General features: G+C 63.0%; 52 protein-coding genes and 1 other RNA gene (1 of these 53 cut by a window edge). 16 read left to right on the top strand and 37 right to left on the bottom strand.

Translation table 11 applies throughout. From position 1 onward, the window contains the following. Positions 1-94 precede the first annotated feature (94 nt). From AD664_RS20990 to AD664_RS20980, 3 genes are all read left to right on the top strand, one after another. A complete protein-coding gene (locus tag AD664_RS20990; RefSeq protein WP_042729904.1) occupies positions 95-1,546 on the top strand; it encodes a mannose-1-phosphate guanylyltransferase/mannose-6-phosphate isomerase in 1,452 nt (483 codons plus the stop codon). Between the two features lie 161 nt (positions 1,547-1,707). Then, complete coding sequence (locus AD664_RS20985; RefSeq protein WP_053149329.1) at positions 1,708-2,172, top strand: hypothetical protein; 465 nt, start codon at positions 1,708-1,710, stop codon at positions 2,170-2,172. A 36-nt stretch (positions 2,173-2,208) separates the two neighbouring features. Further along, positions 2,209-3,033 carry an SDR family oxidoreductase gene (locus AD664_RS20980; RefSeq protein ID WP_053149326.1) on the top strand — a complete coding sequence of 275 codons (825 nt, stop codon included), beginning with the start codon at positions 2,209-2,211 and terminating at the stop codon, positions 3,031-3,033. Between the two features lie 548 nt (positions 3,034-3,581). Here AD664_RS20980 and AD664_RS20975 read toward each other — a convergent pair. From AD664_RS20975 to AD664_RS20960, 4 genes are all read right to left on the bottom strand, one after another. Next, positions 3,582-4,445: an HlyD family secretion protein gene (locus AD664_RS20975; RefSeq protein WP_053149323.1), complete on the bottom strand. Its 864-nt coding sequence runs from the start codon at positions 4,443-4,445 to the stop codon at positions 3,582-3,584. A 10-nt stretch (positions 4,446-4,455) separates the two neighbouring features. After that, the gene (locus tag AD664_RS20970; protein WP_024617598.1) at positions 4,456-4,656 is read right to left on the bottom strand and encodes a DUF1656 domain-containing protein; all 201 of its coding nucleotides are present in this window, start codon (positions 4,654-4,656) and stop codon (positions 4,456-4,458) included. After that, positions 4,646-6,838 carry an FUSC family protein gene (locus AD664_RS20965; RefSeq protein ID WP_053149320.1) on the bottom strand — a complete coding sequence of 731 codons (2,193 nt, stop codon included), beginning with the start codon at positions 6,836-6,838 and terminating at the stop codon, positions 4,646-4,648. Before AD664_RS20965 ends, AD664_RS20970 begins: the two co-directional genes overlap by 11 nt. 67 nt (positions 6,839-6,905) lie before the next feature. After that, on the bottom strand, positions 6,906-8,366 hold the full coding sequence (locus tag AD664_RS20960; RefSeq protein ID WP_053149317.1) for an efflux transporter outer membrane subunit: 1,461 nt from the start codon (positions 8,364-8,366) through the stop codon (positions 6,906-6,908). 307 nt (positions 8,367-8,673) lie between these two features. Between AD664_RS20960 and AD664_RS20955 the strand changes: the two genes are divergently transcribed. After that, the gene (locus tag AD664_RS20955; RefSeq protein ID WP_042731881.1) at positions 8,674-9,642 is read left to right on the top strand and encodes a LysR family transcriptional regulator; all 969 of its coding nucleotides are present in this window, start codon (positions 8,674-8,676) and stop codon (positions 9,640-9,642) included. 26 nt (positions 9,643-9,668) lie between these two features. On the opposite strand, the gene AD664_RS20950 is transcribed toward AD664_RS20955, so the two are convergent. Next, positions 9,669-9,911 (bottom strand): hypothetical protein, encoded by a 243-nt coding sequence (locus tag AD664_RS20950; protein ID WP_042731882.1) that lies wholly within the window; start codon positions 9,909-9,911, stop codon positions 9,669-9,671. Positions 9,912-10,212: 301 nt separating this feature from the next. Here AD664_RS20950 and AD664_RS20945 point away from each other — a divergent pair, with 301 nt between their 5' ends. The 5 genes from AD664_RS20945 (at position 10,213) to AD664_RS20920 (ending at position 18,237) form a co-directional block, all read left to right on the top strand. After that, entirely contained in the window at positions 10,213-11,370 is a 1,158-nt protein-coding gene (locus tag AD664_RS20945; protein WP_053149314.1) for an efflux RND transporter periplasmic adaptor subunit, read from the top strand. Then, complete coding sequence (locus AD664_RS20940) at positions 11,367-14,465, top strand: multidrug efflux RND transporter permease subunit (RefSeq protein ID WP_053149311.1); 3,099 nt, start codon at positions 11,367-11,369, stop codon at positions 14,463-14,465. The genes AD664_RS20945 and AD664_RS20940 overlap by 4 nt, the downstream gene beginning before the upstream one ends. A gap of 9 nt (positions 14,466-14,474) precedes the next feature. Further along, a complete protein-coding gene (locus tag AD664_RS20935) occupies positions 14,475-15,149 on the top strand; it encodes a heavy metal response regulator transcription factor (protein ID WP_053149308.1) in 675 nt (224 codons plus the stop codon). Next, positions 15,124-16,503, top strand: a complete 1,380-nt coding sequence (locus AD664_RS20930) for a heavy metal sensor histidine kinase (protein WP_053149305.1) — start codon at positions 15,124-15,126, stop codon at positions 16,501-16,503. Before AD664_RS20935 ends, AD664_RS20930 begins: the two co-directional genes overlap by 26 nt. A 237-nt stretch (positions 16,504-16,740) precedes the next feature. Continuing rightward, positions 16,741-18,237, top strand: coding sequence for a sensor domain-containing diguanylate cyclase (locus AD664_RS20920; protein ID WP_053149300.1), 1,497 nt, complete (start codon positions 16,741-16,743; stop codon positions 18,235-18,237). A 282-nt stretch (positions 18,238-18,519) separates the two neighbouring features. Here the strand turns inward: AD664_RS20920 and lpxC are convergent, their stop codons facing one another. The 18 genes from lpxC to rsmI form a co-directional block, all read right to left on the bottom strand. Further along, positions 18,520-19,431, bottom strand: coding sequence for a UDP-3-O-acyl-N-acetylglucosamine deacetylase (lpxC, locus tag AD664_RS20915; RefSeq protein WP_030139673.1), 912 nt, complete (start codon positions 19,429-19,431; stop codon positions 18,520-18,522). A 112-nt stretch (positions 19,432-19,543) separates the two neighbouring features. Continuing rightward, positions 19,544-20,737, bottom strand: coding sequence for a cell division protein FtsZ (gene ftsZ / locus AD664_RS20910; RefSeq protein WP_042729563.1), 1,194 nt, complete (start codon positions 20,735-20,737; stop codon positions 19,544-19,546). A 100-nt stretch (positions 20,738-20,837) separates the two neighbouring features. After that, positions 20,838-22,097, bottom strand: a complete 1,260-nt coding sequence (gene ftsA / locus AD664_RS20905; protein ID WP_042729562.1) for a cell division protein FtsA — start codon at positions 22,095-22,097, stop codon at positions 20,838-20,840. Positions 22,098-22,112: 15 nt separating this feature from the next. After that, entirely contained in the window at positions 22,113-22,979 is an 867-nt protein-coding gene (locus AD664_RS20900; protein ID WP_042729561.1) for a cell division protein FtsQ/DivIB, read from the bottom strand. Between the two features lie 3 nt (positions 22,980-22,982). Then, a complete protein-coding gene (locus AD664_RS20895; protein WP_042729560.1) occupies positions 22,983-23,948 on the bottom strand; it encodes a D-alanine--D-alanine ligase in 966 nt (321 codons plus the stop codon). Then, complete coding sequence (murC, locus tag AD664_RS20890; protein ID WP_053149297.1) at positions 23,945-25,405, bottom strand: UDP-N-acetylmuramate--L-alanine ligase; 1,461 nt, start codon at positions 25,403-25,405, stop codon at positions 23,945-23,947. The genes AD664_RS20895 and murC overlap by 4 nt, the downstream gene beginning before the upstream one ends. Next, complete coding sequence (gene murG / locus AD664_RS20885; RefSeq protein WP_042729558.1) at positions 25,398-26,468, bottom strand: undecaprenyldiphospho-muramoylpentapeptide beta-N-acetylglucosaminyltransferase; 1,071 nt, start codon at positions 26,466-26,468, stop codon at positions 25,398-25,400. Before murG ends, murC begins: the two co-directional genes overlap by 8 nt. Further along, on the bottom strand, positions 26,458-27,675 hold the full coding sequence (gene ftsW / locus AD664_RS20880; RefSeq protein ID WP_042729557.1) for a putative lipid II flippase FtsW: 1,218 nt from the start codon (positions 27,673-27,675) through the stop codon (positions 26,458-26,460). The genes murG and ftsW overlap by 11 nt, the downstream gene beginning before the upstream one ends. Further along, positions 27,672-29,018, bottom strand: coding sequence for a UDP-N-acetylmuramoyl-L-alanine--D-glutamate ligase (murD, locus tag AD664_RS20875; RefSeq protein ID WP_042729556.1), 1,347 nt, complete (start codon positions 29,016-29,018; stop codon positions 27,672-27,674). The genes ftsW and murD overlap by 4 nt, the downstream gene beginning before the upstream one ends. 5 nt (positions 29,019-29,023) lie before the next feature. Next, the gene (gene mraY / locus AD664_RS20870; RefSeq protein ID WP_042729555.1) at positions 29,024-30,106 is read right to left on the bottom strand and encodes a phospho-N-acetylmuramoyl-pentapeptide-transferase; all 1,083 of its coding nucleotides are present in this window, start codon (positions 30,104-30,106) and stop codon (positions 29,024-29,026) included. Beyond that, positions 30,106-31,473 (bottom strand): UDP-N-acetylmuramoyl-tripeptide--D-alanyl-D-alanine ligase, encoded by a 1,368-nt coding sequence (murF, locus tag AD664_RS20865; protein WP_053149293.1) that lies wholly within the window; start codon positions 31,471-31,473, stop codon positions 30,106-30,108. The genes mraY and murF overlap by 1 nt, the downstream gene beginning before the upstream one ends. Next, positions 31,466-32,929: a UDP-N-acetylmuramoyl-L-alanyl-D-glutamate--2,6-diaminopimelate ligase gene (locus AD664_RS20860; protein ID WP_042729553.1), complete on the bottom strand. Its 1,464-nt coding sequence runs from the start codon at positions 32,927-32,929 to the stop codon at positions 31,466-31,468. The genes murF and AD664_RS20860 overlap by 8 nt, the downstream gene beginning before the upstream one ends. Continuing rightward, the gene (locus tag AD664_RS20855) at positions 32,929-34,668 is read right to left on the bottom strand and encodes a penicillin-binding protein 2 (RefSeq protein WP_172679750.1); all 1,740 of its coding nucleotides are present in this window, start codon (positions 34,666-34,668) and stop codon (positions 32,929-32,931) included. Before AD664_RS20855 ends, AD664_RS20860 begins: the two co-directional genes overlap by 1 nt. Beyond that, the gene (gene ftsL / locus AD664_RS20850; RefSeq protein ID WP_018930128.1) at positions 34,668-34,961 is read right to left on the bottom strand and encodes a cell division protein FtsL; all 294 of its coding nucleotides are present in this window, start codon (positions 34,959-34,961) and stop codon (positions 34,668-34,670) included. Before ftsL ends, AD664_RS20855 begins: the two co-directional genes overlap by 1 nt. Further along, positions 34,958-35,905 carry a 16S rRNA (cytosine(1402)-N(4))-methyltransferase RsmH gene (gene rsmH / locus AD664_RS20845; protein ID WP_053149291.1) on the bottom strand — a complete coding sequence of 316 codons (948 nt, stop codon included), beginning with the start codon at positions 35,903-35,905 and terminating at the stop codon, positions 34,958-34,960. The genes ftsL and rsmH overlap by 4 nt, the downstream gene beginning before the upstream one ends. Beyond that, positions 35,902-36,357 (bottom strand): division/cell wall cluster transcriptional repressor MraZ, encoded by a 456-nt coding sequence (gene mraZ, locus AD664_RS20840; RefSeq protein ID WP_003205355.1) that lies wholly within the window; start codon positions 36,355-36,357, stop codon positions 35,902-35,904. Before mraZ ends, rsmH begins: the two co-directional genes overlap by 4 nt. Positions 36,358-36,665: 308 nt before the next feature. Next, positions 36,666-37,019: RNase P RNA component class A (gene rnpB, locus AD664_RS21415), an RNA gene on the bottom strand. A gap of 74 nt (positions 37,020-37,093) precedes the next feature. Further along, positions 37,094-37,999, bottom strand: a complete 906-nt coding sequence (rsmI, locus tag AD664_RS20835) for a 16S rRNA (cytidine(1402)-2'-O)-methyltransferase (RefSeq protein WP_053149288.1) — start codon at positions 37,997-37,999, stop codon at positions 37,094-37,096. A 208-nt stretch (positions 38,000-38,207) separates the two neighbouring features. Here rsmI and AD664_RS20830 point away from each other — a divergent pair, with 208 nt between their 5' ends. From AD664_RS20830 to AD664_RS20815, 4 genes are all read left to right on the top strand, one after another. After that, positions 38,208-40,019 carry a penicillin-binding protein activator gene (locus AD664_RS20830; RefSeq protein WP_053149285.1) on the top strand — a complete coding sequence of 604 codons (1,812 nt, stop codon included), beginning with the start codon at positions 38,208-38,210 and terminating at the stop codon, positions 40,017-40,019. Further along, complete coding sequence (locus tag AD664_RS20825) at positions 40,019-40,381, top strand: YraN family protein (RefSeq protein ID WP_042729548.1); 363 nt, start codon at positions 40,019-40,021, stop codon at positions 40,379-40,381. The genes AD664_RS20830 and AD664_RS20825 overlap by 1 nt, the downstream gene beginning before the upstream one ends. A 113-nt stretch (positions 40,382-40,494) precedes the next feature. After that, entirely contained in the window at positions 40,495-41,088 is a 594-nt protein-coding gene (locus AD664_RS20820) for a phosphoheptose isomerase (RefSeq protein ID WP_042729547.1), read from the top strand. After that, positions 41,085-41,663: a BON domain-containing protein gene (locus tag AD664_RS20815; RefSeq protein ID WP_042729546.1), complete on the top strand. Its 579-nt coding sequence runs from the start codon at positions 41,085-41,087 to the stop codon at positions 41,661-41,663. Before AD664_RS20820 ends, AD664_RS20815 begins: the two co-directional genes overlap by 4 nt. Positions 41,664-42,343: 680 nt before the next feature. Here AD664_RS20815 and AD664_RS27950 read toward each other — a convergent pair. From AD664_RS27950 to rplM, 8 genes are all read right to left on the bottom strand, one after another. Then, a complete protein-coding gene (locus AD664_RS27950) occupies positions 42,344-42,712 on the bottom strand; it encodes a DUF6124 family protein (protein WP_256207117.1) in 369 nt (122 codons plus the stop codon). A gap of 479 nt (positions 42,713-43,191) precedes the next feature. Continuing rightward, complete coding sequence (locus AD664_RS20800; protein ID WP_042732146.1) at positions 43,192-43,602, bottom strand: ClpXP protease specificity-enhancing factor; 411 nt, start codon at positions 43,600-43,602, stop codon at positions 43,192-43,194. Between the two features lie 16 nt (positions 43,603-43,618). Beyond that, positions 43,619-44,236 (bottom strand): glutathione S-transferase N-terminal domain-containing protein, encoded by a 618-nt coding sequence (locus AD664_RS20795; RefSeq protein WP_053149276.1) that lies wholly within the window; start codon positions 44,234-44,236, stop codon positions 43,619-43,621. Between the two features lie 151 nt (positions 44,237-44,387). Continuing rightward, positions 44,388-45,170 carry a cytochrome c1 gene (locus tag AD664_RS20790; RefSeq protein WP_042732148.1) on the bottom strand — a complete coding sequence of 261 codons (783 nt, stop codon included), beginning with the start codon at positions 45,168-45,170 and terminating at the stop codon, positions 44,388-44,390. Next, entirely contained in the window at positions 45,170-46,381 is a 1,212-nt protein-coding gene (locus AD664_RS20785; protein ID WP_042732149.1) for a cytochrome bc complex cytochrome b subunit, read from the bottom strand. Before AD664_RS20785 ends, AD664_RS20790 begins: the two co-directional genes overlap by 1 nt. After that, positions 46,381-46,974 carry a ubiquinol-cytochrome c reductase iron-sulfur subunit gene (petA, locus tag AD664_RS20780; protein ID WP_003205363.1) on the bottom strand — a complete coding sequence of 198 codons (594 nt, stop codon included), beginning with the start codon at positions 46,972-46,974 and terminating at the stop codon, positions 46,381-46,383. Before petA ends, AD664_RS20785 begins: the two co-directional genes overlap by 1 nt. Positions 46,975-47,230: 256 nt before the next feature. Further along, entirely contained in the window at positions 47,231-47,623 is a 393-nt protein-coding gene (gene rpsI, locus AD664_RS20775; RefSeq protein ID WP_007961615.1) for a 30S ribosomal protein S9, read from the bottom strand. Between the two features lie 14 nt (positions 47,624-47,637). Further along, positions 47,638-48,066, bottom strand: a complete 429-nt coding sequence (rplM, locus tag AD664_RS20770; protein ID WP_003205365.1) for a 50S ribosomal protein L13 — start codon at positions 48,064-48,066, stop codon at positions 47,638-47,640. Positions 48,067-48,311: 245 nt separating this feature from the next. Between rplM and AD664_RS20765 the strand changes: the two genes are divergently transcribed. Beyond that, positions 48,312-49,352: an NADP(H)-dependent aldo-keto reductase gene (locus AD664_RS20765; RefSeq protein WP_047738232.1), complete on the top strand. Its 1,041-nt coding sequence runs from the start codon at positions 48,312-48,314 to the stop codon at positions 49,350-49,352. A gap of 128 nt (positions 49,353-49,480) precedes the next feature. On the opposite strand, the gene AD664_RS20760 is transcribed toward AD664_RS20765, so the two are convergent. Next, positions 49,481-50,617: an acyl-CoA dehydrogenase family protein gene (locus AD664_RS20760; protein WP_047738234.1), complete on the bottom strand. Its 1,137-nt coding sequence runs from the start codon at positions 50,615-50,617 to the stop codon at positions 49,481-49,483. A 244-nt stretch (positions 50,618-50,861) separates the two neighbouring features. On the opposite strand from AD664_RS20760, the gene AD664_RS20755 reads away from it, so the two are divergent. Further along, entirely contained in the window at positions 50,862-51,758 is an 897-nt protein-coding gene (locus AD664_RS20755) for a GlxA family transcriptional regulator (protein ID WP_172679749.1), read from the top strand. Positions 51,759-51,948: 190 nt separating this feature from the next. Here the strand turns inward: AD664_RS20755 and zapE are convergent, their stop codons facing one another. The 3 genes from zapE to AD664_RS20740 all read right to left on the bottom strand — a co-directional run bounded on the left by zapE (position 51,949) and on the right by AD664_RS20740 (position 55,154). Beyond that, on the bottom strand, positions 51,949-53,043 hold the full coding sequence (gene zapE, locus AD664_RS20750; RefSeq protein ID WP_042728267.1) for a cell division protein ZapE: 1,095 nt from the start codon (positions 53,041-53,043) through the stop codon (positions 51,949-51,951). 101 nt (positions 53,044-53,144) lie between these two features. Beyond that, positions 53,145-54,500, bottom strand: coding sequence for a tryptophan--tRNA ligase (locus tag AD664_RS20745; protein WP_053149273.1), 1,356 nt, complete (start codon positions 54,498-54,500; stop codon positions 53,145-53,147). Positions 54,501-54,524: 24 nt separating this feature from the next. Continuing rightward, complete coding sequence (locus tag AD664_RS20740) at positions 54,525-55,154, bottom strand: alpha/beta hydrolase (RefSeq protein WP_053149270.1); 630 nt, start codon at positions 55,152-55,154, stop codon at positions 54,525-54,527. A gap of 147 nt (positions 55,155-55,301) precedes the next feature. Between AD664_RS20740 and AD664_RS20735 the strand changes: the two genes are divergently transcribed. Continuing rightward, on the top strand, positions 55,302-55,739 hold the full coding sequence (locus AD664_RS20735) for a YhcB family protein (RefSeq protein ID WP_053149266.1): 438 nt from the start codon (positions 55,302-55,304) through the stop codon (positions 55,737-55,739). Positions 55,740-55,971: 232 nt separating this feature from the next. On the opposite strand, the gene AD664_RS20730 is transcribed toward AD664_RS20735, so the two are convergent. Together AD664_RS20730 and AD664_RS20725 are read right to left on the bottom strand one after the other, a co-directional pair. Then, positions 55,972-56,706, bottom strand: a complete 735-nt coding sequence (locus AD664_RS20730) for an OmpA family lipoprotein (RefSeq protein ID WP_018604257.1) — start codon at positions 56,704-56,706, stop codon at positions 55,972-55,974. 248 nt (positions 56,707-56,954) lie between these two features. Continuing rightward, positions 56,955-57,101 carry the 3' end of an aspartate aminotransferase family protein gene (locus tag AD664_RS20725; RefSeq protein WP_053149263.1) on the bottom strand. The gene runs 1,029 nt beyond the window's last position, so only the last 147 of its 1,176 coding nucleotides appear in the window; the start codon falls outside the window, past its right edge; its stop codon occupies positions 56,955-56,957.

Raw genomic sequence — 57,101 nt, 5'->3', positions numbered from 1 at the left:
GATCGAGGCGTCAGTCGGGCACGGAATAAAAACAAGAGTGAAACGACAGAACGCAGTAGCTCTATAACCATTACGCTTCAAAGGAGTAACACACATGATTCCGGTGATCTTGTCAGGTGGTAGCGGCTCACGTCTTTGGCCGCTTTCGCGCAAGCAATTCCCTAAACAGTTCCTGGCCCTGACCGGCGAACACACCCTGTTCCAGCAAACCCTCGAGCGCCTGGTGTTCGAAGGGATGGACACGCCGATCGTGGTCTGCAACAAAGACCACCGTTTCATCGTCAACGAGCAACTGGCAGGCCGCAACCTGGAAGCCCAGCGCATCCTGATGGAGCCGTTCGGGCGCAACACCGCCCCGGCCGTGGCGCTGACCGCGATGATGCTGGTCAACGAAGGCCGCGACGAGCTGATGCTGGTGCTGCCGGCCGACCACGTGATCGATGACCAGAAGGCCCTGCAACGCGCCCTGGCCCTGGCCACCGTGGCCGCCGAGCGAGGCGAAATGGTGCTGTTCGGCGTACCCGCCACCAAACCGGAAACCGGTTATGGCTACATCAAGTCGACCAACGACGCGCTGCTGCCTGAAGGCGTTAGCCGCGTGTCGCACTTCGTCGAAAAACCCGACGTCAAGCGCGCCACCGAGTTCGTCGAGGCCGGCGGCTACTTCTGGAACAGCGGCATGTTCCTGTTCCGCGCCAGCCGTTTCCTGGAAGAGCTGAAAAAGCACGATCCGGACATCTACGACACCTGCCTGCTGACCCTTGAGCGCAGCGAGCAGACCGCGGACACCATCACCTTCGACGAAGCCACCTTCGCCTGCTGCCCGGACAATTCCATCGACTACGCGGTGATGGAAAAAACCCAGCGCGCCTGCGTGGTGCCGCTGTCGGCGGGCTGGAGCGATGTCGGCTGCTGGGCGTCGCTGTGGGAAGTCAATCCCAAGGATGCCGACGGCAACGTCACCAAGGGCGACGTGGTGGTCCAGGACAGCCGCAACTGCATGATCCACGGCAACGGCAAGCTGGTGTCGGTGATCGGCCTGGAGAACATCGTGGTGGTCGAGACCAAGGACGCCATGATGATTGCCCACAAGGACAAGGTCCAGGACGTCAAGAAGATGGTCAACACCCTCAATGCCCAGGGTCGTACCGAAACCCAGAACCACTGCGAAGTGTATCGTCCGTGGGGCTCGTATGACTCGGTGGACATGGGTGGCCGCTTCCAGGTCAAGCACATCTCGGTCAAGCCGGGCGCGTGCCTGTCGCTGCAGATGCACCACCACCGTGCCGAACACTGGATCGTGGTCAGCGGCACCGCCGAAGTGACCTGCGACGAGAACGTGTTCCTGCTCTGCGAGAACCAGTCGACCTACATCCCGATCGCGTCGGTCCACCGCCTGCGCAACCCGGGCAAGATCCCGCTGGAAATCATCGAAGTGCAGTCCGGTAGCTACCTGGGCGAAGACGACATCGAGCGCTTCGAGGACATCTACGGGCGTTCCACTCCGGTCGAACGTGGCGTATCGGTGAAAACCATCGCGCAATAACACCGGGCAAGACAAAAAGTCCCCATCCAGGCCACTGCGTCCCCTATCCGCAGTGGCCTGGGTGGGGGCTTTTTTTTGCATTGCGGTCCTGACACGCATCAGCGCTTCGCCACCGCCGTTGCGTTCGGTAGGATGTGACGACGGTATCGGAGGCTTCCACCATGCTTATCGGCGTCTTGCTGGTCATCACCTGGCTCATCCTGTTGCTGCGCTACCCGGCCAAGGCGTTGCCGGTGTCCCTGGCCGCGTTCGTCGGGCTGGGCCTGGTGGCGGCGTGGGTGCTCTGGCAGGAAAACCGCGAGAACCGCCAGCTCGATCGCCTGGAGCTGCGCATCACCTATGCGCCCGAGCGCTGCCCCGCCGACCGTCCACTGTCGCTGCACCTGAACAACGGTAATGACGTGCCGTTGACCGAGCTGTACTGGCGGGTCGCAGCCTACGCGCCCGGCGATACCCTCAACCTGGCCGACAATCCCTACGATGCACCGCGCTATCGTGGCCCCGGCGAACTGCAACCGGGCGCCAGCTGGCAGGACTGCCTGCCGCTGCCGCCACTGCGTCCGGGCTATCGTGCGCAGAGCCTGGAGTTTCGCGCCGAGCGATTGCACGGTAGTTTCTCCAACTGATTCCACGCCTCCACTTTCTTGCACAAGGAATGCACCATGCCTGTCGCGTTGATCACCGGATGTTCCAGCGGCATCGGCCGCGCCCTGGCGGATGCCTTCAAGACCGCCGGGTATCAGGTCTGGGCCAGTGCACGTAAAGCTGAGGATGTGGCGGCGCTGAGCGCCGCCGGGTTTACCGCTGTTCAGTTGGACGTGAATGATGGCGCGGCGCTGGAGCAGTTGAGCGAGCGGATCAACCAGCAGCACGGCGGCCTCGATGTGCTGATCAACAACGCCGGCTATGGCGCCATGGGCCCGTTGCTCGACGGTGGCGTACCAGCCATGCAGCGCCAGTTCGAGACCAATGTGTTCGCCATCGTCGGCGTGACGCGCGCGCTGTTTCCGGTACTGCGTCGGGCCAGGGGGTTGGTGGTGAACATCGGTAGCGTTTCCGGGGTGCTGGTCACGCCGTTCGCCGGCGCCTACTGCGCCTCCAAGGCCGCCGTGCATGCGTTGAGCGATGCCTTGCGCATGGAGCTGGCGCCGTTCGGCATCCGGGTCATGGAAGTCCAGCCCGGCGCCATCGCCTCCAGCTTCGCCAAGAACGCCGGCCACGAAGCCGAACAGTTGCTCACCGAACAATCACCCTGGTGGCCCCTGCGCGACGGCATCCGCGCCAGGGCCAGGGCTTCCCAGGACAACCCGACCCCAGCCGACGAATTCGCCGCCGGACTGCTCAAGGCCGCCCAACAACCCAAGCCACCCCGCCTGCTGCGCCTGGGCAACGGCAGCCGGGCCTTGCCCTTGATGGCGGGCTTGCTGCCCAAGGGGTTGCTGGAGAAGGGCTTGAGGAAGCGGTTTGGCCTGGGGGGCTCGCTTTAACGCCGGGCATTTTTTGGGGCGGCTGCGCCACCCAGCGGGAGCAAGCTCCCTCGCCACGGGGACCGCGACGGCCGCAAACCTCCCGGCCACTTCCACAAGAGAGTGTGGTTCGGGCGCAGATTTGGCCCCAGCCCCGGCTCTATTCTATTGTGGGAGCGGGCTTGCCCGCGAAAGCGTCAGCACAGCCACCGTCAATGCCAGCTGACCCACCGCCTTCGCGAGCAAGCTCGCTCCCACAGGAGGATTGTGGTTTGGGCGCAAATTTGGCCTCAACCCCGGTTCTCTTGTGGGAGCGGGCTTGCCCGCGAAAGCGTCAGCACAGCCACCGTCAATGCCAACTGAACCACCGCTTTCGCGAGCAAGCTCGCTCCCACAGGAGGATTGTGGTTCGGGCGCAGATTTGGCCTCAGCCCCGGCTCTATTGTGGGAGCGGGCTTGCCCGCGAAAGCGTCAGCACAGCCACCGTCAATGCCAGCTGACCCACCGCCTTCGCGAGCAAGCTCGCTCCCACAGATTTCGTGGCACGCCACAAATCCCTGCTCCCACATTCACCGCTCGGCCTGGTTTTCGACCACCACGGTGCAGGTCATCCCCGCAGCCAGCAGTACGCCCTCGGGCACTTCATCGAGGTGGATGCGCACCGGCACCCGCTGGGCCAGGCGCACCCAGTTGAAGGTCGGGTTGACGTCGGCGATCAGCTCGCGGCTTTGCGGGTTATCGCGGTCGTAGATGCCGCGGGAGATGCTTTCCACGTGCCCCTTGAGCACCTCGCCGCTCATCAGTTGCAGTTGCGCCGGATCGCCGATCCGCACCTTGGGCAACTTGGTCTCTTCGAAGAAGCCGTAGACCCAGAACGAGTTCATGTCCACCACGGCCATTTTCGCCTCGCCGATGCGCGCATAGTCGCCACGGTGGACGTTGAGGTTGGTCACGTAGCCGTCCACCGCCGCGCGGACTTCGGTGCGCGTCAGGTTCAACTCGGCGGCCTCCAGTTGCGCCTGGGCGTGCTGGTAATCGGCCAGGGCCGAATCGGCGATGTTGCTGGCGTCATCGCGGTTTTCCCGGGAGATCACCAGGCTGTCGAGGTCGGCACGGCGATGGGCGTTGACCTTGCGCATTTCCCAAGTGGCCTTGCGCGAGGCCACCAGGGAGCGGGCCTGCTTGACCGCGATGCGATAGTGCTCGGGGTCGATGCGCATCAGCAGGTCACCCTTGCTCACCCGCTGGTTATCGCGAACCGCCACCTCGACCACTTCACCACTGACATCGGCGGCCACGTTGATGACGTCCGCCCGCACCCGGCCATCGCGGGTCCAGGGCGTGTTCATGTAGTGCTCCCACAACGCACGGCCGATCCACAGCGCCAGGGCCAGCACCAGCAACGTCGCAAGCAGGCTGAAAAACTTTTTCATCGCATCGATCTCAACGGTAGACCGTCAGCGCCAACGCGCCGAACAGACAGGTAAACAGACTCAGGCGCAGCAGCGCCGGGTGCCAGAAGAAGCGGTACAGGTCCAGCCCGGACAGGAAACGGTCCAGGGCCCAGGCCAAGGCGGCGGCGATGAAGAACATCAGGGTCATGGTGGGCATGTACACGCCATGGAAGGCGATCTCACGAGGCATGTTCAGGTTCCTGGCGCAGCGGCGGTGCGTAGGCCGCCAATGGTGATTGCGGGTCGAGCAGCGAGGTGCGGATGAAATGCAGGTAGCTTTTCACCCGCCGCAGGGCGGACGTGTCGAAGTGCGGCGCGAAGGGTTCGTCAGTGGCCTGCACGCGCCCGATGGCGTGATCGACCGCCGCCAGGGCACGCTCCAGGTTGCTGCGGCCCGGCTGGCGGAACAGCCGCACCAACGCCCTGCCCATCCCGCGAATGGCCTGGCGCCACGGCTGGCTTTCGGCATACGCCGGGTGCACCGGCAGGATCGCCTGCTCCTTGCGCAACTCGATGATCGCGTGGCCGATTTCCAGCACCACGAACATCCAGCGCAGCAGGGCGCGCTGCACCCCAGGCTGGCCCGCCGCCAAGCCATAGGCCTGGTGCAGCAGGTCCCGACTACGGCTTTCGAACCCCGAGGCCAGGCCCTTGAGCTTGCCACTGATGGCGAACACCACTTGCTCGCGCAAGTCCTGTTCGAGCCGACGCCACAGCCAACGGCTGTTGGGCGGCAGGATGATCGCGCCGGCGGCCGCGCACACCAGCATGCCGAGGATCATCGCCAGGTAATCGTTGATGAACGCGTAGGGGTTGTAGACGGTCAGGTTGTCCGGCACCGAGCCGGTGCAGAAGAAGATCAGCAACCCCAGCCCGACGCCGGCGTACTGCGGTCGTGAACTGAGAAACGACCCGAGCATGATGACCGGCGCGAGCATCACGCAGAGCAGCGGGAAACCGTCGATCAAAGGAAACACGAAGAACATCTCGACGAAACCGATCAACGCGCCAAGCAAAGTGCCGCAAGCCATCTGGAACGCCATGCGCTTGGGGTTCGGCGTCGCCGCCGACAAGCCCACGGTGGCCGCGGCGATCATGGTCATCGTCGCGCCGCTCGGCCAGGCCGTGGCCACCCAATAGCTGCCCAGCACCAGCAGGATGAAGGCGGCGCGAAACCCCGAGGCGGCCGCCGCCAGGCCATTGGTCTGGGGCACGAACGGCTCGTCCCAGCGCTCACGTTCGTGACGGTGGTCGGCCAGGGAGGCGTGGGTCAGGGCATAACCGTGCAGGTCGTCGACAAAGCGGTAGAGCAGTTCATAAGCCGTATGGAAATCCAACTGCTGGGCGTCGCTCGGTGCCGTTTCCTGGAACAGCGCCCGCAGCCGCCGCACCTGCGCCGGCAGGTCGGCCTTGTACTCGGCCAGCGCCACCGCCAGCCGCCCCGCATCGGTGTCGGTCAGCGGCCGGCCACTGAAACCGTCCAGCCGTTCCGCCAGCGTCTGCAAGCCCGGCTTGATGGCATTGACCACGTGATCGGCGGCGCTGCCACGCAGGCGTTCTAGCAACTGGTGCAAGGCGTTGAAGCGGGTGGTGATGCCCATGAATTCGCTGTTCAGGCGACTGAGCCGGCCATTGCGGCGGCGCATGTGCGGGTCTTCGAACACGGTCACACTGCGCAGGCTTTCCAGGCCGACAGCTTCGGCGATGAAGCGCACATTGCCGGCTTCGAATGCCTCCCGCCGGCTGCGTCCGCGCAAGCCATCGGTGACGAACAGGGCAAACACGCCGAAGCGCTGGTACAAGGCGTTGCGCATGGCGGCACTGGCGGTCTGCGGCAGGATCGCGGCGCTGACCAGGGTGGCGCAGAGAATCCCCAGGGAAATCTCCAGCACCCGCCAAACCGCCGCCATGAACGCCCCTTCCGGGTGGGCCAGCGCAGGCAGGCCGATCATTGCAGCGGTGTAGCCGGCCAGTACGAAACCGTATGCACGAAAGTTGCGATAACGCGCCGCGCCGGCCGTGCAGAGACCGACCCACAGCGTCAGGCTGCCGAGAAACAATTCGGTGTTCTGGGCGAACAGGGCAATCAACGCCACCATCACCGCCGAGCCTGCCAGGGTGCCGAGAAAGCGGTAGAAACTCTTGGCGAACACCTGGCCACTCTGCGGCTGCATGACGATGAACACGGTGATCATGGCCGTGCGCGGCTGTGGCAGTTCCAGGCGCATCGCCAACCACAGCGTGAGGAAGGCGGCCAGCAGGACCTTGAACATGTAGACCCAGGTCACCCCGTCGCTGCGGGCCCAGTCGTAGAAGCCGCGGCGCCATTCGAGGCGGTAGAGCCAGCGCAGGGAGGCAAATAGCGGTGTCATAGGCAGCACTCAACCAAGGACAACACTGCCCCTGTGGCAAGCGCCCTCGCCACGGTACGGTTCCAGTTCATTTCGCGGGCACATCACTACCGGCGTCGAGCCCGCCGCCCAGCGCCGTCACCAGGTCGGCGTGGGCACTCAGGCGCGCGGCCTCCACCTGCTGTTGCACCTGTTGCTGCTTGAACAACAGGCTCTGGGCGTTGAGCACGTTGAGGTAGTCGGTCAGCCCGCGCTGGAACGCCACCAGGGCGATGTCGTAGGTGCGTTGCGCGGCCGCCACGGACTCGGCGGCGAAGGCGTGTTGCTTGTCCATGGACTGGCGACGGATCAGCTGGTCGGAGATGCCCTTGAGCGCATTGACCAGCGTCTGGTTGTAATGCGCTACGGCCAGGTCATAGCCGGCGGCCGCCTCGCCCAACTGCGCGCGCAGGCGCCCACCCTCGAAAATCGGCAGCGAGATCGCCGGCCCGACGTTGTAAGTGAGCTTCTTGCCGGTGAGAAACTCCAGCATGCCGCCGCCGGTGGCCATGTAGCCCAGGCTGCCCACCAGGTCGACATTGGGGTAGAACCCCGCGTGGGCCACGTCGATGCCCCGGGCCTGGGCCGCCACTTGCCAACGCCCCGCCACCACATCCGGACGCTGGCCGAGCAGGTCGGCGGGCAGAGCCGAGGGCAGTTTCAAGGGCGCGCCAAGGGCCAGCGTCGGACGCTGCAATTGTGCCCCCGCCCCCGGTCCCTTGCCCGCCAGCGCGGCCAATTGATTGCGACTCAAGGCAATGGCTTCGTCGATGGCGTCGAGTTGACGGTGAGTCTCGGGCAACGGCGCCTGGGCCTGGCTCACCTCGAAATGAGTGCCGATGCCGCCCTTCAGGCGTTTTTGCGCCAAGTCGAGAATCTGCTCATGTTGGTGCAGCGTCGCGACGACGATATCCCGCTGGGCGTAGTGCAGGGACAACTGGATGTAGGCGTGCACGATGTTGTTCTGCAGTTCCAGTTGCGCCTGCCGCGCCTCGGCCACACTGGCGTGGGCCAGGTCCACCGCTCGCTCGCTGGCGTTGCGCTCCCGGCCCCACAGGTCCAGGGCATAGCTCAAGCCCAGGGCGGCATTGTTGTCCCAGGTGGTGGTATTGGCCAGCTCGCCAGGGCCGTAGAACTGATCGGTGGGCCAGTTGTGACGCTTGAGGGTCGCTTCGCCGTTGACCTGCAGCGACTCGGCGGCCTCGACCACACCGGCCATGGCCTTGGCCTGTCGAACCCGGGCCGCGGCCATCGCCAGGCTCGGGTTGCCTTGCAGGGCCAGGTCGATCCAGCGATCCAACTGCCGATCGCCATAAGCCTGCCACCACTGGCGTTCGGGCCAGTGGGCATCGCGGGCGGCTTCGCGAATGGCGGCATCGGTGGCCAGTTGATCGGCCGACATGGCCTCGCCCTGCGGCGCAATCCCTCCCGTACCGATGCAACCGCTGATGGTGAACGCCAGAACCCAAACACTGAGAGTCTTCAGCTCTCTGCTGATGCAACGCGGCACTTGCGAAATTCCTAGGAGAGAGAATCAAGAACCTGTGGGAGCGGGCTCGCCCGCGAAGAGGGACTGACGTTCAACATCATCGATTACAGGCCAACCGCTTTCGCGAGCAAGTCCGCTCCCACAGGATGCGCGCCAGACTCCAGGCGGACCCAAGCCACAGTGGAGGCAATTCTAGGTACGAGGCTCACCGGCGATAAGCCGACCTTTCTGCGAATCTTTGTTACCGTTAACGCGATAATCCCATCGTCGGGGTCCCGTAGCGCTGTAACTTCATGTCACAATTTGCTACCTCCCAAGAGAGCCCTCCATGGACACCTTGCAAAACATGCGCGCGTTCAGCTGTGTTGCCGAAGCTGGCAGTTTCACCGCTGCCGCCGCGCAACTGGACACCACCACGGCCAACGTTTCGCGCGCGGTTTCCAACCTCGAAGCCCACCTGCAAACCCGCTTGCTCAACCGCACCACCCGACGGATTGCCCTGACCGAGGCGGGTAAGCGCTACTTGCTGCGTTGCGAGCAGATCCTGGCGTATGTGGAAGAAGCCGAAGCCGAGGCCAGCGATGCCCACGCGCGCCCCGCCGGGCAGTTGAAGGTCCACACCATGACCGGTATCGGCCAGCATTTCGTGATCGACGCCATTGCCCGCTACCGCAAGACCCATCCGGACGTCACGTTCGACCTGACCCTGGCCAACCGGGTGCCGGACATCCTCGACGAGGGCTACGACGTGTCCATCGTGCTCGCCAGCGAGCTGCCGGATTCGGGTTTTGTCTCCCAGCGCCTGGGGATCACCTACAGCATCGTCTGCGCGTCCCCGGCCTACGTGAAGGCCAGCGGCTGCCCACAAAAGCCCAGCGACCTGCTCAACCACGCCTGCCTGAGGCTGGTCAGCCCGGTCATTCCGCTGGAAAAATGGGTGTTCGACGGCCCGGAAGGCCAGGAAATGGTCACCATCAACAGCTCACCGTTCCTGGTGAATTCTGCCGACGCGATGAAAACCGCGATCATCAGCGGCATGGGGATCGGGGTGTTGCCGGTGTACGCCGCCATCGAAGGCCTGCGTAACGGCACGCTGGTGCGGGTCATGCCCAACTACCGCTCCCAGGAACTGAACCTCTACGCCATCTACCCTTCACGCCAATACCTGGACGCGAAGATCAAGACCTGGGTCGAATACCTGCGCGGCTCGTTGCCGGAAATCCTGGCGGCGCACCAGGCCGAGCTCACGGCCTATGAATTGAGTGGCAGCCTGGCGGGCGCACGGGCGGTGAACTGAAACCGCCCGTGCTCAAGAGAGGCGGCTCAGCGCTTGCCCATCGAGCGACGCGTGCCGGGAGGCGCGGCGCCCGGGGTCTTGGTGTGGCCGTTCTTCGCGCCGTTCTTGTACCACGGCTGTTGCGCGGCCCCTTTGGCCGCGGCCAACTCGCCGGGCTTGAACGGAAATTTGAAGGCCGGGATCACCGCCTTGTCGCGCTCGGCGCTGGGAACATCGCTGTCAGGCCGCTCGGCCTGGTCGTCGGCGAGCGACGGTGTCGGGGAAGTCATGTCAATGTGTTCACTTGAGGTGGGACATCAATCCGTGGCGAGGGAGCTTGCTCCCGCTGGGCTGCGCAGCAACCCCACAATAGGTGCGTGTCGGGCCGGTTGAGCGAGCCACGAAAGCGCGCAGTATACCCGCCCGCCACGGCAATGCATCGGGCAGATTCGATCAGCGTCACCACTCGTCCGACAGCTCCTTGGGACGAAACTGACGCGCCTGTCAGTTAGCCGTCACCTTCCTGACCGCCTCGCAACGCTATATAAGAGCGGTAGAAATCCCACCGTCCTGAACCGGCTCTTCGCATCCATGCACATCCAGAAAAAAACCGTCCTGCTCGTTGCGTTCCTGGTCGCCCTGGCGGCCCTGGCCTTCTGGTTGCTCATGAAGCCCGTCACCGCCAAGCCTGCCGCGCCCGCCGCCATTCCGGTGCGGGTGGTCAGCGTGGTGCAAAAGGACGTGCCGCGCTTTGCCAGCGGCATCGGCACGGTGCTGTCGCTGCACAGCGTGGTCATTCGTCCGCAGATCGACGGCATCCTGACCCGCCTGCTGGTCAAGGAAGGGCAACGGGTGCAAAAAGGCGACCTGCTGGCGACCATCGACGACCGCTCGATCCGCGCCAGCCTCGACCAGGCCAGGGCCCAGCTCGGCGAGAGCCAGGCCCAACTGGCGGTGGCCCAGGTCAATCTCAAGCGCTACAAGCTGCTGAGCGTCGACGACGGCGTGTCGAAGCAGACCTACGACCAGCAACAGGCTTTGGTCAATCAGCTCAAGGCCACGGCCCAGGGCAACCAGGCGGCCATCGACGCGGCCACGGTGCAGTTGTCCTACACCCAGATCCGTTCCCCGGTGACCGGGCGCGTCGGCATCCGCAACGTCGACGAAGGCAACTTCCTGCGCACCAGCGACACCGAAGGCCTGTTCACGGTGACCCAGATCGACCCGATCGCGGTGGAGTTCTCCCTGCCCCAGCAAATGCTGCCCACCCTGCAACGCTTGATCGCCGCGCCCGACCAGGCCCTGGTCCAGGCGTTCATCGGTGCCGATGCCACGACCGGGGAACTGCTCGGCGAGGGCCGGCTGAGCCTGATCGACAACCAGATCAACGCCAACACCGGGACGCTGCGGGCCAAGGCTGAGTTCAGCAACGCCGCGCAACGCTTGTGGCCGGGGCAACTGGTGACCCTGAAGATCCAGACCACGGTCGACAAGGACGCCCTGGTGGTGCCGCCCGCCGTGGTCCAGCGCGGGCTGGAGCAACACTTCGTGTACCGGGTCAAGGGCGATACGGTGGAAAGCGTGCCGGTGGTGATGGTTCATCAGGACAGCGACCTGAACATCATCAAGGGCGTGAACCCCGGCGACCAACTGGTCAGCGACGGCCAGTCACGGCTCAAGCCCGGCAGCCACATCCAGGTGCTCAGTGACCCGCCGGCCCTGGCCAAGTCCGCGGAGCCGCAACCATGAAGGGCCGCGGCTCGATTTCGACGTGGTGCATCAACCACCCGATCGCCACGGTGCTACTGACGTTCGCCCTGGTCCTGCTGGGGCTGATCGCGTTCCCCCGGCTGCCCGTCGCGCCGTTGCCGGAAGCCGAATTCCCGACCATCCAGGTCAACGCCCAGCTACCCGGCGCCAGCCCGGAAACCATGGCGTCGTCGGTGGCGACACCGCTGGAGGTGCAATTCAGCGCCATCCCCGGCATCACCCAGATGACCTCCAGCAGCGCCTTGGGCTCGACCAACCTGATCCTGCAATTCAGCCTCGGCAAAAGCATCGACACCGCCGCCCAGGAAGTGCAGGCGGCCATCAACACCGCCGCCGGCAAACTGCCCAACGACATGCCGAACCTGCCGACCTGGCGCAAGGTCAACCCGGCCGACAGCCCCGTGCTGATCCTCAGCATCAGTTCCACCCTGATGCCCGGCACCGAGCTGAGCGACTACGTCGAAACGCTTCTTGCCCGTCAGATCAGCCAGATCGATGGCGTAGGACAAGTCAACATCACCGGCCAGCAGCGCCCGGCGATCCGGGTCCAGGCCTCGGCCGACCGGCTTGCCGCCATCGGCCTGACCCTGGCCGACATCCGCCTGTCGCTGCAACAGGCCAGCCTCAACCTGGCCAAGGGCGCCCTGTACGGTGAATCGAGCATTTCCACCCTGTCCACCAACGATCAGTTGTTCCAGCCCGAGGAATACCGTGAGCTGATCGTGTCCTACAAGAATGGCGCACCGGTGCACCTCAAGGACGTCGCCAAGGTCATCAGCGGCTCGGAAAATGCCTACGTCCAGGCCTGGTCCGACAACGAACCGGGGCTCAACCTGGTGATCTTCCGGCAGCCGGGGGCGAACATCGTCGAGACCGTCGACCGTATCCAGGCGGCCCTCCCGACCCTGCAAGCCATGTTGCCCGCCGCGATGCAGGTCAAGGTGCTGATCGACCGAACCCAGACCATCCGCGCCTCGCTGCACGAAGTGGAAATCACCCTGCTGATCACCGTGTTGCTGGTGGTGGCGGTCATGGCCCTGTTCCTGCGCCAGCTCTCGGCAACCCTGATTGTCTCGGCTGTGCTGGGGGTTTCGCTGACCGCCAGTTTCGCCCTGATGTACATCATGGGCTTCAGCCTGAACAACCTGACCCTGGTAGCCATCGTCATTTCGGTGGGTTTCGTGGTCGACGATGCGATCGTGGTGGTGGAGAACATCCACCGTCATCTTGAGGCCGGCGAAGGCATGCGCGAGGCGGCGATCAAGGGCGCCGGCGAGATCGGCTTCACGGTGGTGTCCATCAGCTTCTCGCTGATCGCCGCGTTCATCCCGCTGCTGTTCATGGGCGGCGTGGTCGGGCGGCTGTTCAAGGAATTTGCCTTGACGGCCACCTCCACCATCCTGATCTCGGTGGTGGTGTCGTTGACCCTGGCGCCGACCCTCGCCGCGCTGTTCATGCGCGCCCCGGTGCATCATGCCCACGGCAAGCCGGGTTTCGGCGAACGCCTGCTAGCCCGGTACGAACGCGGCTTGCGGCGGGCCCTGGCTCATCAGAAGCTGATGATCGGCGTGTTCGGCCTGACCCTGGCGCTGGCCGTGGGCGGCTACGTGTTCATTCCCAAGGGCTTCTTCCCGGTCCAGGACACCGGCCTGGTGCTGGGCACCAGCGAGGCCGCCGCCGACGTGTCGTTCCCGGACATGGTCGCCAAGCACAAGGCCCTGGCCGACATCGTCGCCGCCGACCCGGCCGTGGCAACCTTTTCCCACTCCGTCGGCGTTTCGGGCAACAACCAGACCATCGCCAACGGCCGCTTCTGGATCGCCCTCAAGCCTCGAGACCAGCGGGATGTCTCGGCCAGCGGCTTCATCGACCGGATTCGCCCCAAGCTGCTGAAGATCCCCGGCGTGGTCCTGTACCTGCGAGCCGGGCAAGACATCAACTTAAGCTCCGGCCCCAGCCGTGCCCAGTATCAATACGTGCTCAAGAGCAACGACGGGCCGAGCCTCACGGCCTGGACCCAGAAGCTCACCGACAAATTGCGTGGCAACCCGGCGTTCCGCGACATCTCCAATGACTTGCAGCCAGGTGGCAGCATCACTCACATCAACATCGACCGCAGTGCCGCCGCGCGCTTCGGCCTCACCGCCAGCGACGTCGACCAGGCCTTGTACGACGCCTTCGGCCAGCGGCAGATCAACGAGTTCCAGACCGAGACCAACCAGTACAACGTCATCCTGGAACTCGACACCGCACAACGCGGCAAGGCCGAGAGCCTGGCGTACTTCTACCTGCGCTCGCCCCTGAGTGGCGAAATGGTGCCGCTCTCAGCCCTGGCCCGCTTCGATGCACCGAGCAGCGGCCCGTTGTCGATTGCCCACGACGGCATGTTCCCGGCCGCCAACCTGTCGTTCAACCTCGCACCGGGCGTGGCGTTGGGGGATGCGGTGTGGATGCTCGACCAGGCCAAGAACGAGATCGGCATGCCGGCCGCCATCACCGGCAACTTCCAGGGCGCGGCCCAGGCGTTCCAGAGTTCGCTGGCCAGCCAGCCGTGGCTGATCCTCGCCGCGCTGGTGGCGGTGTACATCATCCTCGGCGTGCTTTACGAGAGCTTCGTGCATCCGTTGACCATCATCTCCACCCTGCCCTCGGCGGGCCTCGGCGCGCTGATCATGCTCTGGCTGCTGGGCCAGGACTTTTCGATCATGGCCCTGATCGGCCTGGTCCTGCTGATCGGCATCGTCAAGAAGAACGGCATCCTGATGATCGACTTCGCCCTCGATGCCCAGCGCAACGGCGGGTTGGCCCCCCAGGAAGCGATCTTCCAGGCCTGCGTGACCCGGTTCCGGCCGATCATGATGACGACCCTGGCCGCCCTGCTCGGCGCCCTGCCGCTGATGCTCGGCTACGGCACTGGCGCGGAACTGCGCCAGCCATTGGGCATCGCCGTGGTGGGGGGCCTGCTGGTGAGCCAGGCGCTGACGCTGTTCACCACGCCGGTCATATACTTGTGGCTCGAGCGACTGTTCCATCGGCCCAAGCCAGCGCCGACGGCCCTGGCGACCACACACTGAGGCCGGCCCATGCGTGTCCTGATCATCGAAGACGAAGAAAAAACCGCCGACTACCTGCACCGCGGCTTGAGCGAACAGGGCTACACCGTGGACGTCGCACCGGACGGCATCGAGGGCCTGCACCTGGCCCTGGAAACCGATTACGCGGTGATCGTGCTCGACCTGATGCTGCCGGGCCTGGACGGCTTCGGCGTGTTGCGGGCCTTGCGCGCCCGCAAGCAGACCCCGGTGATCATGCTGACCGCCCGGGAACGGGTCGAGGATCGCATCAAGGGGCTGCGCGACGGCGCCGATGACTACCTGGGCAAACCGTTCTCCTTCCTCGAACTGGTGGCCCGCCTGCAAGCCCTGACCCGCCGCAGCGGTGGCCACGAACCGGTGCAGGTGACCATCGCCGACCTGTGGATCGACCTGATCAGCCGCAAGGCGACACGGGCCGGGCAACGCCTGGACCTGACCGCCAAGGAGTTTTCCCTGCTCAGCGTCCTGGCCCGTCGCCAGGGCGAGATCCTATCGAAAACCGCCATTGCCGAAATGGTCTGGGACATCAATTTCGACAGCGACGCCAACGTGGTCGAAGTGGCGATCAAGCGCCTGCGGGCCAAGCTCGACGGGCCGTTCGAGCAGAAGCTGCTGCACACGATCCGCGGCATGGGCTATGTGCTGGAGAGCCGCAGTGAGTAACAGCCTCGCCCTGCGCCTGAGCGGGATGTTCACGCTGGTGGCGGCGTTGGTGTTCCTGTTGATCGGCGGTGCGCTGTACCAGCAGGTTGCCAAGGGCCTGGGCCTGTTGCCGGAAGCCGAACTCGATGCGCGCTACAGCGTGCTCGAATCCACGGTGGGCCGCTACGGCACCCCCGAACACTGGGTGAAGATCAATAACAAGCTGCGGTTGCTGGGCGAAGAAGACAAACGCATCCATTTCTGGATCGTCAGCGGCGACCCACGCTTCGAGTACGGCAACCCGGATGCGCAGATCCGCGCCTTCGCCGAGGGGCCGCTGGGCAAGCGCGACATGAAGCTGCCTCACCGGCCCTATCCGATGAAAGTGCTGGTCAGTCAGTTCCCGGCCAAGGACCAACGCCCACCGTTGCGCTTCATGATCGGCATCGACACCGAGACGTTCTACCAGACCCAGCACCGTCTGCTGGTGGCGCTGGTGAGCCTGGCCATCGTCGGCGTGCTGCTGGCATCCCTGCTGGGGTATTGGGTGGCGCGGATCGGCCTCAAGCCCTTGATCAAGTTGTCCGACGAAGCCCAGCGCCTGACGCCGCCACGGCTGTCCGGGCGCTTGCAACTGACGCCATTGCCGCCGGAGCTGAGCCAGTTCGTCAGCTCCTTCAACGCCACCCTCGACCGGGTCGAACTGGCCTACTCGCGGCTCGAATCGTTCAACGCCGATGTCGCCCACGAACTGCGTTCCCCGCTGACCAACCTGATCGGCCAGACCCAGGTGGCGTTGACCCGCGGGCGCTCGGCCGAGCATTACTTCGAAGTACTGCAGTCAAACCTCGAAGAGCTGGAACGGCTGCGCTCGATCATCAACGACATGCTGTTCCTCGCCAGCGCCGACCAGGGCAGCAAGGCCACCAAGCTGACCAGCACCTCCCTGGCCGGCGAGGTGGCGACCACCCTCGACTACCTGGACTTCATCCTGGAAGACGCCCAGGTCCAGGTCCGGGTCAGCGGCGATGCCCAGGCCAACATCGAGATCGCCCACCTGCGCCGGGCGCTGATCAACCTGCTGAGCAACGCCGTGCAGCACACCGCTGCCGGGCAGGTCATCGACGTGCGCATCGAGGCCCAGGCCGACCAGATCACCCTGGCCGTCACCAACCCCGGCGAACCGATTGCCGGTGAACACCTGCCTCGCCTGTTCGAACGCTTCTACCGGGTCGATGCCTCGCGCAGCAACAGCGGCGCCAACCACGGATTGGGGCTGGCGATCGTCAAGGCCATCGCCCTGATGCATGGCGGCGACGTGTTCGTGCACAGCGAACGAGGTGCCAACACCTTCGGGATCCGCTTGCCCGCCTGACGTTCCAGGCGGCGCATCCCGACGGCCTATTGCCCATTGAATGCTGGGCGAAAGGCAATTGAATCAGAATCAGGCGATCTCGGCCTGCGACATCGGCGAACGGGTGATTGCGCAGAGATGGATTGCCCGCCCTCACCGATCCAAGCACAATCAGCAAAAGGCCAGCATACGGCTCATTTGCCAGCCGCGTGCCCTTTGGGATGGATCCCCGCCACAGACAATGCAGACACTGTAACCATGAGCACGAGCAGTGCGACACCCGGCAATACCCTGTTTTCGATACGCTCGGAACGGGCACTCGTTTTCGCCAGCTCACTGGTGGTCACGGCCATCCTGAGCATCGTGACGTTCCTGCTGATTCGCGAACATACCAGCGCACAACTGGCCGCTACCCGCGCGGCCACCAACATCGTGCAACTGATCGACGCCGACGTGCTGCGCAACGTCGAGCTCTATGACCTGTCGCTGCAAGGCCTGATCACCACGGCCAAGCGCAGTGACCTCAACGGGGTGTCGCCGGCGATTCGTCACCTGGCCCTGTTCGACCGCGCCACCGCCGCGCCCTACAAGGGCGACATCCTGCTGCTCGACAAGCGCGGTGACGTGATCGCCGACTCCGCCTCGGTCATCCCGCGCCAGGGCAATTACGCCGACCGGGAATATTTTCGTGCGCACGTCGACGACCCGAGCCTGGGCATGATGATCAGCCGTCCGTTTCGCTCCAGGAGTGTCGCCCAGGACTGGCGCATCAGCTTCAGCTATCGATTGAACGATGAACAGGGTGAGTTCATGGGCGTGGCCGAGGCCGGGATGCGCTTGAACTACTTCAGCCAGCTGTTCAAGAGCCTGAACATTGGCCACGGCGGCACGGTGAACCTGATCAGCCGCGACGGGATCCTGCTGGCACAGGAGCCGCCCCTGGCCGACGACTTGATCGGCAAGGACTTCAGCAACCGGCCGAACTTCGTGCGCATCCTGAAGGAAGGCAATGGCAGTTTCACCAGCGTGTCCAGCGTCGACCAGAGCACGCGCCTGTACACCTTTTCCCAGGTGGGCAACCTGCCGTTGATTGTCGTGGTGGCGTTGTCGTCCCAGGAAGTGTTCGCCTCGTGGAAACGCACGGCGTTGATGGTCAGCGGCGCGACCGGCGCGCTGTGCATCGCCTTGCTCTGGCTCACCTGGCTGCTACGTCGCGAATTGCGCCGCCGCCATCGGGCCGAGCGGAACCTGGCACAACTGGCATCGATCGACGCCCTGACCGGCCTGGCCAACCGTCGGACCCTGGATGTGAAATTGCATCAGGAGTGGCTGCGTTCCCAGCGCTCGGGGCAACCGCTGTCGGTCATGATGATCGATGCCGACCACTTCAAGGCCTACAACGATCGCCACGGCCACCAAGGCGGGGACGAGGCCCTGCGAAGCCTGGCCCAGCTCATCGACGAACACGTCCGTCGCCCCGCCGACCTTGCCGCGCGCTATGGCGGTGAAGAGTTTGCGGTCGTGGTGCCGGAAACCACCACCGCCGGCGCCTTCACCATGGCCCAGAATATCCGCCAGGCCGTGGAACAACTGCCGCCTCCCGTCCCGGGGGAAGCCCCGATGACCGTCAGCATCGGTATCGCTACCTGGGCCAAAGGACCGTACGGCGACCTCGAACAACTCCTGGTCGCCGCCGACAAGGCGCTGTACCAAGCCAAGGCCAGCGGCCGCAACCGCGTTGTGTGCGCCATGTAATCCCGGCCCTCTTCACATCTGGACAACCGTGGCGAGGGAGCTTGCTCCCGCTGGACTGCGTAGCAGGCCCAAAAAAGGTCAATGTGGTGTGCCTGATACACCCAGGCGCCTGCTCCAGGGGGCCGCTTCGCAGCCCAGCGGGAGCAAGCTCCCTCGCCACGGAAACCGGCTTACACCAAACCTCTGTGCGAGGGGGTTTATCCGAAACGGTCCCTTGATAAACAACCGGCATAAAAAAAGGCCACCCTAAGGCAGCCTTTAAAAACTAGAGAGGTTTTTTGCTTACACGGCCGCGACAGGGCGCATGTAAGAGATTGGTGCGGTGCTGGCGTCTTCGAACGTCACGACTTCCCAAGCATCTTTCTGCTCAATCAACTTGCGCAGCAGCTGGTTGTTCAGTGCGTGGCCGGACTTGAAGCCCTTGAACTCACCAATCAGGCTATTGCCCAGCAGGTAGAGGTCGCCGATTGCATCGAGGATCTTGTGTTTGACGAATTCGTCTTCATAACGAAGGCCGTCTTCGTTCAACACGCCATCGGAATCGACCACGATCGCGTTTTCCACGCTGCCGCCGAGTGCGAGGTTGTGCTTGCGCAGGTACTCGATGTCACTCATGAAGCCAAAGGTACGGGCGCGGCTGACTTCTTTTACGAACGAAGTGCTGGAAAAGTCCACGCTTGCACTCTGGGTGCGGTCCCGGAAAACCGGGTGATCGAAATCGATCTCGAAGCTCACCTTGAAACCTTCGAAAGGGACGAAAGTGGCGCGCTTGTCGCCATCTTCCACGGTCACTTCCCGCAGGATGCGGATGAACTTCTTGGCCGCGTCCTGTTCTTCCAGGCCAGCCGATTGAATCAGGAATACGAAGGGTCCGGCACTGCCATCCATGATCGGGACTTCGGACGCGGAGAGCTCGACGTAGGCGTTATCGATGCCCAGGCCAGCCATGGCCGAGAGCAAATGCTCCACCGTATCCACTTTGGTGTCACCGTTGACCAATGTGGTCGACATGGTGGTTTCACCAACGTTTTCCGCGCGAGCAGGAATCTGCACCACAGGGTCGAGGTCGGCACGACAAAACACGATGCCGGTATCGACAGGCGCGGGCTTGAGGGTCAGGTAGACCTTCTCGCCCGAGTGCAGACCGACACCTGTGGCACGGATAATATTCTTCAGGGTGCGTTGTTTAATCATGGCATGGGCCGCTTCAGCGCAAATTGCGAACTGGTATCAACAAAGGCTGGCGATGATAGCAGACCAGACCTTTGCTGAACACCAATCACCCGTATCCCCCTGATACATTTCATCAATCGGCCTGACGACGCAGGAATGCCGGGATGTCCAGGTAATCCAGATCGTCTTGCGGATTCATCTTCGCGGCAGTCGCAGCACCGGCCTGGGCCTGGTTGCGCATGACGGTCGGACGGTCCAGGTCACGGTAGTTCACCGCAGGCTGTTCCTGACGAACGGGAGCCTGTTGCTGTGGCTGGGAGGCCATGGCGGTCTGTACGGTGTTGTCGATCACCTTCATCGGCTTCTCGATTTTCGCGCCCAGGCCGGTGGCAACCACGGTCACGTGCAGCTCATCGCGCATGTCGGGGTCGATCACGGTGCCGACCTTGACCATGGCGTGGTCGGAGGCGAAGGCTTCGATGATGCTACCCACGTCGGAGTACTCGCCCAGGGACAGGTCGGGACCTGCGGTGATGTTCACCAGGATACCGCGAGCGCCCTGCAGGTTGACGTCTTCGAGCAACGGGTTGCGGATGGCCGCTTCGGTCGCTTCGCGCGCACGGTTCGGACCGCTGGCGCAGCCAGTGCCCATCATCGCCATGCCCATTTCGGACATCACGGTGCGCACGTCGGCGAAGTCGACGTTGATCATGCCCGGACGCTTGATGATGTCGGAGATACCGCGAACGGCACCGGCCAGTACGTCATCGGCCTTGGCGAAAGCCGACAGCAGGCTGGCGTCCTTACCCAGGATGGTCAGCAGCTTCTCGTTGGGGATGGTGATCAACGAGTCGACGCTTTCGCTCAGCGCGCGGATGCCTTCATCGGCGATCTGCATGCGCTTGCGGCCTTCGAACGGGAACGGACGGGTCACCACGGCAACGGTGAGGATACCCATCTCCTTGGCCACTTCGGCAATGATCGGCGCTGCACCGGTACCGGTACCGCCGCCCATGCCCGTGGTGATGAACACCATGTTGGTGCCAGCCAGGACTTCAGCGATGCGCTCGCGGTCTTCCAGGGCAGCCTGACGGCCAACCTCGGGATTCGCGCCAGCACCCAGGCCCTTGGTCACGCCGGTACCCAGTTGCAGGATGGTCCGCGCGCCGATGTTTTTCAGCGCTTGAGCATCGGTGTTGGCGCAGATGAACTCGACGCCCTCGATGTTGCTCTTGACCATGTGGTTGACAGCGTTGCCGCCGCCACCGCCGACACCGATTACCTTGATAACCGGGCTAGCGGGGATGTTGTCTACGAGTTCGAACATTTTCCCTCTCCTTTCATTCTCTAGTTTTTTCGCCTACTGCGTTTGCTGCCGTCTTCCGGCGCCAAGCCTGAAACTCGTCGCCTGAAGCTTGAAACCTGTATCAGAAATTGCCTTTGACCCAAGCCTGCAACCGCTCCAGCAGCGGCGCCTTGGCCTCTTCGCTGTTGTAGCTGTCGCGGCTGCCGATGCCTGAGAACGAGATGCCGTCGGACTGCTTCTGCAGGCCGTACATCAACAGACCCACGCCGGTGGAATAGATCGGGTTGCGCACCACGTCATCCAGGCCCTTGACGCCATGGGGCACGCCCAGGCGCACCGGCATGTGGAAAATTTCCTCGGCCAGCTCGACCGCGCCTTCCATCTTCGAGGTGCCGCCGGTCAGCACGATGCCGGCCGGGATCAGGTCCTCGTAGCCGCTGCGACGCAGTTCGGCCTGGATCAGGGTGAACAGTTCGTCGTAACGCGGCTCGACCACTTCGGCCAGGGCCTGGCGGGACAGCTCGCGCGGCGGACGGTCGCCGACGCTTGGCACCTTGATGGTTTCACCGGCGCCGGCCAGTTTCGCCAGGGCACAGGCGTAGCGAATCTTGATTTCCTCGGCGTACTGGGTCGGAGTGCGCAACGCCATGGCGATGTCGTTGGTCACCTGGTCGCCGGCAATCGGGATCACGGCTGTGTGGCGGATGGCGCCTTCGGTGAAGATCGCGATGTCGGTGGTGCCGCCGCCGATGTCCACCAGGCACACGCCCAGCTCTTTCTCGTCGTCGGTCAGCACCGAGTAGGCCGAGGCCAGTTGCTCGAGGATGATGTCGTCGATTTCCAGGCCGCAGCGGCGCACGCACTTCTCGATGTTCTGCGCGGCGTTCACGGCGCAGGTGACCACGTGGACCTTGGCTTCCAGGCGCACGCCGGACATGCCCAGGGGCTCGCGGACGCCTTCCTGGTTGTCGATCACGTAGTCCTGCGGCAGGGTGTGCAGTACCCGCTGGTCGGCCGGGATCGCCACGGCCTGGGCCGCATCGAGCACGCGCTCAAGGTCCGCGGAGCTGACTTCGCGATCACGAATCGCGACGATGCCGTGGGAGTTCAGGCTGCGGATGTGATTGCCCGCCACGCCGACGAACGCCGAGTGGATCCGGCAACCGGCCATCAGCTGCGCTTCTTCGATGGCGCGCTGGATCGATTGCACGGTGGACTCGATGTTCACCACCACGCCTTTCTTCAAGCCACGGGACGGATGGGTACCGATCCCGACGATGACCAGCGTGCCGTCGTCCGCGACCTCGCCTACCAGCGCTACCACCTTGGAAGTGCCGATATCCAGACCGACGATCATTTTTCCGCTTTGCACGTTTGCCATGGGTCCTGCCTCTTCTTAATTCTTCGCGACGGCGGGTTCGGCCGTCGTCGGCGCTACAGGTTCCCGCCAGCCAACAGCCAGGCCGTTGGCGTAGCGCAGATCGATGCGCGCAATGTTCGTAATCTGTTCTTTGAGCGTCTTGTCATAGATGGCAATGAAGCGGCGCATCTTTTCCACCAGGTTGCCGCGACCGAGCAGCAGCTCGATGCCCGGCCCCGAGCTGCCCGCGCCAGTGGTCAAAAACCAGCTGCCGCGCTCACGCAACTCCAGGCGCGCGATGGAGAAGCCCAAGGGCCGCAACATCTGGCTCAACACCTGGTACTGCTGCATCACTTGCTGTTGGGCCCGCTGTGGACCGAACAGTTGTGGCAAATGTTCATAATTGGCCAGTTCCCGAGGCGTGAACGCCTGGCCCTGGTTGTTCAACAGCGACTCGTCGCCCCAACGGGCCACCGGAAGCTGCTCTTCCAGGCGGATCGACACCTGGTCGGGCCACACGCGCCGGACCTCGGCATGGGCGATCCAAGGCATCTGCTCCAGTTCCGTGCGCATGCCCGCCAGGTCGATGGTGAAGAAGCTCGACGCCACGAATGGCGCGATCCGCTGCTGCACCGCCTGCTGGCTGATGTAACTCAGGTCGCCCTGCACGTTGATCCGGGCGATCGGCCGGTCGGCATAAGGCAGCAGCCGCTGGGCCCCTTCGTACGTACCGAACCCCAACGCCACCAGCAGTACCGGCCAGAATAGGCTCTTGAGAAAACCAAAGTTGGCTTTCGGCAAGCGCGCCGACATCGGCTCCTTGGCCACCATTCGGCTGGCACCCCGCGGCACCGGCTTGCGGCCGGGTGCGGATGGCTGATGACGAAGCGATGCGCCTTGCATGGCTTAACCTCTTGGCTCTTGCGGGCCGACACTGGCCGCCAGGATCGACAACACCAGTTGCTGGAAATCCAGGCCGGCGGCACGCGCCGCCATCGGCACCAGGCTGTGATCGGTCATGCCGGGGGCGGTGTTGACTTCCAGGAACCAGAATTGCCCATTGGCGTCCTGCATCACGTCCGCCCGGCCCCAACCGGCGATACCCAGCGCCTCACAGGCCTTGGCCGTGAGGTCCATCAGTTCTTTTTCCTTGGCGCTGTCCAGTCCGCAGGGAATGCGGTACTGGGTATCGTTGGCGACGTACTTGGCGTCGTAGTCGTAGAACGTGTGCGGCGTGCCCAGCGCAATTGGCGGCAAAACCTGGTCACGCAGGGTGGCGATGGTGAACTCGGGACCGGCGATCCACTGCTCGACCAACACTTGCGAATCGTAGGCGCTGGCGTCTTTCCATGCCGTGGTCAACTCAGGCAGCGAATTCACTTTCGCCATGCCGATACTTGAACCTTCATGAGCCGGTTTGACGATCAGCGGGAAGCCCAGTTCCGTGGCCGCCGAAATACAATCGGCCTCGCTCGCCAGCACCGCGTGGCGTGGCGTCGGAATGCCGAGGCTGTGCCAGACCTGCTTGGTGCGCAGTTTGTCCATCGCCAGGGCCGAAGCCAGGATGCCGCTGCCGGTGTAGGGGATGCCCAGGCACTCGAGCAGGCCTTGCATGCTGCCGTCTTCACCGCCGCGACCGTGGAGAATGATGAACGCGCGGTCGATCTTTTCGCTCAGCAGGCGTTGCAGAAAGTCATCGCCCACGTCGATGCCGAACGCGTCGACACCACCGCTTTGCAGGGCTTGCAGTACGGCGTTGCCAGACTTGAGGGACACCTCGCGCTCGGCGCTCTTGCCACCGAACAGCACGGCAACGCGGCCGAAGGCTTTCGGGTCGAGGGTCGAGACCAGGTTGGCGTAGGCAGCAGTCATTTCAGTTTCCCCTCGCTGGAGGCCACGATGGCACCGGCGAATAACGGACTTTTCAACAGTTTCGGGGCCAGCCCGCCGATGTCACCGGCGCCCTGGCACAGCAGGATGTCGCCGGCACGCAGCAGCGGCTTGACCAGCGGCGCGAGGTCCACGCCACGCTCGATGTAGATCGGGTCCAGCTGGCCGCGCTGGCGGATGCTGTGGCACAGCTGGCGGCTGTCGGCACCGGGGATCGGCTCTTCGCCGGCCGGATAGACTTCCATCAACAGCAGCACGTTGGCGTCGGTCAGCACCTGGACGAAATCGTCGTACAGGTCGCGGGTACGGCTGTAGCGGTGTGGCTGATAGACCATCACCAGGCGCCGCTCCGGCCAACCACCGCGCACGGCCTTGATCACCGCTGCGACTTCGGTCGGGTGATGGCCGTAGTCGTCCACCAGCATCACGTTGCCGCCGTCCACCGGCAGCTCGCCGTAGACCTGGAAGCGCCGGCCCACGCCCTGGAACCCGGACAGGCCCTGGACGATGGCTTCATCGCTGACGCCTTCATCGGTGGCGATGCAAATGGTGGCCAGCGAGTTGAGCACGTTGTGGTTGCCCGGCATGTTTACCGAGACGTCCAACGGCTCACGGTCGGGGCGCAGCACGGTGAAGAAGGTCTGCATGCCTTGCTGGCGCACGTTGATGGCACGTACGTCGGCTTCTTCGCTGAACCCGTAGGTGACGGTCGGACGCTTGATCGACGGCAGGATCTCGCGCACCACCGGATCGTCCAGGCACACCACCGCCAACCCATAGAACGGCAGGTTGTGCAGGAATTCGACGAAGGTTTTCTTCAACTTGTTGAAGTCGCCGTCGTAGGTCGCCATGTGGTCGGCGTCGATGTTGGTGACCACGGCCACCAGCGGTTGCAGATGCAGGAAGCTGGCATCGCTTTCGTCGGCTTCGGCGATCAGGTAGCGGCTGGTGCCCAACTGGGCATTGGTGCCCGCGGCATTGAGGCGGCCACCGATCACGAAGGTCGGGTCCAGGCCACCGGCGGCGAACACCGAGGCGATCAGGCTGGTGGTGGTGGTCTTGCCGTGGGTCCCGGCGACGGCGATGCCGTGGCGGTAGCGCATCAGCTCGGCCAGCATTTCGGCACGCGGCACCACCGGGATGCGTCGTTCCAGGGCGGTGGCGACTTCCGGGTTGGACGTGTTCACGGCGCTGGACACCACCAGCACGTCGGCATTGGCGGCGTTCTCGGCGCGGTGGCCGATGAAAATCTGGGCGCCGAAGGTTTCCAGGCGCTCGGTGACCGGGGACGCCTTCAGGTCGGAACCCGAGACCTGGTAGCCCAGGTTCAGCAACACCTCGGCAATCCCGCACATGCCCACGCCGCCGATACCGACGAAGTGGATGCGGCGGATGCGGCGCATTTCCGGCTGTGGCATGGCTTTGCGATTCTCAACCATGGGCCACCTCCAGGCAGGTGTCGACCACTTGGGCCGTAGCATCGGGTTTGGCCAAGCGGCGCGCGGCGCGGGCCATGTCTTCAAGTCGTTGCGGCTGCATCAAAACCTCTGTCAGGCGGGCGGCAAGATCCGCGGCGCCAGTCGTTCTTTGCGGCATCAGGAAGGCAGCGCCTTCTCGGGCCAAATAATCGGCATTGCGGGTCTGGTGGTCGTCGATGGCGTGGGGCAAAGGCACCAGCATCGAGGGCAGACCGGCGGCAGCCAGTTCGCTGATGGTCAACGCGCCTGCGCGGCAGATCACCAGGTCGGCCCAGCCATAGGCTTGGGCCATGTCTTTGATGAACGGCTGCACCTGCGCCTCGACGCCAGCGGCGCGATAGCGCTCGGCAGTCACTTCATCGTGGTTTTTGCCGGCCTGGTGAAACACTTCCGGGCGCAGGTCGGGGGCGACCTGCGAGAGGGCTTCGGGCAGCAGTTTGTTCAACGGCTCTGCCCCCAGGCTTCCGCCCAGGACCAGCAAGCGCGCCTTGCGTCCAGCCAGGGCTGGGCGCGGTGTATCGAGAAACAGCTCGGTACGCACCGGATTACCGGTGGTGCGGCGGCTGCCCGACAGGGTAAAGGTGTCGGGAAACGCTTCACAGACCCGGGCGGCCAACGGCACCAGTAACCGATTGGCGGTACCGGCCACGGCGTTCTGCTCGTGAACGATCACCGGCACGCCGGCCAGTTTGGCCGCGAGGCCACCCGGCCCGGTCACATAACCGCCAAACCCGACCACGCAGACCGGCCGCAACCGACGGATGATCGCCCGCGCCTGCCAGACCGACTTGAGCAGCATCAGCGGTGCCTTGAGCAGCGACAGCTTGCCCTTGCCCCGCAGACCGCTGGCGTTGATCCGGTGCAGCTCCAGGCCGGCGCCGGGCACCAGCTCGTTTTCGATGCCCCGCGGCGTCCCCAGCCAGTGCACGGTGTAGCCGCGCGCCTGAAACTCCCGGGCACAGGCCAGCGCCGGGAAGACATGCCCGCCGGTTCCGCCGGCCATGATCAGCACGTTAGCGCCCATGAGTCGGCTCCTCGGCGAAGTCGCTCTCGTGGAACTCCATCTCTTCGCTGCCCAGGTGGGTACGGCTCTCCCACTCGATGCGCAGCAACAAGCCGAGGCAGGCACAGCAGATCACCAGGGAGCTGCCGCCATAACTGAGGAACGGCAGCGTCAGGCCCTTGGTCGGCAGCAGGCCGACGTTCACGCCGATGTTGATCAGGAACTGGCCGATCCACAGGAAGGACAGGCCATACGCCACGTAGGCGGCAAAAAACTGTTTGGCTTTCTCGGCCCACAAACCGATGTACATGCCGCGCACGCAAACGAACACGAACAGCGCCACGGTGCACAGCGAACCCACCACACCCAGCTCTTCGGCCAGCACCGAGAACACGAAGTCGGTGTGGGCTTCCGGCAGGTAGAACTGCTTCTGCACGCTGTTGCCCAGGCCCACGCCCAGCCATTCGCCACGCCCGAAGGCAATCAGTGCCTGGGTCAACTGGTAGCCGGAACCGAACTGGTCGGCCCACGGATCGGTGAAGGTAATCAGTCGCGCCATCCGATAGGGCTGCGCCTGCACCAGCACGGTCACGGCTGCCACCGCCAGCGCCACCATCAGGATGAAGCGGAACAGCCCGACGCCACCGAGGAACAGCATCGCCGCGGCCGCGCCCATCATCACCACCGTGGCGCCGAAGTCCGGCTCCATCAGCAGCAGGCCAGCCATCGGCAACAACACGATGAACGGCTTGAAGAACCCCATCCAGCTTTCGCGCACTTCTTTCTGGCGCCGCACCAGGTAACCGGCCAGGAAGATCACCACAAAGACCTTGGCGATTTCCGAGGGCTGTACGTTGAAGAAGCTGAAGCCGATCCAGCGCATCGAACCGTTGACCTCGCGGCCGATACCCGGCACCAGCACCATCACCAACAGGCCGAAAGCGCCGAGCAGCATCATCCAGCCCAGGCGCTGCCAGGTGGCGATCGGCACCATCATGGTGACCACGCAGGCACCGAGGCCGATCACCAGGTAAATCAGGTGGCGGATCATGTGATAGAGCGTGTTGCCCGATTGCACCGCGGCCACTTCCGAGGACGCCGAGGTGATCATCACCAGGCCCAGTCCGAGCAGGGCCAGGCAACCGGCGAGCATCGGGAAATCCAGGTCGATGCCACGCCCGGTGATCAGCGGCGACGGGTATGGCTTGATGACGTTCATCAGGCTCATGCCAAGTCCTCCGCGGCCCGGGCGAACAACTGCCCGCGTTCTTCGTAATTCTTGAACATGTCGAAACTGGCGCAGGCCGGCGACAACAGGACGGCATCGCCGGGTTGAGCCAGGGCGCGGCATTGCTGCACCGCTTCGTCGAGGGAGGCGACGCGAACCAGCGGCACGGCGTCGCCGAGCGCCTGGGCGATCAATTCGCGGTCACGGCCCATCAGCACCACGGCGCGGCAGTTGGCCGCCACCGGGTCACGCAGGTCCTTGAAGTCGGCACCCTTGCCGTCGCCACCGGCGATCAGCACGAGCTTGCCTTCGATGTCCGCACCCAGCCCTTCGATCGCTGCCAGGGCGGCGCCGACGTTGGTGGCCTTGGAGTCGTTGTACCAGGCCACGCCATCGAGGTCGCGCACCCACTGGCAGCGGTGCTCGAGGCCGGCGAAAGTGCGCAGCGCCGAGAGCATGGCGTCGAACGGCAGGCCGACGGCGTGCCCGAGGGCCAGGGCAGCCAATGCGTTGGCCTGGTTGTGGGCGCCACGGATCTTCAGTTCGCGTACCGGCATCAGGTTCTGGAATTCGAAGGCCAGGTATTTCTCGCCGTTCTCTTCCCGTAACCCGAAACCCTTGAAATCCGGCACGCCCAGGCCGAACGACCAGCACGGCAAGCCCTCGCCCAGCAGCGGACGGGTCAGGGCATCCTGGCGGTTGAACACCACCTGCCGGGCGCCGCGGAAGATCCGGTGCTTGGCCAGGTGGTAAGCCGGCAGGCCGCTGTAGCGGTCCATGTGGTCTTCGCTGATGTTCAGCACGGTGGCCACTTCAGCGCCCAGGTGGTCGGTGGTTTCGAGCTGGAAGCTGGACAGCTCCATCACGTACAGCTCGACGTCGTCACTGAGCAGATCCAGCGCCGGTGTACCGAGGTTGCCGCCCACGGCGACCCGCTTGCCGGCCGCGGCCGCCATCTCGCCCACCAGGGTGGTGACGGTGCTTTTCGCGTTGGACCCGCTGATGGCGATGATGGGCGCCTTGGCGTTGCGCGCGAACAGCTCGATGTCGCCGGACAGCTTCACCCCACGGGCCGCCGCCGCTTGCAGGGCCGGGGTCGCCAGGGCCAGGCCGGGGCTCACGTAGAGCTCGTCGGCGCGGCACAGGAACTCGACGTCCAGGTCGCCACAACGCACGTCCACCTGCGGATAGTCACGCCGCAGCGTGGCCAGCTCCGGCGGATTTTCCCGCGTGTCGGCGACGGCAAACGACACGCCCCGGTTCGCCAGGAAGCGAACCAGGGACATGCCGCTCTTGCCGAGGCCGACAACGATGCGGAAATGGTCGGAAGCGATCAGGGACACTCGTTCTACCTCAGTTTCAGGGTGGCAAGGCCGATCAGCACCAGAATCACGGTGATGATCCAGAAACGGACGATCACGCGCGGCTCGGGCCAGCCCTTGAGTTCAAAGTGGTGGTGGATCGGCGCCATGCGGAATACGCGGCGGCCGGTCAATTTAAACGACGCAACCTGAATGACGACTGACAGGGTTTCCATCACGAACACGCCGCCCATGATGAACAGGACGATTTCCTGGCGGACAATGACGGCGATGGTGCCCAGGGCGGCGCCCAGCGCCAGCGCGCCGACGTCGCCCATGAAGACTTGTGCCGGGTAGGTGTTGAACCACAGGAAGCCCAGGCCGGCACCGATCAGTGCGCCGCAGAACACGATCAGCTCGCCCGCCCCGGGTACGTAAGGGATCAACAGGTATTCGGCGAATTTCACGTTACCCGACAGGTAGCAGAAGATCCCCAGCGCGCCGCCGACCATCACCGTCGGCATGATCGCCAGGCCGTCGAGGCCATCGGTGAGGTTGACCGCGTTGCTCGAACCGACGATGACCAGGTAGGTCAGCACGATGAAGCCGGCGCCCAGTGGAATGCTGTAGTCCTTGAGCATCGGCAGGATCAGGGTGGTTTCCACCGGCGAAGCGGCGGTCATATAAAGGAAGATCGCCGCGCCGAGGCCGAACACCGATTGCCAGAAATACTTCCAGCGACTGGGCAGCCCACGGGAGTTCTTCTCGATGACCTTGCGGTAGTCATCGACCCAGCCGATGGCACCGAAAAACAGGGTCACCAGCAGCACGACCCAGACATAGCGGTTCGCCAGGTCGGCCCAGAGCAGGGTACTGATGCCGATGGACGACAGGATCAGCGCGCCACCCATGGTCGGGGTGCCGGATTTGGACAGGTGCGATTGCGGGCCGTCGTTACGCACCGACTGGCCGATCTGCAGGTTCTGCAAGGTGCGGATCATCCACGGGCCCAGGAACAGCGACAACGACAGCGCGGTCAGCACACCCAGGATCCCGCGCAGGGTCAGGTACTGGAAGACCGCGAAGCCTTTGTAGAACTGTTGCAGGTACTCCGCTAGCAGCAGCAGCATTAATGTTTCTCCGTACGGGTGCCGCACAGCGCCGCGACGATGTTTTCCATCGCTGCGCTACGAGAGCCCTTGATCAATAAGGTGGTGTTCGGATCCTGCTCGGCGCCCAGCGCCTGGATCAGCTCGGCCTGGGTGGTGAAGTGCCGGGCGTTCTCGCCAAAGGCGGCGACCGCGTGGGCCATCATCGGGCCGACGGCGTACAACGCGTCGACCTTGCCGCGGGCATAGGCCCCTACATCGTGGTGGCCCTGCTGGGCCCAATCGCCCAACTCGCCGATATCTCCCAGTACCAGCACGGTGCGACCGGTAAAACCGGCGAGGATATCCACCGCCGCGCACATGGACGTCGGGTTGGCGTTGTAGGTGTCGTCGATGACCCGCATGCCGTTGCTGGCCAACTGCGCGACGCAACGGCCCTTGACCGGTTGCACCGCGTTCAGCCCGGCGACGATGCCTGGCAGCGACACGCCCAAGGCATGGGCCGCCGCCGCTGCGGCCAGGGCGTTGGCAATGTTGTGGGTGCCGAGCAGGTTCAACTGCACTCGCTCGGCCCCGTCGGGGCTGTGCAGGTTGAAGGCCGGGCAACCGCGTGCGTCACGGTCCAGGTCGCTGGCGTAGAAATTGGCGGCGAGGTTGCTCAAGGCAAAGGTCAGCACCTTGCGTTCGCCCGCCCGGGTCTTCCAGATTTCGAAGGCCTTGTCGTCCAGGTTCAGCACGGCGATGCCATCGGCTTGCAGCCCTTCGATGATCTCGCCCTTGGCCTCGACGATCTTGTCCGGCCCGCCGAACTCGCCGACGTGGGCGGTCCCGGCATTGTTCAGCACCGCCACGTGCGGCTGGGTCAGGCCCACGGTGTAGGCGATTTCGCCGAGCCGCGAAGCGCCCAGCTCGATGACCGCGGCCGTGTGCTCCGGTGCCAGTTCCAGCAGGGTCAGCGGCACGCCGAGGTCGTTGTTCAGGTTGCCCCGGGTGGCCAGCACGGGCCCACGGGTGCGCAGGATGCTGGCCAGCATTTCCTTGACCGTGGTCTTGCCGCTGGAGCCGGTGATGGCCGCGACCGGCTTGCCATACGCCGCGCGATTCAGCGCTCCGAGTTGGCCCAGGGCCTGGCGCGTGTCCTCGACCAGCAACTGTGGCAGCGCGCTGTTGGTCACTTCGCGCTCGACCAGCGCCGCGACTGCACCTTTGGCCGCGACTTCGTTCAGGTAGTCATGGCCGTCGAAGCGCGGGCCGGTCAGGGCGACGAACAACTGGCCCGGCGCAATGGCCCGGCTGTCGATGCTGACGCCGTCGAAGGTGGCGTCCGCGGCGATGAGGCGCGCATTCAGGGCGCTGGTCAATTCGCTGAGCGTCAGGGCCTTAAGCATGGGCCACCTCCCACGCGGTCAGGGCGTGATCCGCTTCCACCAGGTCGGAGAAGGCATGGCGCACGCCGTTGATTTCCTGGTAGTCCTCGTGGCCCTTGCCGGCCAGCACGATCACGTCGTCCGCCGAAGCGCCGGCGATCAGCTGGGCGATGGCCTGGCCGCGACCGGCCACGAAGGTGACGTTATCCGCCACCGAGAACCCGGCACGGATGTCGTCGAAAATCTGCAACGGGTCTTCGGTCCGCGGGTTGTCATCGGTGACCAGCACGCCGTCGGCCAGCCGCTCGACCACTTCGGCCATCAGCGGGCGCTTGCCGCGATCGCGATCGCCGCCGCAGCCGAACAGGCACAACAACTTGCCCTTGGCATGGGGCCGCAGGGCCATCAAAACTTTTTCCAGCGCATCGGGCGTATGGGCGTAGTCGACCACCACCAGTGGTTGCGTGCCGCCACCCAGGCGCTGCATGCGCCCGGCCGGGCCTTCGAGCTTGGGCAGGACCTTGAGGATTTCGTCCAGCGCGTAGTCCAGGCCCAGCAAGGCGCCGATGGCGGCCAGCACGTTGCTCAGGTTGAAGCGACCGAGCAAGGTGCTGCGCAAATGGTGTTCGCCCTGGGGCGTGACCAACGTGGCGCGCACGCCCTCGTCATCGAACTGGGCCTGGCGTACATAGAGGTAGGCACCCGCGTCTTCCAGGCTGTAGGTGATCAGCCGGGATTCATGCGAGTCGGCGGCCAGTTGCCGGCCGAACGCGTCGTCGATGTTGATGACCCGGCATTTCAGGTCATTCCAGGCGAACAGCTTGGCCTTGGCTTCGCCGTAGGCCTGCATGGTGCCGTGGTAGTCCAGGTGATCGCGGGACAGGTTGGTCAGCACGGCGACATCGAACGCCAGCGCGGTCACGCGCCCCTGGTCCAGGCCATGGGAGGACACTTCCATCGCGACGGCCTTGGCACCGGCCTTCTTCAGGTCGGCCAGGGTCGCTTGCACGGCGATCGGGTTCGGCGTGGTGTGCAGGCCGCTGGCCAAGGCGCCATGGAACCCGCTGCCCAGGGTTCCGACAATGCCGCAGTGCTGGCCAAGCAGGTCCAGGGCCTGGGCCACCAGCTGGGTCACGCTGGTCTTGCCGTTGGTGCCGGTCACGCCAATCAGGTTCAGGTGGCGGCTCGGGTCGCCATAGAAGCGCCCGGCGATGTCCGACAGTTGGGCCGCCAGGCCCTTGACCGGAATCAGCGGGACGTCGGTGATCGGCAACACCGTCGCGCCCTGCACTTCATAGGCCACGGCCGCCGCGCCACGCTGGAGGGCGTCGGCGATATGGGCACGGCCATCGAAACGGGCGCCCGGCACCGCCAGGAACAGGTCGCCGGCACGCACATTACGACTGTCCAGGGCCAGCTCGCGAATCAGCAGGTCATGCCCGGCATGGGCAAAAATCTTGTTCAGGCTCAGGGACATCAGCCGCGCCCTCCTTCGGCTTTCAAGGGAACGACCGGTGCGGTACTGGCTTGCTGCGTCGGCGGCAGGTTATCCGGGGTGATGTTCATCAGGCGCAGGGTGCCGGACATCACTTTGCTGAACACCGGCGCCGAGACCAGGCCACCGAAGTAACCGGCCTTGCTCGGTTCGTCGATGACCACGACGATGGCGTAGCGTGGATCGCTCATCGGACCGAAGCCGGCAAACAGCGAACGGTAGGAGTTCTCGGCATAGCCCTTGGTGCCCACGGAAGTCTTGCGGGCCGTACCGGATTTACCGGCGACGTGATAGGCCGGGACCTGGGCACGGAAGACGCCACGGGGCGCCTCGATCACCTGTTGCAGCATGCCCTGCATGGTCTTCGCGACGTTCTCCGGGATCACCTGGGTGGTCTGCGGGGCCTTGTCGGTCTTGATCAGGGTCAACGGTGCGATGCGCCCGTTGTTCGCCAGCGCGGAAAACGCGTGGACCAACTGGATCGCCGTCACCGAAACGCCGTAGCCGTAGGACAGCGTGGCCGTCTCGGCCTTGCGCCAGTCGCGGTAGTTGGGCAGGTTGCCGACCCGTTCGCCCGGGAAGCCCAGGCCGGTGTCCTGGCCGAGGCCGATCTTCTGCGCCAGGCGATAGATGGTCTCGCCGCCGATGTCGAAGGCGATCTTGCTCATACCCACGTTACTGGAGTTGATCAGGATGCCGGTCAAGTCGAGCACCGGGCCTTCGGTCTTGGACACGTCACGAATGGTGTACTTGCCGATCTGCAGGGTGCCCGGGTACACCTCGACGGTATCGCTCGGCTTCCAGCGGCCGGTTTCCAGGGCGGCGGCCATCGACACGGCCTTCATGGTCGAACCCGGCTCGAAGACGTCGATCATCGCGCGGTTGCGCATCATCGCCGGCTGCAGGTTGCGACGGTTGTTCGGGTTGTAGGTCGGCTGGTTGACCATGGCCAGGATCTCGCCGGTCTTCACGTCCATGATCACCAGGCTGCCGGCCTTGGCACCGTTCTCGACGATGGCATTGCGCAGCTCGCGGTTGGCCAGGTATTGCAGGCGCAGGTCAATGGACAACGCCAAGGGCTTGCCGGCCTTGGCGTTCTTGGTGACCTGGACATCCTTGATCAGCCTGCCGCGCCGATCCTTGATGACCTGGCGCTTGCCGGCGACGCCAGCGAGCCATTCATCGTAGGCCAGCTCGACCCCTTCACGGCCGCGGTCATCGATGTCGGTAAAGCCGACCATGTGGGCCGTGACTTCACCGGCCGGGTAGAACCGCCGGAACTCTTCGATGCCATAGACGCCCGGCACTTTCAGGTCGAGCACACTTTGGCCTTGCTCAGGCGTCAGCCCGCGCACCAGGTAGATGAATTCTTTATTGGCCTGGGCTTCAAGGCGTTCGGCCAGAGCCTTGGGGTCCTGCCCGAGGGCGGCGGCCAGCGCTGGCCACTTTTCCTTGGCCAACTGCATTTCCTTGGCGTTGGCCCACAAGGTGGTCACAGGGGTACTCACCGCCAACGGCTCGCCATTGCGGTCGGTGATCAGGCCACGGTGGGCCGGGATCGGAATGTGTCGCACGCTGCGCGCGTCGCCCTGCCCCTTGAGGAAGTCACGGTCGACGACCTGCAGGTCGATGATGCGCCAGGAAATCGCCGCCACCATGATCCCGAGCAACCCCAGGACCAGGCGGAACCGCCACGGGAACAATGCCCCTTCGAGCTTCATCATGGCGCCACCATCTGCACTTCGGCAGCGCCGGGAATGCGCATCTTCAGTTGTTCGGTGGCCAATACTTCGATGCGGCTATGGGCGGTCCAGGTGCTCTGCTCCAGGATCAACCGTCCCCACTCGGCCTGCGCCTTGTCGCGCACGCTGAGTTCGTTGTAGAGAGTATTGAGCAACTGCCGGTTCCAGTGCGCGCTATAGGACACGCCGATGGCCGACACGAGCACGCCGATGAACAGCAGCAGCATGAAAAAGCTGCCGCCTGGCAGGGGCTTGGCGAAGAGCTTGCTCACCGCAACTTCTCCGCGACACGCATGACCGCACTGCGGGCACGAGGGTTGGCCTTGAGCTCGGCTTCGGAGGCGAACTGCGCCTTGCCGTGGATCTTGATTCTCGGCACGAAGGCCTCGAAGCGCACCGGCAGGTTACGTGGCAGGTTATCGGCCTCGCCCTTGGTGAGCTTGCGCATGAACAGCTTGACGATGCGGTCTTCCAGGGAATGGAAGCTGATCACCACCAGCCGGCCGCCGACTTCCAGGGCGTCGAGCGCCGCTTCGAGGCCGGCCTCGAGGTCGCCCAGTTCATTATTGACGTGAATGCGCAAACCCTGGAAAGCCCGGGTCGCCGGGTTCTTGCCCTTCTCCCAGGCTGGGTTGGCAACCTTGAGCACCTCGGCCAGATCGCCAGTGCGTTCGAAAGGCTTGATGTCGCGGCGCTCGACCACGGCACGGGCCATACGGCCGGAGAAACGCTCTTCACCGTATTCCTTGAAGACGCGGGCGATTTCTTCCACCGAGGCGGTGTTGACGAATTCGGCAGCGCTGATGCCCCGGGACGGGTCCATGCGCATGTCCAGCGGGCCATCGTTGAGGAAACTGAAACCGCGCTCCGGGTCGTCCAACTGTGGCGAAGACACGCCCAGGTCGAGCAACACGCCACTGACCTTGCCGGCCAGGCCGCGCCCAGCGACCTCCGTGCCCAGCTCGGCAAAGCTGCGCTGCACAACGACAAAGCGGCCGTCTTCGGCCGCCAGCGCTTGCCCGGTGGCAATCGCTTGAGGATCTTTGTCGAATCCCAGCAGGCGACCACCCGGCCCCAGCTGGCTGAGGATCAACCGGCTGTGCCCGCCGCGACCGAACGTGCCGTCCAGATAGCAGCCATCAGGACGTACCGCGAGCGCCTCGACGGCCTCGTCAAGCAGTACGGTGATGTGGTTAAAGCCGCTATCAGTAGTCACAGGATCAAATCACGCAGTTCATCAGGCATGGCGCCCGGTTGTTGAATAGCAGCAAGGTCAGCGGCAGAAACCGCATTCCAGGCATCTTCGTCCCATAGCTGGAACTTGTTCAGCTGGCCGACCAGCATCGCGCGCTTGTCCAACTTGGCGTATTCGCGCAGACGCGGTGGAACCAGGAAACGACCGCTGCCGTCGAGCTCGAGATCGACGGCATTACCGATCAGCAAACGCTGGAGCCGGCGGTTTTCTTCACGCAGCGAAGGCAGTGCGCGCAGTTTGGTTTCGATGATTTCCCACTCATCCAGAGGGTAAACGCACAGACATGGATCAACGGCGTCGATCGTGACGATTAATTGCCCCGAACTTCGCGAAACGAGCTCGTCACGATACCGGCTCGGCATGGCGAGACGGCCTTTTGCATCGAGACTGATAGCGTTGGCTCCGCGAAACACGTCAGCGTTTCTCCACTTTTTGGCGTTTTACCTTCAAAAAAACCCACTTCATGCCACTTTCCGCCACTTGCGCACACTATAGGAATGCGCCCACCGCACCGTCAAGGCACGGATTGAAGGAAAAGCCTTATAGATCGGAGATTTAGGAGCGTTTCAGAAGGGTTAACGGGAATCTGACGTAGGAATTTTCACCCCAACCCAAGCAGGCACAGGAAGCTGCGCGCACAAGTTAAAGTGATTTATTAAGAGTAAGATTTTTTTGGTCTTAGGAACTGCGTCTGCCAGTGATTCAGGCAGGAAGGGAAAAGGTGGAGAGTCGATCTGTAAGCCGGGTTCTGTCTTGAACAGTCATTCGTCTACGATGGCCATCACTGGACATCTTTAGCAACCTACCCGGTCCCAGCGCGGGCCACGCCTTGGGACCCTATTTGGTCTTGCTCCAAGTGGGGTTTACCTAGCCACGAACTGTTGCCAGCCGTGCGGTGCGCTCTTACCGCACCTTTTCACCCTTACCGGCGCCGAAACGCTTAGGCGGTTATTTTCTGTGGCACTTTCCGTAGGCTCACGCCTCCCAGGCATTACCTGGCACTTCGCCCTATGGAGCCCGGACTTTCCTCCCCCCTCTAATTCTCATAGAGGGCAGCGACTGTCCGATCGACTCTCCGCCGCGAAGGTTAACGGTAGAGCGCCCGAAGAACAAGCGCTAAAAGCCTTTGGCCAGCCCGGCGCCCCGGTTTCATTGCCCCTTCTGTTTATCCAGCGCGACCTGGTACAACACGTTCTTGCGCTCGCCGGTAATCTGCGCCGCGAGGGCAGCGGCGCGCTTGAGCGGCATTTCCTCCAGCAGCAGGTCGAGGATGCGCATCGCCTCGCTGCTGACCGCGTCTTCACTGGCCGGCGGCGTCCAGCCCGCCAGCAGCACGACGCACTCGCCGCGCTGCTGGTTGCTGTCGCTTTCGACGAAGGCACGCAACTGCGCCAGGGGTAAGCCTTTGAGTGTCTCGAAGGTCTTGGTCAATTCGCGGGCCAGCAACGCCGGCCGCTCGGCACCGAATACCAGCTCCATGTCCTGCAGGCATTCGAGGATGCGGTGCGGCGCTTCATAGAAGATCAGTGTGCGCGGCTCTTCCTTTATAGCCTCCAGGCGCGCCCGACGCCCCACCGCCTTGGCCGGCAGAAAGCCTTCGAAGATGAAACGATCCGACGGCAGGCCCGCCGCCGACAATGCCGCGATCAAGGCGCACGCCCCCGGCACCGGCACCACGTTGATGCCGGCGGCGCGGGCCTGGCGCACCAGGTGATAGCCTGGGTCGGAAATCAGCGGTGTGCCCGCGTCGGAGATCAGCGCGACGTTGTCACCGGCCAACAGCCGGGTAATGAAACGGCTGCCTTCGTCTCGCTCGTTGTGCTCATGGCAGGCCGCCAACGGCGTGGAGATGCCGAAATGCTGCAGCAGGCGCTGGGAATGGCGCGTGTCTTCGGCGGCGATGAGGGCCACGTCCTGCAGGATTTTCAGCGCCCGGGCACTGATATCGTCCAGGTTGCCGATGGGCGTCGCCACCACATAAAGCGAGCCGGCAGCGGAATTCAAAGCACCTGGAGCAGTCAAAACGCACACCTCATGATCGGTAAAAGCCGCCATTGTAGCGTGTGCAGGACGTCTCGGCTGTTCACGTAAGCCGTTGTGGCGAGGGAGCTTGTTCCCGCACCACAGGGCAATACCTGTCTTTTGTGCTGCACCGCACTCTTTGAAATACCTAAATTGACCGATTCACGCCACTAACATCGCGCCCCGGCCAGTGCTTGGGTACAATTCGACGCTAATTTGATCTCGTATCAGGAACACTTACATGATCGCTTGCCTGCGGCTGTTCTCCGCCCTCTGCCTCGCTGCCCTCCTGGCGGCCTGCGCCAGCTCGCCCTCCTCCAGCCTTGGCGAACTTCCACGGACCCCGGATGCCAGTATCGAGCAGTTGCTCGAACAGGCCGCCCAAAGCAAAACGCCGGAAAAAGCCGCGCTGCTGCGCCTGAGCGCCGCCGACCTGGCCTACCGCCAGGGCAATGCCGGCCAGTCCGCGCAGATCCTGCAACAAGTACCGATGGAACAACTCAAGCCCGGCCAGCAGATTTTCGCCAGCACGCTGTCGGCTGAACTGGCGATGACCCGCAACCAGCCCAAGGCCGCCCTGACGGCACTGAGCCATCCGAGCCTGCAACACCTGAGCGAAATGCCGGTGGAGCAACAGGTCCGCACCGGCACCGTACGTGCCCGCGCCCTGGAGGCCGACGGCCAGACCCTGGCCGCCGCCAAGGAACGCATCTTCATCGCGCCCCTGCTGGAGAACGACGCGGCGGCAAAGAACCACGAAGCCATCTGGTCGCTGATCGCCTCGCTGCCCACCGACCAACTGCAACCGACCTCCAACGATGACCTGGGTGGCTGGCTGAGCCTGGCCCAGGCGGTGAAGACTGCCGGCACCCTGGAACAGCAGCAGGCGGCCATCGATCACTGGCGCGAACAGAATCCAAAGCACCCCGCCGCCCTTCAACTGCCGACGCCACTGGTCAAGCTCAAGGCGCTGGCGAGCCAGCCGCTGAGCAAGATCGCCCTGCTGCTGCCGCAGAACGGCCCGCTGGCCTCGGTCGCCAAGGCGCTGCGCGAGGGCTTCCTGGCCGCCCATTATCAGGCCCAACAAGCCGGGCAGAATCCGCCGGGCATCCAGCTGTATGACAGCTCCAGCCTGACCTCCATGGACGAGTTCTACCGCAAGGCCCAGGCCGACGGCGTGCAATTGGTGGTCGGCCCGCTGGAGAAACCCCTGGTCAAGCAGATCAGCGCCCGCACGCAATTGCCGATCACTACCCTGGCGCTGAACTACAGCGAAGGCGAGCAAGGTCCCGCCCAACTGTTCCAGTTCGGCCTGGCGCCTGAGGATGAAGCCCGCGAAGTAGCCCGTCGCGCTCGCGCCGACGGTCTGCACCGCGCCGCCGTCATGGTGCCGAAGGGTGAATGGGGCGACCGCGTCCTGAAAGCCTTCAGCCAGGACTGGCAGGGCAACGGCGGCACCATCATCGCTACTGAACGCGTTGACCAACCGGTGCAACTGGCCCAGCAGATCGCCGACATGTTCCAACTGCGCCAGAGCGAAGGTCGCGCCAAGAGCCTGCAGAACACCGTGGGCACCAACGTTGCCGCCCAGCCGTCCCGCCGCCAGGACATCGAGTTCATCTTCCTGGCGTCGACGCCACAGCAGGCCCAGCAGATCAAGCCGACCCTGAACTTCCAATACGCCGGTGACGTGCCGGTCTACGCGACGTCCCAGGTGTTCAGCGCTAGCGGCGACCAGAACCAGTACAACGACATGAACGGCATTCGCTTCTGCGAGACGCCATGGTTGCTCGACGCCAACGATCCGCTGCGCAAGCAGGTCACCGCCCAGTGGCCGCAGGCCGGTGGCAGCCTGGGCCGCCTGTACGCGATGGGTGTGGACGCCTACCGCCTGGCACCTCGCCTGGGCCAGCTCAAAGCACTGCCGGACAGCCGCATCGAAGGCCTGTCGGGCAGCCTGGCCGTGTCCCCGTCCCAACGCATTCAACGCCAGTTGCCGTGGGCCCAGTTCGTCAACGGCCAGGTACAGCGCTTGCCGGACACCCAGCGCTGATGCCCGACCGATCACGCCAGCAAAGCGGACGGGATGCCGAGGGCCAGGCCCTCGCGCATCTCCAGCAACAGGGGCTGCGGCTGGTCGCGCAGAACTGGTTGTGCAAACGCGGCGAGCTTGATCTGGTCATGCTTGACGGCGATACAGTAGTATTCGTTGAAGTTCGCTACAGAAAAAACACCCAATGGGGTGGCGCGCTCGACAGCATCGACGCGCGCAAGCGCCAGAAGCTGGTCTTCGCCGCGCAGTATTTCCTGCAACGCGAATCTCGCTGGGCCGATCACCCCTGCCGCTTCGACGTGGTTGCCATCGACAGCAACGCCGATCAGCTGAACTGGCTGCAGAACGCTTTCGACAGTTGAACGGTCGACGCCCATGACCAGCCGAGCCGGAAACCTTCACTCAACTTATTGCTCTTTGCTTTGCGGGCCGCACATGTTTGTGCCGATAAGCCGCGCTACTTAAGGTCACACAGATGGACATGCAATCGCGAATTCGCCAGCTTTTTCAGGCCAGTATCGACACCAAGCAACAGGCGATGGACGTACTTGCACCACACATCGAGCAAGCCAGCCAGGTGATGGTCAACGCCCTGCTCAACGAGGGCAAGATGCTGTCCTGCGGCAACGGCGGCTCGGCCGGCGACGCCCAGCACTTCTCGTCCGAACTGCTCAACCGCTTCGAGCGCGAGCGCCCGAGCCTGCCAGCCATCGCGCTGACGACTGACAGCTCGACGATCACCTCGATCGCCAACGACTACAGCTACAACGAAGTCTTTTCCAAACAGATCCGCGCCTTGGGCCAACCTGGCGATGTACTGCTGGCGATTTCCACCAGCGGCAACTCCGCCAACATTATTCAAGCGATCCAGGCCGCACATGATCGCGAAATGATTGTCGTAGCATTGACCGGGCGCGACGGCGGCGGCATGGCGTCACTGCTGCTGCCTGAAGATGTCGAGATCCGCGTACCGGCCAAAGTCACCGCACGTATCCAGGAAGTCCACCTGCTGGCGATCCACTGTCTCTGCGACCTGATCGACAGCCAAATATTCGGGAGTGAAGAATGACCCCTAATCGCCTGGGCCTTCTGGCCCTGACCCTGTGCCTCGGCATCAGCGGCTGCACCTCGGTGGTTAATGCCAGCCGGGAGAAGCCGATCGAGGACGACCGCGGTACCCGTACCTTCGGCAGCAAGATCGACGACTCGCTGATCGAAACCAAGGCCGGCGTGAACATCGCCAAGGCCGACCCGGACCTGGACAACAACTCGCACATCGTCGTGACCAGCTTCAACGGCGTTGTGCTGCTGGCCGGCCAGACCCCGCGCGCCGACCTCAAGGCCAAGGCCGAACAGGCCGCCAGCTCGGTGCAGCGGGTCAAGACTGTGCACAACGAACTGCAGGTCCTGCAACCGTCCTCGCTGCTGGCCCGCCAGAACGATGCCTGGCTGACCACCAAGATCAAGACCCAGATGCTCACCGACGCCAGCATTCCTGGCTCGCGAATCAAGGTTGTGACGGAGAATGGCATCGTTTATCTGCTGGGGTTGCTGACCAAGCAGGAGGCCGCCCAGGCGACCAATCTGGTGCAGGGGGTGTCTGGGGTGCAGAAGATCGTGAAGTTGTTTGAGTATATTGACTGAGGGGAGTGGCGGTTCTTGATGCTGCGCTCGGTTTGACTGGAAAAGCGGTGCTTCTTTTATAGGGGGGGCGCCGTTTTTTTTTGGTGTGCATATCCGTTTCTTCGGTAACGGCTGCTTGGGGTTCCGCCCTTACGGCGGGTCACTTTTGGATAAGGCGCCAAAAGTAACCAAAAGCGCCTTGCCCCACCACTGGGCACCTCGCCAAGGCTCGGTGTTCCTTAACGAAGGCATTGCTCCGTGGGCCCGCCGCGAAGGGCCATCCATGGCCCAGCGCGACTATCCCGGCATCCATGCCGGGATGCCCACTGCGCAACGCCTGCATTCGGCCCTTGTGGTTTACGGGGCGTCTAAGATCAAAAGCAAAAGCAAAAACCAGAGCAGGCGCGAAGCGGCGTAACGGCTGACCTGCTTTCCGGCCTCACCTCAATCCAACTGTGGGAGCGAGCTTGCTCGCGATTGCAGTGTGTCAGCCAACATCAATGCTGCTGACCTGACGCCATCGCGAGCAAGCTCGCTCCCACAGGTATTCGGGTTGGCCGCAGGATCAACGCTCGCCACCAATCCATTGTGGGAGCGGGCTTGCCCGCGAAAGCGGAGGGTCATCTTGCAAAGATGTTGGATGTACTGGCCCCTTCGCGGGCAAGCCCGCTCCCACTGAGGGCTAGGTACTAAGTGCAAAGCTATCGCGGATCGACATTATCCAGCACTTGGTTCGCCAGCAATGAACCCCGTTCAATCAACTGCTGAATGCCAAGCGTCAAATGACGCCGCGAGCCTTCCAGGTCGAATGCGAGTTCGTTGGACATGGCGTCCGCCGAGGTTTTGTCTTGCTGCTTGGCTTTGGATTTTGCGGACGGCGAGGAAGGCACAGCCCCACCCTGTGGCGAGGGAGCTTGCTCCCGCTCGGCGGCGTAGCCGTCGTGGGGCGGGTTCAGGTGGTTTTCCTGAAAGAATGCGTCATTGGTTTTGGGACGGCTTTGCCGCCCAGCGGGAGCGAGCTCCCTCGCCACAGGGGTTGGGTGTCGCAATCCAGGGCTGTGCTTGACCATGGCATTCGACTTACCGGAAATACACCTTGAGAGATTGGGTGGCTGTCAGACCGTCTTCGCGAGCAAGCTCGCTCCCACAGGATTCAGGTACGCCGGAAAAGTCAGGCCGACCGCCAGGCCGCCTCGCTTTGGCTTTGGCTTTGGCTTTGGCTTTGGCTTTGGCTTTGGCTTTGGCTTTGGCTTTTGATCTTAGACGCCCCATTAACCACAAGGGCCGAACGCAGGCATTGCGCAGTGGGCATCCCGGCATGGATGCCGGGATAGCCGCGCTGGGTCATGGATGACCCTTCGCGGCGGGCCCACGGAACAATGCCTTCGTTAAGGAACACCGAGCCTTGGCGAGGTGCCCAGTGGTGGGGCACAGACCTTTTGGTTACTTTTGGCTGGGCCGGCATTCCGGGCGTTTGCCAAAAGTGACCCGCCGTAAGGGCGGAACCATAAGCAGCCATTACCAAAGAAACGGATATGTATACCAATCCTTACTTCACCACCTTAAGACTAGGCCGCCCACTAGGCCGTGGCGGCTCATCATCCGGCGGCAGGTCCTCGTCGGCCTCGAAGGCCTCCTCGCCGTCCAGCGGCGTCTCGAGCTCGAACACCATGCCCTGGCCATTCTCCCGGGCATAAATCCCCAGGATCGCAGCGATAGGCACGAACAGCGTGTGCGGCACGCCCCCGAAGCGCCCTTCGAAACTCACCGCGTCGTTATCCATGTGCAGATGACGCACGGCAGCCGGCGAAACGTTCAGGACAATCTGCCCGTCATTGGCAAACCCCTGTGGTACCTGCACCGATGGATATTCGGCGTTGACCAGCATGTGTGGGGTGCAATCGTTGTCCACAATCCACTCGTAGAGCGCGCGGACCAGATAAGGTCGACTGGAGTTCATAGCGGCTCCTTAAGCCTCAGCGCATGTCGCGTTCGACGCCAGACAGACTCGCCTGGAAAGCCTCACGCGCGAATTGGCGCTCCATATAATCAAGCAGCGGCTTGGCAGGCCGCGGCAGTTCGATACCCAGGACAGGCAATCGCCAGAGTATGGGTAATAGGCAGCAATCCACCAGACTTTGTTCCTCACTGAGAAAGAACGGCTTGTCGATGAACAGCGGCGATACGCCCGTCAGGCTTTCACGCAACTCTTTACGAGCCACGACCCGCGCAGGCTCCTTGGTCCGTGGGTCCAGGATCTGGTCCACCAACCCGCACCAGTCTCGCTGGATGCGATGCATCAGCAAACGACTGTTGGCACGCGCGACAGGGTACACCGGCAGCAAAGGCGGATGCGGATAACGCTCATCCAGGTATTCCATCACCACGGTCGACTCCCACAGCGCCAGGTCGCGATCGACCAGCGTAGGCAGGCTGCCGTATGGGTTCACCTCGATCAGTTTTGGCGGCTGACGGCCCGCGTCGACGTAGATGATCTCGGCGCTGACACCCTTCTCGGCCAGTACGATGCGTACCCGGTGGGAATAGTGGTCGGCGGGGTCGGAGTAGCAGGCCAACCGATTGGTCACGCCCATGGCGATCCTCCTCGCTTGTAGAAATTTTCGAAAAACGGAAAAACGAGCGCGCCCAGAGGGCGCCTCCCGTAACGCCTGGCCGACCAGGCTCGTTACACTTTCAGAGACGCCCTTGGGCGCGCACGATTAACAGCAACGGCTTACAGCTTTATCAATGCACGTCTTTCCAGTATTCACGCTTGAGCAGGTAAGCGAATACGAAGAAGAACGCCAGGTACAGCAATACATACGTACCGATGCGCTGATGCTCCAGCTTCACCGGGTTGGCCGAGTAGGCCAGGAAGGTCACCAGGTTCTTGACCTTCTCGTCGAACTGCTCAGGGGTCAAGGTGCCGCTGTTCGGCACGATGGTCAACTGATCGCAGGCTTCGTGAGTCAGGGCGGTGCCGGTCAACGGGTCGAATTGCTTCTTGCCGTTCTCGACGATCTGCACCTGTTTGCAGCCTACCACCTGACGACCCTGCAGGCCGACCAGGACGTTAGGCATGCCGACGTTCGGGAAGACCTTGTTGTTCACGCCCCATGGACGCGCAGGATCTTCGTAGAACGACCGCAGGTAGCCGTAGAGCCAGTCGGTGCCACGCACTCGCGCCACCAGGGTCAGGTCGGGCGGCGCCGCGCCGAACCAGGTCTTGGCATCCGAAGGCTGCATGCCAACGGTCATGTGATCGCCCAGCTTGGCACCGGTGAACACCAGCTTCTCCAGCATCACCTCGTGGGGAATGCCCAAGTCATCGGCCACACGCTCGTAACGTTGGAACTTGGCGCTGTGGCAGCCCATGCAGTAGTTGGCGAACGTACGCGCGCCGTCCTGCATGGCGGCTTTGTCGGAAACGTCGATGTCGACTTTTTCCAGCTCAGGACCACCGTGTTCAGCCGCGAAGGACAGTACAGGCATGGCAGCAAGAATCAGTACAGCAAATAGCTTTTTCATCAGCCAGTCACCCTTTCCGGAACCGGTTTGGTCTTCTCGAGCCTGGTATAGAACGGCATCAGAATGAAGTAGGCGAAGTACAGGAAGGTGCACACCTGCGAAAGCAGCGTACGTTCCGGTGTCGGTGCCAGTACGCCCAGCACACCCAGGATCACGAACGAGATGCAGAACACCACCAGCCAGATTTTGCTCAGCCAGCCTTTGTAGCGCATCGACTTGACCGGACTGCGGTCCAGCCAGGGCAGGACGAACAGCACAGCGATGGCCGCGCCCATGGCGATAACGCCCAGCAACTTGTCCGGAATGGCCCGCAAGATCGCGTAGAACGGCGTGAAGTACCAGACCGGGGCAATGTGCTCAGGGGTCTTGAAGGCGTTCGCCTGTTCGAAGTTCGGCTTCTCGAGGAAATACCCACCCATCTCCGGGAAGAAGAACACGATGGAGCAGAAGATGAACAGGAAGACCACCACGCCGACGATGTCCTTCACGGTGTAGTACGGGTGGAAGGCAATGCCATCCAGCGGTACGCCGTTTTCGTCCTTGTGTTTCTTGATGTCCACGCCGTCCGGGTTGTTCGAGCCGACTTCGTGCAGCGCCAGGATGTGCAGCACCACCAGGCCAAGGATCACGATCGGCAAGGCGACCACGTGCAGGGCGAAGAAGCGGTTCAGGGTGATGCCGGAGATCAGGTAGTCACCACGAATCCACTGGGTCAGGTCGTTGCCGATGACCGGGATCGCACCGAACAGCGAAATGATCACCTGGGCGCCCCAGTAGGACATCTGGCCCCACGGCAGCAGGTAGCCCATGAAGGCTTCGGCCATCAGCGCCAGGTAGATCAGCATGCCGAAGACCCACACCAGCTCACGCGGCTTCTGGTACGAACCGTAGAGCAGGCCACGGAACATGTGCAGATAGACCACGATGAAGAACGCCGAGGCGCCGGTGGAGTGCAGCAGGCGCAGGATCGAACCGTACTCGACGTCGCGCATGATGTATTCGACAGAAGCGAATGCTTCTTCCGCCGACGGGGTGTAGCTCATGGTCAGCCAGACACCGGTGACGATCTGGTTGACCAGAACGAGCAGCGCCAGGGAGCCAAAGAAGTAGAAGAAGTTGAAGTTTTTTGGAGCGTAGTACTTGCTGAGATGGTCTTCCCACATCTTGGTCGCGGGAAAGCGCGCATCAACCCAATCCATTAGTTTGCTCATCACGCTTTCTCCGTATCGACGCCGATGACAATGATGTCGTCGGTCTCATAGGAATGCGGGGGAACTGGCAGGTTCAACGGTGCAGGCTGCGACTTGTAGACGCGACCGGCCAGGTCGTAGTGGGAGCCGTGGCAAGGGCAGAAATAGCCACCGACCCAATCCTTGCCCAGGTCGGCCGGGGCCACTTCGGGACGGAACGTTGGCGAGCAACCCAGGTGCGTGCAGATCCCGATCAGTAGCAGGACTTCCGGCTTGATCGAACGCGTTTCAGGATTGACGTATTCCGGTTGGACCGAGTTCTTGGAGGATGGGTCGGACAGCTGACCCTCGATCTTTTTCAGATTCCCCAGGATTTCCTCTGTACGGCGGACGATGAACACCGGCTGGCCGCGCCACTCAGCAATCATCTGCTGGCCTGGCTCGATCTTGCTGACATTCACTTTCACCGGTGCACCTGCAGCTTTCGCCTTGGCACTGGGAAACCATGACCCCACGAACGGGACCGCAGCCCCCACCGCTCCTGCAGCACCCACCACGGATGTGGCTGCTACCAGGAAGCGACGCCGGCCTGCATTCACGCCGTCATTGCTCATTCAGTCCTCTCCCATCAGCTTTGTGGCCTGTTAGATCAGGCGTCTACTAAGTAAAAATCTGAACTTATAAAAATTTTGCCGAATGGTAATGAAAAGCCCCAATTCTGACAAGGTAATTACCAAGCGGCCAAACCGCTAAGCCTTGTAGTATAGGGGTTCTACGAATGTGGCAAGTTGTCACAGAGCAATTCTTTCACGCATAAAAAAACGCCCAGCTCCGTGAGGAACTGGGCGCCTTTTGAAAGCGGAAGCGAAATTAACGCTTCGAGTACTGCGGACGCTTACGCGCTTTACGCAGACCGACTTTCTTACGTTCAACTTCACGAGCATCGCGAGTCACGAAGCCAGCTTTGCGCAGGGCGCTACGCAGGGTTTCGTCGTAGTCCATCAGGGCGCGAGTGATGCCGTGGCGGATTGCGCCAGCCTGGCCACTTACACCACCACCGATAACGGTGACGTAGATGTCGAATTTTTCGACGGTCTCGGTCAGTTCCAGCGGCTGACGAACTACCATGCGGGCAGTTTCGCGGCCGAAGAAGCTATCCAGGGAGCGGTTGTTGATGGAGATGTTGCCAGTGCCCGGACGCAGGAAAACGCGTGCGGTTGCAGTCTTGCGACGGCCAGTGCCGTAATTTTGAGTCGCCGACATAATGAACTATTCCGTTAAAACTTCAGTTCTTGGGGCTGCTGAGCAGTATGAGGGTGAGCAGCGCCCGCATAAACCTTCAGCTTACGATACATGTCGCGACCCAGCGGGTTCTTAGGCAGCATGCCTTTAACCGCGGTCTCGATCACGCGCTCAGGGGCCTTGGCGATCAGCTTTTCAAAGTTGATCGACTTGATGCCGCCAGGAAAACCGGAGTGGGAGTAGTACATTTTGTCAGTGGTTTTAGCGCCAGTAACACGTACTTGCTCAGCGTTGATCACGACGATGTAGTCGCCGGTGTCAACGTGAGGGGTGTACTCAGGCTTGTGCTTGCCACGCAGACGGCTCGCGATTTCGGTGGCCAGACGACCCAGGGTCTGACCAGCAGCGTCGACGACGAACCAGTCGCGCTTTACTGTTTCCGGTTTAGCAGTAAAAGTTTTCATTCTTTATAGCCTCAGGGGCCGCCCTGTAAATTAGACGGCGGATCTTACTGAATAGTGCGTACTTTGACAAGTCAAAGGCAGCCGGATACAGACGCTTTCGGGGGCTCGGGTCGGCGCGTCCGTTCAACGGCAAGATTCTTCGGCGGCGGGGCATCACTTCCACTGCAGAAAGAGGTGCGCAATTATGCAGATTGCGAAAACTTTTTCAACCTGCTTTTATGATTGTTTTGCCCAAGGAGGTCCCGATGGACTATCGCCAGCTAGGCCGTACCGATCTGAACGTGAGCGCCCTGTGCCTCGGCACCATGACCTGGGGTGAGCAGAACAGCGAGGCCGAGGCCTTCGCCCAGATCGAGCGCGCCAAGGGCGCCGGCATCAATTTCATGGACACCGCCGAGATGTACCCGGTCCCACCGAAGGCCGAGACCTATGCCACCACCGAGCGCTACATCGGCAATTATTTCAAGAGCCGCGGCGACCGCGCCGACTGGATCCTGGCGAGCAAGATCGCCGGCCCGGGCAACACCATCGACTACATCCGCGACAAGCAGCTCAAGCATAACCGCCGGCACATCGTCGAGGCCGTGGACGCCAGCCTCAAGCGCCTGCAAACCGACTGGATCGACCTCTACCAACTGCACTGGCCGGAACGCAGCACCAATTTCTTCGGCCAACTGGGCTACCAGCACAAGGCCGACGAGGATTTCACCCCGCTGGAGGAAACCCTCGAAGCCCTGGACGAACAGGTGCGCGCGGGCAAGATCCGCCACATCGGCCTGTCCAACGAAACGCCCTGGGGCACGATGAAGTTCCTCGCCCTGGCCGAAGCCCGGGGCTGGCCGCGCGCCGTGTCGATCCAGAACCCGTACAACCTGCTCAACCGCAGCTTCGAGGTCGGCCTGGCGGAAATCGCCATCCGCGAACAGTGCGGGCTGCTGGCCTACTCGCCCTTGGCGTTCGGCTTCCTGTCGGGCAAGTACGAAGGGGGCGCACGACCTGCCAAGGGCCGCCTGAGCTTGTACAGCCGCTTCACGCGCTACTTCAACCCGCAATCGGAAGCGGCGTGCAGCCGTTATGTGGCGCTGGCCCGGGAGCATGGCCTGGATCCGGCGCAGATGGCCCTGGCGTTCGTCACCCAGCAGCCATTCGTGACCAGCAACATCATTGGCGCCACCACGCTGGAACAACTGGACAGCAACATCGCCAGCGCCGACCTGAAGCTCTCGAAGGAAGTCCTGGCAGGGATCGAGGCGATCCATAAGGACCATCCGAACCCGGCGCCTTGATCATAGGCCTCATCGCGAGCAAGCTCGCTCCCACATGGGGTCGATGTTGATCACAAAATAGCGATCAAACTCGACTCCCCTGTGGGAGCGAGCTTGCTCGCGATAGCGGACCCAAGCCCACCACTGCATCAAAGCGACCGCGCAATGATCTCCTTCATGATCTCGTTGGTCCCGGCATAGATCCGCTGCACCCGTGCATCGGCCCACGCCCGGGCAATCGGGTACTCCCACATGAAGCCGTAGCCGCCGTGCAACTGCACGCATTCGTCGAGCACCTTGCATTGCAGGTCAGTGCCCCAGTACTTGGCCATCGCCGCCGTCGGCACATCGAGCTTGCCCTGCAGGTGCAACTCCAGGCAGCGATCGACGAAGACCCGGCCAATCTGGATCTCGGTGGCCATTTCCGCCAGCTTGAAGCGGGTGTTCTGGAAGTCCGCGATGGATTTGCCAAACGCCTTGCGGTCACGGGTGTAGTCGAGGGTCCATTGCAGGGCCGCTTCAGCCGAGGCCAAACCGCCGATGGCGACGGTCAGGCGCTCCTGAGGCAGTTCCTGCATCAGGTAGGCAAAGCCCATCCCGGCTTGCCCGAGCAGGTTTTCCTTCGGTATGCGGACATCCTGGAAGAACAATTCCGACGTGTCCTGGGCCTTCATGCCGACTTTTTCCAGGCGCTTGCCCTTCTCGAAACCCGGCGTACCCGCCTCCACCAGGAACAGGCTGGTGCCCTTCGCACCGGCCTTCGGATCGGTCTTGGCGACGACAATCACCAGGTCCGCCAGGAAGCCATTGGTGATGAAGGTCTTGGAGCCGTTGATGACGTATTCGTCGCCCTCCAGCACCGCGGTGGTCTTCACGCCCTGCAGGTCGGAGCCGGCGCCCGGCTCGGTCATGGCAATGGCCGTGACCATCTCGCCAGACACCAGCTTCGGCAGGTACTTGTGCTTCAGCGCTTCGCTGCCGTAATGCAGGATGTAGGGCGCGACGATGTCGGAGTGCAACGAGAAGCCGATCCCGGTCAGGCCCAGGCGGCCGATTTCCTCGATCACCACCGTGCTGTAGAGAAAATCGGCCTCAAGCCCGCCGTATGCCTCGGGCAGGTGGGAGCACAGCATGCCCGCCTCCCCTGCCTTGTTCCAGAGCTGGCGGTCCACATGCCCCTGTTTTTCCCACTGGCTGTGATACGGCACGGCTTCTTTTTCAAGGAAGGTTCGTACGCTGTCACGAAACAATTCGTGCTCGGGGCTGAACAGGGTTCTCGGGATCATGGGGCACCTTTCGTTATTGTTCGACGTGGTTATCCAACAGAGCCTAAGCCGGCGAAGAATGACAGGACACTGGACACATCCGACAAAAAATAAGACGATCCAGCCGTTTGGTGACCACTTTCCCCTATAAAAATAAAGATGAATTATGTCCATGCACGTCTCCACGCCCTTGCGGCGCGTCAGTATCCTGGCCATCGACCGGGTCTTCGCCTTCACCCTCATGCAAGCCAAGGACTTCTTCTACCTGGCCAGCCTGCGCTACGGCAAACAGCTGGGCCTGGGCCTGACACCGGCCTTCGAAATCCGGCTGGTCAGCCCGGACGGCAAGCCGGTCAACAGTTTCAGCGACGTGATCATGCCGGTGGATGGTGGCCTGGAAGACACTGACGTCATCATCCTTCCGGCGTTCTGGGATGACTTCCAGGCGCTGTGCCAGCGCTATCCGCAGATCCTGCCCTGGCTGCGCGAGCAGCACGCTCGCGGCGCGGTGCTCTGCGGCGAGGCCACCGGGGTGTTCTGGCTGGCCGAAGCCGGGCTGCTCGATGGCAAGGAGGCGACCACTTACTGGCGCTTCTTCAACGCGTTCAAGGAACGCTTTCCTCAGGTCCACCTCAACCAGGACAAGCACCTGACCGACGCCGACAACCTGTTCTGCGCCGGCGGTACGACATCGGCGTGCGACCTGTACATCTATCTCATCGAACGCTTCTGCGGCGCCAACGTGGCCCAGGCAGTGGCGCGGGATATTCTGTATGAAGTGCAGCGCAGCTACTCACCCGGGCGGATCGGTTTCGGCGGGCAGAAGCTGCACCAGGACGTGATCATCCTGCAGATCCAGCACTGGCTCGAAGAACACTTCGCCGACAAGTTCCGCTTCGAGGACGTTGCCCGCGAGCATGGCATGAGCATCCGCAACTTCATGCGCCGCTTCCAGACCGCCACCGGAGACAAGCCACTGCATTACCTGCAACGGCTGCGCATCGAAACGGCCAAGGGCCTGCTCTCCGGCAGCCGCAAGAGCATCAAGACCATCAGCTACGAAGTGGGCTACGACGACGCAAGCTTCTTCGCCCGCCTGTTCCGTCAACACACCGACCTGTCACCGAACCAGTATCGGCAGCAGTTCCAGCAGGCGGCGTAGCCCGAAAGCTTGGCAACGATCCACTGTGGGAGCGGGCTTGCTCGCGATGGCGGCGGTTCAGCAGCACTGATACTGACTGACACGACGCCATCGCGAGCAAGCTCGCTCCTACAGGGTTATGCAGTGAACGGCTAAATCTCCCGCGCACAAAAAAGGCCTGCAATCGCAGGCCCTTTTTTATGCAAACGCCCTACGGCTTGTGCGCCCGCGATAGGAATTCGTGGGATTGCATTTCCAGCAGGCGACTGAGGGTCCGCTGGAATTCGAAGGTCAGGCGACCGCCGGTGTAGAGGTCCTTGAGTTCGACTTCCGCCGAGATGATCAGCTTCACGTTACGGTCGTAGAACTCGTCGACCATGTTGATGAAGCGTCGGGCGATGTCGTCGGTGGTAACGCTCATCTGTTCAACGCCACTGAGCAGCACGGCGTGGAAGATCTTGCCCAGTTCGATGTAGTCGTTCTGGCTGCGCGGGCCGTCGCACAGTTCGCGGAAGTCGAACCAGGCGACGTCGTCGCAGGTGCGGATGGCGCGAATCTCACGGTTCTCGATGATCAGCACGTCATTTTCGATGGCCTGGGTGCATTCCGGCGTCAGGGCGCGGAAGCTCTTGCGCAGGCTTTCTTCGGCGGCAGCGTCGAGGGGGAAATGGAACAGCTCGGCTTGCTCAAGGTGACGCAGGCGATAGTCGACGCCGCTGTCGACGTTGACGATCTCGGTGTGTTCCTTGATCAGCGCAATGGCCGGCAGGAAGCGTGCACGTTGCAGACCGTCCTTGTACAGGCCGTCCGGGACGATGTTCGAGGTGGCGACCAGGGTCACACCGTTCTTGAACAGTTCTTCCATCAGGGTGCCGAGGATCATCGCGTCGGTGATGTCGGACACAAAGAACTCATCGAAGCAGATCACCCGGGTTTCCTGGGCGAAGCGCTTGGCGATGATGGTCAACGGGTTCTTCTCGCCGCCCAGGGTCTTCATTTCCTCGTGCACGCGCTTCATGAAGCGGTGAAAGTGCGTGCGAGTCTTTTCCTTGAAGGGCAGCGCTTCGAAGAAGGTGTCCACCAGGTAGGTCTTGCCACGGCCCACGCCGCCCCAGAAATACAGGCCCTTGACCGGTGCCTGGTCTTTTTTGCCGAACAGTTTGCCCAACAAGCCTGGCTTGTTGTTCGACGCGGCGATCAGGTCATCGTACAGGCGCTGCAAATGGCGCACTGCCGTTTCCTGGGCTGCGTCGTGGAAGAACTCCGGGCGTTTCAGATCAGCTTGGTATCGTTCTAGGGGCGTCATATTCGTTAGCAAGGCAACAAAAACGGGCCGTCACTGTAGCGATGGCCCAAGGGAATGGCAATCGGCCCTTATTCGGGCCGATGGTCGGGTGGTCCGCTGGATCAGTCTTGAGCAGGCGTCAGGGCGACGCGCAATGCATCGATGGCGGCATCTCGGGCGGTGCTGTCGGAAAACTCCGGGCTGTGCGCCACACAGTCGTCGTCCAGCCACACACTGAAGCCCAGCTCGGTGTTGCGCACATCCAGCGGCTGGCCGGCCTGCAACTGCTTGGTGACCTGGCCGGCCGCCTTGCCATCGGCAAAATGACGGGACAGCAACAGTTGTTCACCGTCGGCCGCCAGCAGGCGGAAACGGAAGCTGCCGTCGTCTTCGCGGAAACTGACGAAGCGTGCCGCCTTGGCAGCCTTTTTCTTCGTGCCGGCTGCCACCTGGACCTGGCTGACGAACGAACGCAGGCCAACGGCCTCGCGCAGCTCATTGAGGAACGGCGTCGCCACGGCGCGGGCTTTCTTCGCGCCCAGTTGCAGGATGTCCTCGAGGTCCGACGGACGCTCGATGAGTTGGTGATAGCGCTCGCGGGCCTCGCCCAGCTCGCTGTCGAGCAACTGGAACAGGCGATTCTTCGCCTCGCCCCAACCCAGGCCCTGCAGCAATTCACTGCGGAACCCAGCCGCCTGGCCGGGCGTGGCGAAGGCCTGGAACAGGGTGAACAGGTGCGCGTTGTCCGGGTCCTTGGCTTCGCCCGGGGCACGAGAGTCGGTGACGATCCGCGAGATCGCGTCCTTCATGTCCTTGGCGCTGCTGAACAACGGAATGGTGTTGTCATAGCTCTTGGACATCTTGCGCCCGTCGAGCCCCGGCAGCGTGGCGACGCTTTCTTCGATCAGCGCCTCAGGCATGGTGAAGAACTCCTTGCCCTGGCCGAACAGATGATTGAAGCGCTGGCCGATGTCGCGGGCCATTTCCACGTGCTGGATCTGGTCGCGGCCGACCGGCACCTTGTGGGCGTTGAACATCAGGATGTCGGCGGCCATCAACACCGGGTAGCTGTACAGGCCCATGGTGATGCCGGCATCCGGGTCTTCGCCGGTTTCGACGTTCTTGTCCACCGAGGCCTTGTAGGCGTGCGCACGGTTGAGCAGGCCCTTGGCGGCGACGCAGGTCAACAGCCAGGTCAGCTCGGGGATCTCGGGAATGTCGGACTGGCGATAGAACGTCACGCGGTCCACGTCCAGGCCACCGGCCAGCCATGTCGCGGCGATTTCCAGGCGCGAGCGCTGGATGCGCAGCGGGTCATCGCACTTGATCAGGGCATGGTAGTCGGCCAGGAAGTAGAACGAGTCGGCATTGCTGTCGCGGCTGGCGACGATCGCCGGACGGATGGCGCCGGCGTAGTTGCCCAGGTGCGGGGTGCCGGTGGTGGTGATGCCGGTCAGGATACGGGTACGAGTCGTCATGGGTTATCGCTTGTCAGACTGCTGTCAATTCGAGAGGCGCGGCAGGATCAGATCCTTGAGATCGGTCAGCTTGCCATGAAAAAAGTGTCCGCATTCTGCCACTTTCAGCAGCTCATGGGGGCGTTGGAGCGCGTCGGACCATTCGTAGACGAGTTGGGGGTCGACGACTTCGTCGGTTTCCGGCTGGATCACGGTCAGTTCGCCGCCCACAGGCAAGGGCGATTGCGCGTCCAAACGCATCACCGCCGGGGCCACCATGAACAAGTGCTTGAGCGGTTGCCCGAGGGCTTCCAGGCGCCCGCCAAGGCTGGCCGCCACGAATCCGCCGAACGAGAAACCGAAGAGCGTCAGTGGCAGTTGCGGGTATTTTTCCTGCAGCCACGCCGCGGCGGCCTGGGCGTCGTCCACCTCGCCGGTGCCCATGTCATGGCTGCCAGCGCTGGCACCGACGCCACGATAGTTGAAACGCAACGTCACCAGGCCGGCATCCCGGGCAGTGCGTTGCAGGGTCGAAACCACTTTGTTGAGCATGGTCCCGCCCTGCACCGGGTTCGGGTGACAGATCAGCGCCAGGCCACGCGGGGTCTCGCTATCCAGGTACAGGGCTTCCAGTTGGCCCACCGGGCCGTCGATGAATACAGGGGTTTCGCGCATAAGCAAGGAAAGAACTCCGTGACCTCGAATAGGGTCAACTCGTCTAGCTAAAAGTCTGTGCCTGGCATGATTGCGATGTTCGTCGCGGTATACAGCGCAGGTCCGAGCCGTTAACGTAAAGCAAAGCCGTTTATAGAGGAAGGACTCGTGGAACACTCGCTCTTAGTTTGGTTGTTACCGACTCTTGCCCTGGTCGCGGGTGTCGCCATTGGATTCCTGCTTGCCCGACTGCTGCCCAACGCGGTGCCCAACAGCACCCAACGTCAGCTGGACGACATTCAGGAACGTTTCGACAGTTATCAGAATGAAGTGATCACTCACTTCAATAGCACCGCTTCGCTGGTGAAAAAACTCACCCAGAGCTACCAGGACGTACAGGATCATCTGTCCGAAGGCGCCAACCGCCTGGCCCTGGACGAACAGACTCGCCAACGCTTGCTCGCGGCCCTGCACGCCGACGCAGGCCAGGCGCCACGGGAACGCCTGACCCCGCCAAGAGAGGTCCAGGAACCGCCCCGTGACTACGCGCCCAAAGCCCCCAATTCGCCTGGCATGCTCGATGAGCATTACGGCTTGAAGAAGTAACGCCTGCCGCCAATAAAAAGCCCGCCCGATCACTTGATCGGGCGGGCTTTTTATTAGCCCAAGAAAATCTTCCTGTGGGAGCGAGCTTGCTCGCGATGACGGCGGCACATCTCACATCACCGGTTCAGGCAGACCGATATCGCGAGCAAGCTCGCGCCCACAGGGGTTGGCGCCAGCCACAAAAAACGGGGGCCATGTCTGCATGGCCCCCGTTTCATTTACCGCACAGCCGTTATGGGTACTGCTGGTAAGTCTGCCCCTGCTGCTGTGGCGCCTGGTATTGCTGGCCGGGGATGGCCTTGAGGTTGACTTCGACGCGGCGGTTCTGGGCGCGGCCATTGACGTCGGCGTTGCTGGCCACGGGGTTGTCCGGGCCGGCGCCACGGGCGCTCAGGTTGGCGCCGCTCACACCCTGGGACGTCAGGTAAGTCGCCACGCTTTGTGCACGACGCTGGGACAGGTCCATGTTGTGCTGGCGGCTGCCGGTGCTGTCGGTGTAACCGACGATCTCGATCTGGTTCTGGTTGAACTCCTTGAGGGAGTTCGCCAGGTTGTTCAGCGGCTGGTAGAAGCTGGACGCGATGTTCGCCGAGTCGGTGGCGAAGGTGATGTTGCCTGGCATGATCAACTTGATCTGGTCACCCTGGCGCTGCACTTCAACGCCGGTATTGGCCATGCTCGCACGCAGTTTCTTTTCCTGCTGGTCGGCGTAATAGCCGTAGCCGGCCGCGGACGCCCCGACCACCGCCGCACCGATCAACGCGCCTTTGCCACGGTTATCGTGGCCGATGGCCGCACCGGCCAATGCACCGGCCAGGGCGCCGAGGCCGCCGTACTTGGCGGTCTTGCTCATGCCGGAAGATTCCGTGGAGGCCTGGCCCTGGTTGTCATAAGGGTTAGGCGATGCGCAACCGGACAACAAGGCCACAGCGGTTGCGACGACGATCAAGCGACGCGAGGTGAACATGGAATGCTCCTGGTTTGAGTCTGGAGTGCCAGGGCGTAGGCAACCGACTCTGGCTGGCGTTTGAACGCGCCAATCGGCAAAAATTCCGTCCCGCTGCGTTTCGCCTGGCTGCGCTGCCTTGTGCAAGGGCCGCGGCTCAGGGCTTGGTCACCCGGTGTCGATGGCCGTCGTGCGGCCCGCTGCGCAAAGCCGATTGGTGGGGGCCCTGATCAGCGCAACCCCCCTGGTCTATTGGGCCTGGGCCGAGCTCAGCCCTCGGCGAGACTGCGGGCCACGCCCCTGACGATCATCTCCACTTCCCGTCCATCCAGGGTCAGTGGCGGCAGCAGGCGGATGATCTTGCCGCGGGTGACGTTGATCAGCAGGCCGTGATCCCGGGCCGCTCGCAGGGCCAG

The sequence above is a fragment of the Pseudomonas sp. P97.38 genome, from assembly GCF_001269745.1.
GTDB classification, from domain to species: domain Bacteria; phylum Pseudomonadota; class Gammaproteobacteria; order Pseudomonadales; family Pseudomonadaceae; genus Aquipseudomonas; species Aquipseudomonas chlororaphis_E.
This window is presented reverse-complemented; position numbering and strand designations above follow the sequence as displayed.

Excerpts from the sequence above, each read along its gene's own strand:
- rplM (WP_003205365.1), bottom strand. The coding sequence starts at position 48,066 with ATGAAAACTTTTACTGCTAAACCGGAAACAGTAAAGCGCGACTGGTTC.
- rpsI (WP_007961615.1), bottom strand. The coding sequence starts at position 47,623 with ATGTCGGCGACTCAAAATTACGGCACTGGCCGTCGCAAGACTGCAACC.
- AD664_RS20975 (WP_053149323.1), bottom strand. The coding sequence starts at position 4,445 with ATGAAAAAGTTTTTCAGCCTGCTTGCGACGTTGCTGGTGCTGGCCCTG.
- murC (WP_053149297.1), bottom strand. The coding sequence starts at position 25,405 with ATGGTTGAGAATCGCAAAGCCATGCCACAGCCGGAAATGCGCCGCATC.
- AD664_RS20795 (WP_053149276.1), bottom strand. The coding sequence starts at position 44,236 with ATGGGCGTGACCAATCGGTTGGCCTGCTACTCCGACCCCGCCGACCAC.
- AD664_RS20825 (WP_042729548.1), top strand. The coding sequence starts at position 40,019 with ATGCCCGACCGATCACGCCAGCAAAGCGGACGGGATGCCGAGGGCCAG.
- murG (WP_042729558.1), bottom strand. The coding sequence starts at position 26,468 with ATGGGCGCTAACGTGCTGATCATGGCCGGCGGAACCGGCGGGCATGTC.
- lpxC (WP_030139673.1), bottom strand. The coding sequence starts at position 19,431 with ATGATTAAACAACGCACCCTGAAGAATATTATCCGTGCCACAGGTGTC.
- AD664_RS20900 (WP_042729561.1), bottom strand. The coding sequence starts at position 22,979 with ATGCAAGGCGCATCGCTTCGTCATCAGCCATCCGCACCCGGCCGCAAG.
- AD664_RS20985 (WP_053149329.1), top strand. The coding sequence starts at position 1,708 with ATGCTTATCGGCGTCTTGCTGGTCATCACCTGGCTCATCCTGTTGCTG.
- AD664_RS20955 (WP_042731881.1), top strand. The coding sequence starts at position 8,674 with ATGGACACCTTGCAAAACATGCGCGCGTTCAGCTGTGTTGCCGAAGCT.
- AD664_RS20940 (WP_053149311.1), top strand. The coding sequence starts at position 11,367 with ATGAAGGGCCGCGGCTCGATTTCGACGTGGTGCATCAACCACCCGATC.
- AD664_RS20785 (WP_042732149.1), bottom strand. The coding sequence starts at position 46,381 with ATGAGCAAACTAATGGATTGGGTTGATGCGCGCTTTCCCGCGACCAAG.
- AD664_RS20990 (WP_042729904.1), top strand. The coding sequence starts at position 95 with ATGATTCCGGTGATCTTGTCAGGTGGTAGCGGCTCACGTCTTTGGCCG.
- AD664_RS20830 (WP_053149285.1), top strand. The coding sequence starts at position 38,208 with ATGATCGCTTGCCTGCGGCTGTTCTCCGCCCTCTGCCTCGCTGCCCTC.
- murF (WP_053149293.1), bottom strand. The coding sequence starts at position 31,473 with ATGCTTAAGGCCCTGACGCTCAGCGAATTGACCAGCGCCCTGAATGCG.
- AD664_RS20760 (WP_047738234.1), bottom strand. The coding sequence starts at position 50,617 with ATGATCCCGAGAACCCTGTTCAGCCCCGAGCACGAATTGTTTCGTGAC.
- AD664_RS20980 (WP_053149326.1), top strand. The coding sequence starts at position 2,209 with ATGCCTGTCGCGTTGATCACCGGATGTTCCAGCGGCATCGGCCGCGCC.
- AD664_RS20790 (WP_042732148.1), bottom strand. The coding sequence starts at position 45,170 with ATGAAAAAGCTATTTGCTGTACTGATTCTTGCTGCCATGCCTGTACTG.
- rsmI (WP_053149288.1), bottom strand. The coding sequence starts at position 37,999 with ATGGCGGCTTTTACCGATCATGAGGTGTGCGTTTTGACTGCTCCAGGT.
- AD664_RS20765 (WP_047738232.1), top strand. The coding sequence starts at position 48,312 with ATGGACTATCGCCAGCTAGGCCGTACCGATCTGAACGTGAGCGCCCTG.
- AD664_RS20950 (WP_042731882.1), bottom strand. The coding sequence starts at position 9,911 with ATGACTTCCCCGACACCGTCGCTCGCCGACGACCAGGCCGAGCGGCCT.
- ftsA (WP_042729562.1), bottom strand. The coding sequence starts at position 22,097 with ATGGCAAACGTGCAAAGCGGAAAAATGATCGTCGGTCTGGATATCGGC.
- AD664_RS20945 (WP_053149314.1), top strand. The coding sequence starts at position 10,213 with ATGCACATCCAGAAAAAAACCGTCCTGCTCGTTGCGTTCCTGGTCGCC.
- AD664_RS20970 (WP_024617598.1), bottom strand. The coding sequence starts at position 4,656 with ATGCCTCGTGAGATCGCCTTCCATGGCGTGTACATGCCCACCATGACC.
- mraY (WP_042729555.1), bottom strand. The coding sequence starts at position 30,106 with ATGCTGCTGCTGCTAGCGGAGTACCTGCAACAGTTCTACAAAGGCTTC.
- AD664_RS20740 (WP_053149270.1), bottom strand. The coding sequence starts at position 55,154 with ATGCGCGAAACCCCTGTATTCATCGACGGCCCGGTGGGCCAACTGGAA.
- AD664_RS20745 (WP_053149273.1), bottom strand. The coding sequence starts at position 54,500 with ATGACGACTCGTACCCGTATCCTGACCGGCATCACCACCACCGGCACC.
- AD664_RS20815 (WP_042729546.1), top strand. The coding sequence starts at position 41,085 with ATGACCCCTAATCGCCTGGGCCTTCTGGCCCTGACCCTGTGCCTCGGC.
- AD664_RS20930 (WP_053149305.1), top strand. The coding sequence starts at position 15,124 with ATGTGCTGGAGAGCCGCAGTGAGTAACAGCCTCGCCCTGCGCCTGAGC.
- AD664_RS20920 (WP_053149300.1), top strand. The coding sequence starts at position 16,741 with ATGAGCACGAGCAGTGCGACACCCGGCAATACCCTGTTTTCGATACGC.
- AD664_RS20895 (WP_042729560.1), bottom strand. The coding sequence starts at position 23,948 with ATGACTGCTGCCTACGCCAACCTGGTCTCGACCCTCGACCCGAAAGCC.
- AD664_RS20800 (WP_042732146.1), bottom strand. The coding sequence starts at position 43,602 with ATGAACTCCAGTCGACCTTATCTGGTCCGCGCGCTCTACGAGTGGATT.
- petA (WP_003205363.1), bottom strand. The coding sequence starts at position 46,974 with ATGAGCAATGACGGCGTGAATGCAGGCCGGCGTCGCTTCCTGGTAGCA.
- AD664_RS20855 (WP_172679750.1), bottom strand. The coding sequence starts at position 34,668 with ATGAAGCTCGAAGGGGCATTGTTCCCGTGGCGGTTCCGCCTGGTCCTG.
- AD664_RS27950 (WP_256207117.1), bottom strand. The coding sequence starts at position 42,712 with ATGGTCAAGCACAGCCCTGGATTGCGACACCCAACCCCTGTGGCGAGG.
- AD664_RS20935 (WP_053149308.1), top strand. The coding sequence starts at position 14,475 with ATGCGTGTCCTGATCATCGAAGACGAAGAAAAAACCGCCGACTACCTG.
- zapE (WP_042728267.1), bottom strand. The coding sequence starts at position 53,043 with ATGACGCCCCTAGAACGATACCAAGCTGATCTGAAACGCCCGGAGTTC.
- AD664_RS20860 (WP_042729553.1), bottom strand. The coding sequence starts at position 32,929 with ATGTCCCTGAGCCTGAACAAGATTTTTGCCCATGCCGGGCATGACCTG.
- ftsZ (WP_042729563.1), bottom strand. The coding sequence starts at position 20,737 with ATGTTCGAACTCGTAGACAACATCCCCGCTAGCCCGGTTATCAAGGTA.
- AD664_RS20965 (WP_053149320.1), bottom strand. The coding sequence starts at position 6,838 with ATGACACCGCTATTTGCCTCCCTGCGCTGGCTCTACCGCCTCGAATGG.
- AD664_RS20820 (WP_042729547.1), top strand. The coding sequence starts at position 40,495 with ATGGACATGCAATCGCGAATTCGCCAGCTTTTTCAGGCCAGTATCGAC.
- AD664_RS20730 (WP_018604257.1), bottom strand. The coding sequence starts at position 56,706 with ATGTTCACCTCGCGTCGCTTGATCGTCGTCGCAACCGCTGTGGCCTTG.
- ftsW (WP_042729557.1), bottom strand. The coding sequence starts at position 27,675 with ATGAGCCTGATGAACGTCATCAAGCCATACCCGTCGCCGCTGATCACC.